This is a genomic window from Stutzerimonas stutzeri (assembly GCF_018138085.1).
Taxonomy (GTDB): Bacteria; Pseudomonadota; Gammaproteobacteria; order Pseudomonadales; family Pseudomonadaceae; genus Stutzerimonas; species Stutzerimonas stutzeri_AI.
Genome location: NZ_CP073105.1, coordinates 3,584,664 through 3,640,789 on the forward strand (window position 1 = coordinate 3,584,664; position 56,126 = coordinate 3,640,789).

Annotated in this window: 60 protein-coding genes (2 of these 60 cut by a window edge); 24 read left to right on the top strand and 36 right to left on the bottom strand. The window is 61.7% G+C overall.

Annotation, left to right across the window (positions count from 1 at the left end; genetic code table 11):
• Positions 1–342, bottom strand: the 5' end (the start) of a protein-coding gene (gene putA / locus KCX70_RS16480) for a bifunctional proline dehydrogenase/L-glutamate gamma-semialdehyde dehydrogenase PutA (RefSeq protein ID WP_212618178.1). The gene continues 2,820 nt to the left of window position 1, outside the view; only the first 342 of its 3,162 coding nucleotides appear in the window; its start codon is at positions 340–342; the stop codon falls past the left edge of the window.
• 253 nt (positions 343–595) lie between these two features.
• Positions 596–1,351, bottom strand: coding sequence for an AraC family transcriptional regulator (locus KCX70_RS16485; RefSeq protein ID WP_212618179.1), 756 nt, complete (start codon positions 1,349–1,351; stop codon positions 596–598).
• 139 nt (positions 1,352–1,490) lie between these two features.
• Here KCX70_RS16485 and lon point away from each other — a divergent pair, with 139 nt between their 5' ends.
• The 4 genes from lon (at position 1,491) to cmoB (ending at position 6,208) form a co-directional block, all read left to right on the top strand.
• Complete coding sequence (gene lon, locus KCX70_RS16490; protein WP_212618180.1) at positions 1,491–3,872, top strand: endopeptidase La; 2,382 nt, start codon at positions 1,491–1,493, stop codon at positions 3,870–3,872.
• A gap of 139 nt (positions 3,873–4,011) precedes the next feature.
• Positions 4,012–4,407 (top strand): protease inhibitor I42 family protein, encoded by a 396-nt coding sequence (locus KCX70_RS16495; RefSeq protein ID WP_212618181.1) that lies wholly within the window; start codon positions 4,012–4,014, stop codon positions 4,405–4,407.
• 98 nt (positions 4,408–4,505) lie between these two features.
• Positions 4,506–5,249, top strand: coding sequence for a carboxy-S-adenosyl-L-methionine synthase CmoA (gene cmoA / locus KCX70_RS16500; RefSeq protein WP_256437907.1), 744 nt, complete (start codon positions 4,506–4,508; stop codon positions 5,247–5,249).
• Positions 5,246–6,208, top strand: a complete 963-nt coding sequence (gene cmoB / locus KCX70_RS16505) for a tRNA 5-methoxyuridine(34)/uridine 5-oxyacetic acid(34) synthase CmoB (RefSeq protein WP_212618183.1) — start codon at positions 5,246–5,248, stop codon at positions 6,206–6,208. The genes cmoA and cmoB overlap by 4 nt, the downstream gene beginning before the upstream one ends.
• Here the strand turns inward: cmoB and KCX70_RS16510 are convergent.
• Positions 6,205–6,480 (bottom strand): hypothetical protein, encoded by a 276-nt coding sequence (locus KCX70_RS16510; RefSeq protein WP_212618184.1) that lies wholly within the window; start codon positions 6,478–6,480, stop codon positions 6,205–6,207. The two genes, cmoB and KCX70_RS16510, sit on opposite strands and share 4 nt — an antisense overlap.
• Positions 6,481–6,638: 158 nt before the next feature.
• Here KCX70_RS16510 and KCX70_RS16515 point away from each other — a divergent pair, with 158 nt between their 5' ends.
• Both KCX70_RS16515 and KCX70_RS16520 read left to right on the top strand, forming a co-directional pair.
• A complete protein-coding gene (locus KCX70_RS16515; RefSeq protein WP_212620369.1) occupies positions 6,639–7,532 on the top strand; it encodes a LysR substrate-binding domain-containing protein in 894 nt (297 codons plus the stop codon).
• A gap of 22 nt (positions 7,533–7,554) precedes the next feature.
• Positions 7,555–7,761: a DUF2905 domain-containing protein gene (locus KCX70_RS16520; RefSeq protein WP_021208837.1), complete on the top strand. Its 207-nt coding sequence runs from the start codon at positions 7,555–7,557 to the stop codon at positions 7,759–7,761.
• A 45-nt stretch (positions 7,762–7,806) separates the two neighbouring features.
• Here the strand turns inward: KCX70_RS16520 and pdxJ are convergent, their stop codons facing one another.
• The 12 genes from pdxJ to rpoE form a co-directional block, all read right to left on the bottom strand.
• The gene (gene pdxJ, locus KCX70_RS16525; RefSeq protein WP_021208838.1) at positions 7,807–8,553 is read right to left on the bottom strand and encodes a pyridoxine 5'-phosphate synthase; all 747 of its coding nucleotides are present in this window, start codon (positions 8,551–8,553) and stop codon (positions 7,807–7,809) included.
• Positions 8,546–9,238, bottom strand: a complete 693-nt coding sequence (gene recO, locus KCX70_RS16530; RefSeq protein ID WP_212618185.1) for a DNA repair protein RecO — start codon at positions 9,236–9,238, stop codon at positions 8,546–8,548. Before recO ends, pdxJ begins: the two co-directional genes overlap by 8 nt.
• Before the next feature lie 186 nt (positions 9,239–9,424).
• Positions 9,425–10,333, bottom strand: coding sequence for a GTPase Era (gene era / locus KCX70_RS16535; protein WP_212618186.1), 909 nt, complete (start codon positions 10,331–10,333; stop codon positions 9,425–9,427).
• The gene (gene rnc, locus KCX70_RS16540) at positions 10,326–11,015 is read right to left on the bottom strand and encodes a ribonuclease III (protein ID WP_021208841.1); all 690 of its coding nucleotides are present in this window, start codon (positions 11,013–11,015) and stop codon (positions 10,326–10,328) included. The genes era and rnc overlap by 8 nt, the downstream gene beginning before the upstream one ends.
• Positions 11,012–11,389 carry a DUF4845 domain-containing protein gene (locus tag KCX70_RS16545; RefSeq protein WP_212618187.1) on the bottom strand — a complete coding sequence of 126 codons (378 nt, stop codon included), beginning with the start codon at positions 11,387–11,389 and terminating at the stop codon, positions 11,012–11,014. The genes rnc and KCX70_RS16545 overlap by 4 nt, the downstream gene beginning before the upstream one ends.
• A gap of 89 nt (positions 11,390–11,478) precedes the next feature.
• Positions 11,479–12,333 (bottom strand): signal peptidase I, encoded by an 855-nt coding sequence (lepB, locus tag KCX70_RS16550; protein WP_021208843.1) that lies wholly within the window; start codon positions 12,331–12,333, stop codon positions 11,479–11,481.
• Positions 12,333–14,132, bottom strand: a complete 1,800-nt coding sequence (lepA, locus tag KCX70_RS16555; RefSeq protein ID WP_102847502.1) for a translation elongation factor 4 — start codon at positions 14,130–14,132, stop codon at positions 12,333–12,335. Before lepA ends, lepB begins: the two co-directional genes overlap by 1 nt.
• A gap of 176 nt (positions 14,133–14,308) precedes the next feature.
• Complete coding sequence (locus KCX70_RS16560; RefSeq protein ID WP_212618188.1) at positions 14,309–15,715, bottom strand: DegQ family serine endoprotease; 1,407 nt, start codon at positions 15,713–15,715, stop codon at positions 14,309–14,311.
• On the bottom strand, positions 15,696–16,202 hold the full coding sequence (locus KCX70_RS16565) for a SoxR reducing system RseC family protein (protein ID WP_102853536.1): 507 nt from the start codon (positions 16,200–16,202) through the stop codon (positions 15,696–15,698). The genes KCX70_RS16560 and KCX70_RS16565 overlap by 20 nt, the downstream gene beginning before the upstream one ends.
• Positions 16,199–17,143, bottom strand: a complete 945-nt coding sequence (locus tag KCX70_RS16570) for a MucB/RseB C-terminal domain-containing protein (RefSeq protein WP_021206987.1) — start codon at positions 17,141–17,143, stop codon at positions 16,199–16,201. The genes KCX70_RS16565 and KCX70_RS16570 overlap by 4 nt, the downstream gene beginning before the upstream one ends.
• 8 nt (positions 17,144–17,151) lie before the next feature.
• Positions 17,152–17,751, bottom strand: a complete 600-nt coding sequence (locus KCX70_RS16575) for a sigma-E factor negative regulatory protein (protein WP_021206988.1) — start codon at positions 17,749–17,751, stop codon at positions 17,152–17,154.
• 31 nt (positions 17,752–17,782) lie between these two features.
• Positions 17,783–18,364 (bottom strand): RNA polymerase sigma factor RpoE, encoded by a 582-nt coding sequence (gene rpoE, locus KCX70_RS16580; protein WP_019342233.1) that lies wholly within the window; start codon positions 18,362–18,364, stop codon positions 17,783–17,785.
• Positions 18,365–18,716: 352 nt separating this feature from the next.
• On the opposite strand from rpoE, the gene nadB reads away from it, so the two are divergent.
• Positions 18,717–20,330 carry an L-aspartate oxidase gene (gene nadB / locus KCX70_RS16585; protein WP_212618189.1) on the top strand — a complete coding sequence of 538 codons (1,614 nt, stop codon included), beginning with the start codon at positions 18,717–18,719 and terminating at the stop codon, positions 20,328–20,330.
• On the opposite strand, the gene KCX70_RS23335 is transcribed toward nadB, so the two are convergent.
• Positions 20,299–20,754: a protein YgfX gene (locus KCX70_RS23335; RefSeq protein WP_249121655.1), complete on the bottom strand. Its 456-nt coding sequence runs from the start codon at positions 20,752–20,754 to the stop codon at positions 20,299–20,301. The genes nadB and KCX70_RS23335 overlap by 32 nt on opposite strands.
• On the bottom strand, positions 20,738–20,992 hold the full coding sequence (locus KCX70_RS16590; protein WP_212618190.1) for a succinate dehydrogenase assembly factor 2: 255 nt from the start codon (positions 20,990–20,992) through the stop codon (positions 20,738–20,740). Before KCX70_RS16590 ends, KCX70_RS23335 begins: the two co-directional genes overlap by 17 nt.
• Before the next feature lie 155 nt (positions 20,993–21,147).
• Here KCX70_RS16590 and KCX70_RS16595 point away from each other — a divergent pair, with 155 nt between their 5' ends.
• From KCX70_RS16595 to KCX70_RS16605, 3 genes are all read left to right on the top strand, one after another.
• Entirely contained in the window at positions 21,148–22,095 is a 948-nt protein-coding gene (locus KCX70_RS16595) for a YgfZ/GcvT domain-containing protein (protein WP_021206992.1), read from the top strand.
• 41 nt (positions 22,096–22,136) lie between these two features.
• The gene (locus KCX70_RS16600) at positions 22,137–22,973 is read left to right on the top strand and encodes an HDOD domain-containing protein (protein WP_021206993.1); all 837 of its coding nucleotides are present in this window, start codon (positions 22,137–22,139) and stop codon (positions 22,971–22,973) included.
• Positions 22,974–23,176: 203 nt separating this feature from the next.
• Entirely contained in the window at positions 23,177–23,689 is a 513-nt protein-coding gene (locus KCX70_RS16605; protein ID WP_102853544.1) for a DUF4142 domain-containing protein, read from the top strand.
• Between the two features lie 35 nt (positions 23,690–23,724).
• Here the strand turns inward: KCX70_RS16605 and ung are convergent, their stop codons facing one another.
• Positions 23,725–24,420, bottom strand: coding sequence for a uracil-DNA glycosylase (gene ung, locus KCX70_RS16610; RefSeq protein ID WP_212618191.1), 696 nt, complete (start codon positions 24,418–24,420; stop codon positions 23,725–23,727).
• Between the two features lie 221 nt (positions 24,421–24,641).
• Here ung and KCX70_RS16615 point away from each other — a divergent pair, with 221 nt between their 5' ends.
• Entirely contained in the window at positions 24,642–25,886 is a 1,245-nt protein-coding gene (locus KCX70_RS16615) for a substrate-binding protein (RefSeq protein WP_212618192.1), read from the top strand.
• Positions 25,887–26,109: 223 nt separating this feature from the next.
• Complete coding sequence (locus KCX70_RS16620; RefSeq protein ID WP_102847505.1) at positions 26,110–26,931, top strand: enoyl-CoA hydratase; 822 nt, start codon at positions 26,110–26,112, stop codon at positions 26,929–26,931.
• A 101-nt stretch (positions 26,932–27,032) separates the two neighbouring features.
• On the opposite strand, the gene KCX70_RS16625 is transcribed toward KCX70_RS16620, so the two are convergent.
• Entirely contained in the window at positions 27,033–27,470 is a 438-nt protein-coding gene (locus tag KCX70_RS16625; RefSeq protein WP_212618193.1) for a hypothetical protein, read from the bottom strand.
• A gap of 226 nt (positions 27,471–27,696) precedes the next feature.
• Between KCX70_RS16625 and rsxA the strand changes: the two genes are divergently transcribed.
• From rsxA to KCX70_RS16665, 8 genes are all read left to right on the top strand, one after another.
• On the top strand, positions 27,697–28,281 hold the full coding sequence (gene rsxA, locus KCX70_RS16630) for an electron transport complex subunit RsxA (RefSeq protein WP_021206999.1): 585 nt from the start codon (positions 27,697–27,699) through the stop codon (positions 28,279–28,281).
• A complete protein-coding gene (gene rsxB / locus KCX70_RS16635) occupies positions 28,278–28,853 on the top strand; it encodes an electron transport complex subunit RsxB (RefSeq protein ID WP_212618194.1) in 576 nt (191 codons plus the stop codon). Before rsxA ends, rsxB begins: the two co-directional genes overlap by 4 nt.
• Positions 28,850–31,363, top strand: a complete 2,514-nt coding sequence (rsxC, locus tag KCX70_RS16640) for an electron transport complex subunit RsxC (RefSeq protein ID WP_212618195.1) — start codon at positions 28,850–28,852, stop codon at positions 31,361–31,363. Before rsxB ends, rsxC begins: the two co-directional genes overlap by 4 nt.
• 49 nt (positions 31,364–31,412) lie before the next feature.
• The gene (locus KCX70_RS16645) at positions 31,413–32,441 is read left to right on the top strand and encodes an RnfABCDGE type electron transport complex subunit D (RefSeq protein ID WP_212618196.1); all 1,029 of its coding nucleotides are present in this window, start codon (positions 31,413–31,415) and stop codon (positions 32,439–32,441) included.
• Position 32,442: 1 nt separating this feature from the next.
• Positions 32,443–33,213: an electron transport complex subunit RsxG gene (gene rsxG, locus KCX70_RS16650; protein WP_212618197.1), complete on the top strand. Its 771-nt coding sequence runs from the start codon at positions 32,443–32,445 to the stop codon at positions 33,211–33,213.
• Positions 33,210–33,923, top strand: coding sequence for an electron transport complex subunit E (locus KCX70_RS16655; protein ID WP_021207004.1), 714 nt, complete (start codon positions 33,210–33,212; stop codon positions 33,921–33,923). The genes rsxG and KCX70_RS16655 overlap by 4 nt, the downstream gene beginning before the upstream one ends.
• Before the next feature lie 19 nt (positions 33,924–33,942).
• Complete coding sequence (nth, locus tag KCX70_RS16660) at positions 33,943–34,581, top strand: endonuclease III (protein ID WP_102853552.1); 639 nt, start codon at positions 33,943–33,945, stop codon at positions 34,579–34,581.
• A gap of 109 nt (positions 34,582–34,690) precedes the next feature.
• A complete protein-coding gene (locus KCX70_RS16665) occupies positions 34,691–34,870 on the top strand; it encodes a PA3496 family putative envelope integrity protein (RefSeq protein WP_021207006.1) in 180 nt (59 codons plus the stop codon).
• A 44-nt stretch (positions 34,871–34,914) separates the two neighbouring features.
• On the opposite strand, the gene gloA is transcribed toward KCX70_RS16665, so the two are convergent.
• From gloA to KCX70_RS16700, 7 genes are all read right to left on the bottom strand, one after another.
• A complete protein-coding gene (gene gloA, locus KCX70_RS16670) occupies positions 34,915–35,307 on the bottom strand; it encodes a lactoylglutathione lyase (protein ID WP_021207007.1) in 393 nt (130 codons plus the stop codon).
• A 94-nt stretch (positions 35,308–35,401) separates the two neighbouring features.
• Entirely contained in the window at positions 35,402–36,619 is a 1,218-nt protein-coding gene (locus KCX70_RS16675) for an argininosuccinate synthase (RefSeq protein ID WP_102853553.1), read from the bottom strand.
• A gap of 86 nt (positions 36,620–36,705) precedes the next feature.
• Positions 36,706–37,605: a flagellar protein MotY gene (locus tag KCX70_RS16680; protein WP_249121656.1), complete on the bottom strand. Its 900-nt coding sequence runs from the start codon at positions 37,603–37,605 to the stop codon at positions 36,706–36,708.
• Between the two features lie 156 nt (positions 37,606–37,761).
• Positions 37,762–38,772, bottom strand: coding sequence for a fimbrial protein (locus KCX70_RS16685; protein WP_212618199.1), 1,011 nt, complete (start codon positions 38,770–38,772; stop codon positions 37,762–37,764).
• Complete coding sequence (locus KCX70_RS16690) at positions 38,772–41,282, bottom strand: fimbria/pilus outer membrane usher protein (protein WP_212618200.1); 2,511 nt, start codon at positions 41,280–41,282, stop codon at positions 38,772–38,774. The genes KCX70_RS16685 and KCX70_RS16690 overlap by 1 nt, the downstream gene beginning before the upstream one ends.
• Positions 41,283–41,299: 17 nt before the next feature.
• A complete protein-coding gene (locus KCX70_RS16695; RefSeq protein WP_212618201.1) occupies positions 41,300–41,989 on the bottom strand; it encodes a fimbrial biogenesis chaperone in 690 nt (229 codons plus the stop codon).
• Between the two features lie 61 nt (positions 41,990–42,050).
• Positions 42,051–42,626: a fimbrial protein gene (locus tag KCX70_RS16700; protein ID WP_249121657.1), complete on the bottom strand. Its 576-nt coding sequence runs from the start codon at positions 42,624–42,626 to the stop codon at positions 42,051–42,053.
• A 578-nt stretch (positions 42,627–43,204) separates the two neighbouring features.
• Between KCX70_RS16700 and pyrC the strand changes: the two genes are divergently transcribed.
• Positions 43,205–44,248, top strand: a complete 1,044-nt coding sequence (gene pyrC / locus KCX70_RS16705) for a dihydroorotase (protein ID WP_212618202.1) — start codon at positions 43,205–43,207, stop codon at positions 44,246–44,248.
• The gene (gene rnt, locus KCX70_RS16710; RefSeq protein WP_212618203.1) at positions 44,245–44,919 is read left to right on the top strand and encodes a ribonuclease T; all 675 of its coding nucleotides are present in this window, start codon (positions 44,245–44,247) and stop codon (positions 44,917–44,919) included. Before pyrC ends, rnt begins: the two co-directional genes overlap by 4 nt.
• Positions 44,920–45,114: 195 nt before the next feature.
• On the opposite strand, the gene thrC is transcribed toward rnt, so the two are convergent.
• The 10 genes from thrC to ffh form a co-directional block, all read right to left on the bottom strand.
• The gene (gene thrC, locus KCX70_RS16715) at positions 45,115–46,524 is read right to left on the bottom strand and encodes a threonine synthase (RefSeq protein ID WP_212618204.1); all 1,410 of its coding nucleotides are present in this window, start codon (positions 46,522–46,524) and stop codon (positions 45,115–45,117) included.
• A gap of 92 nt (positions 46,525–46,616) precedes the next feature.
• Entirely contained in the window at positions 46,617–47,921 is a 1,305-nt protein-coding gene (locus KCX70_RS16720) for a homoserine dehydrogenase (protein WP_212618205.1), read from the bottom strand.
• Between the two features lie 108 nt (positions 47,922–48,029).
• Entirely contained in the window at positions 48,030–48,527 is a 498-nt protein-coding gene (locus KCX70_RS16725) for a GFA family protein (RefSeq protein ID WP_212618206.1), read from the bottom strand.
• Between the two features lie 108 nt (positions 48,528–48,635).
• Positions 48,636–49,364, bottom strand: coding sequence for a DsbC family protein (locus KCX70_RS16730; RefSeq protein ID WP_212618207.1), 729 nt, complete (start codon positions 49,362–49,364; stop codon positions 48,636–48,638).
• A 120-nt stretch (positions 49,365–49,484) separates the two neighbouring features.
• Entirely contained in the window at positions 49,485–50,381 is an 897-nt protein-coding gene (gene xerD / locus KCX70_RS16735; protein WP_212618208.1) for a site-specific tyrosine recombinase XerD, read from the bottom strand.
• A gap of 206 nt (positions 50,382–50,587) precedes the next feature.
• Entirely contained in the window at positions 50,588–50,938 is a 351-nt protein-coding gene (gene rplS / locus KCX70_RS16740) for a 50S ribosomal protein L19 (RefSeq protein WP_021208319.1), read from the bottom strand.
• A gap of 43 nt (positions 50,939–50,981) precedes the next feature.
• Positions 50,982–51,734: a tRNA (guanosine(37)-N1)-methyltransferase TrmD gene (gene trmD / locus KCX70_RS16745; protein ID WP_102853561.1), complete on the bottom strand. Its 753-nt coding sequence runs from the start codon at positions 51,732–51,734 to the stop codon at positions 50,982–50,984.
• Between the two features lie 5 nt (positions 51,735–51,739).
• On the bottom strand, positions 51,740–52,276 hold the full coding sequence (gene rimM / locus KCX70_RS16750; RefSeq protein ID WP_212618209.1) for a ribosome maturation factor RimM: 537 nt from the start codon (positions 52,274–52,276) through the stop codon (positions 51,740–51,742).
• A 4-nt stretch (positions 52,277–52,280) separates the two neighbouring features.
• Entirely contained in the window at positions 52,281–52,532 is a 252-nt protein-coding gene (gene rpsP, locus KCX70_RS16755; RefSeq protein WP_102853563.1) for a 30S ribosomal protein S16, read from the bottom strand.
• 165 nt (positions 52,533–52,697) lie between these two features.
• Positions 52,698–54,074 carry a signal recognition particle protein gene (gene ffh, locus KCX70_RS16760; protein WP_021208323.1) on the bottom strand — a complete coding sequence of 459 codons (1,377 nt, stop codon included), beginning with the start codon at positions 54,072–54,074 and terminating at the stop codon, positions 52,698–52,700.
• A 229-nt stretch (positions 54,075–54,303) separates the two neighbouring features.
• On the opposite strand from ffh, the gene KCX70_RS16765 reads away from it, so the two are divergent.
• Positions 54,304–55,104 (top strand): cytochrome C assembly family protein, encoded by an 801-nt coding sequence (locus KCX70_RS16765; RefSeq protein WP_021208324.1) that lies wholly within the window; start codon positions 54,304–54,306, stop codon positions 55,102–55,104.
• 40 nt (positions 55,105–55,144) lie between these two features.
• On the top strand, positions 55,145–56,126 hold the 5' portion of the coding sequence (locus KCX70_RS16770; RefSeq protein WP_212618210.1) for an HlyC/CorC family transporter. The gene runs 305 nt beyond the window's last position; the window shows 982 of its 1,287 coding nt (coding positions 1–982); the start codon lies at positions 55,145–55,147; its stop codon lies beyond the right edge, outside the window.

Sequence of the window (56,126 nt, forward strand, 5' to 3'; positions counted from 1 at the left end):
CTTGTCGCGAATCAGTGCGTCGGCGGTGGCCGAGTCCGGCACGCGCAGCAGCGCCTCGGCCAGGCACATCAGCATCAGGCCCTCGTGAGTATCGAGGCTGTACTGGCGCAGCAGCGCATCGAGGGTATCGACGGCATTGTCACGGCCGCGCACCGCTTCGATCAGATTACGGGCTTCGCGACGAATGGCTTCAATACCCGCTTCGCCGGGATCGGCCAGCTGCAAGAGCTCGTTCAGGTAGGCCGCCTCGTCAACGCTGTAATTCGCGCTGATGGCGGGGAAAAATTCGGCGGCTTTCAGGTTGGCGAAATCGCCCTGCAAGACTTGACCGGCTTTGAACATCGCGCCGCTCCTCTCGTGGAGTGTTGTTGTACTGGCACGGCGTGCTTGCGCTCGAAAGACGCAGCAGCTGCCGAACGGGTAGGCGAATCTAAGGCGGGGGCGTTTCGCGTTGTTGCAGGAAGCTACGGAACTTTTACGAAAAACTACGGCGTTTGCGGGTCGTCAAAAGGCTGTCACGCAAATTCGCTAAAGGGGTGCAGAAATACTGGCGTTTTGTCAGCAACGCACCCCAATGGTGCACTTTTCGCCATTCTCACTCGTCGTGCTTGCGCAGGCGCTTGGGCGTCAGCCCCAGGTAGCGGCGAGTGGCCGTGGTCAATGCACTCTGGCTGGAAAAACCACACTCCTCGGCGATACGCACCAACGGCAACGGACTTTCCCGAAGCAAGCGGGTGGCACGGTCCAGGCGGCTCTTGAGCAGGTATTGATGCGGGGTCAGGCCGACGCTGTCCTTGAACTGCGCGTGAAAATGGCTGGGGCTCAGGCAGGCGACCTGGGCGAGCTCGGCGACGGTGATCCGTCGCGCCAGATTGCTTTCGATATGGGCATCGAGTCGAGCGATGTCCAACGAGCCATTTGGCTGCCGCTTCGCCTCGCCGAATACCCGCAAGTGCAGCGCCCTGAGAAGAACGCCACCCAACGCCCGCGCCAGCAGCGGATCGCTGCCATAGCGCGCCAGCTCGGCACCGGCGTAGTTGAGCAGGTTGTGGAAATCGGCATCCAGCGCCGGGTAGCGCGGCGTCTCGAACAGTTGCGCCAGCAGGCGCGGATCGTCGTCGCTGACGTCCTGATCATCCAGATCGATGATCAGCATGCGATTGTCGCCCTTGCCGGCAAATTCGTGCTCGGCATGCCCGGGCACCAGGCAGGCGCGCATGCGGCAAACCTCGCCACCTGAACCATCCACCTCGAACTCGGCACTACCCGACAGCGACAGGACCAACTGATGGTAGTCGTGCGCGTGTTCGTGGGCCTTGTCATCGAGGCGAAGCAGACGTGCGTTGAGCATGGCGGGGTACCTGAAGTGTCCGGGCACTCTACCGAAGGCCGGTGTTTTTTTACAGCGATCGGCCATCCGTTGCGGTGATCGGATTGAAATCATTTGGCGGATACCCATCTAAAGAGCACGTACTCGCAACAGGTGCCGCATGAACGACGACATCCATCAGGAATTCGAACAGGACCCCTCCTCCACGGGTCTGGTGCTGCCGGATCAGAACCTGCCCGACAAGCTGTACATCATTCCCGTGCACAACCGGCCTTTCTTCCCGGCCCAGGTACTGCCGATCATCGTCAATGAAGATCCGTGGTCCGAGACGCTGGAGCTGGTCGCCAAGACGCCGCACCAGCGCCTGGCTCTGTTCTACATGGATGCGCCGGCAGCGGACGCCACCACCTTCGATCCCGACAGCCTGCCCGAGCACGGCACCATGGTCCGTGTGCACCACGCCTCCAAGGAAGGCGGCAAGCTGCAGTTCGTGGCCCAGGGCATGACCCGGGTGCGCATTCGCGGCTGGCTGCGGCGCAAGCCTCCCTACCTGGTGGAAGTGGAATACCCGCAGAGCGACGAAGACCCGCGCGACGAGGTCAAGGCGTACGGCATGGCGCTGATCAACGCGATCAAGGAACTGCTGCCGCTCAACCCGCTGTACAGCGAGGAGCTGAAGAATTACCTCAATCGCTTCAGCCCGAACGCACCCTCGCCGCTGACCGATTTCGCCGCCGCGCTGACCACCGCACCCGGGGCGGAGCTGCAGGAAGTGCTCGACACCGTGCCGGTGCTCAAGCGGATGGAAAAGGTCCTGCCGTTGCTGCGCAAGGAAGTCGAGGTCGCCAAGCTGCAGAAAGAGCTGACCGGAGAGGTGAACCGCAAGATCGGCGAACGCCAGCGCGAGTTCTTCCTAAAGGAACAGCTGAAGATCATCCAGCAGGAGCTGGGCATCACCAAGGACGACCGCAGCGCCGATGCCGACGAATTCCGCTCGCGCCTGGAAGGCAAGGTGGTGCCGCCCGCCGCGCAAAGACGCATCGACGACGAGCTGCAAAAGTTGTCGGTGCTGGAAACCGGATCGCCCGAATACGCGGTAACGCGCAACTACCTGGACTGGGCCACCTCCATGCCCTGGGGCCTGTACAGCGAGGACAAGCTTGACCTGGAACACGCGCGCAAGGTGCTCAACGCGCACCACGCCGGGCTCGACGACATCAAGGATCGCATCATCGAGTTCCTCGCCGTCGGGGCCTTCCGTGGCGAGATCGCCGGTTCCATCGTGCTGCTGGTGGGCCCGCCGGGAGTGGGCAAGACCAGCATCGGCAAGTCCATCGCCGAATCCCTGGGCCGCCGGTTCTACCGGTTCAGTGTCGGCGGCATGCGCGACGAGGCGGAAATCAAGGGGCACCGGCGCACCTACATCGGCGCCCTGCCCGGCAAGCTGGTGCAGGCGCTGAAAGAAGTCGAGGTGATGAACCCGGTGATCATGCTCGACGAGGTCGACAAGCTCGGCAGCAGCCATCAGGGCGATCCGGCCTCGGCGCTACTGGAAACCCTCGATCCGGAGCAGAACGTCGGCTTTCTCGATCACTATCTCGACCTGCGCCTGGACCTGTCCAAGGTGCTGTTCGTCTGCACCGCCAATAGCCTCTATTCGATCCCCGGCCCGCTGCTCGATCGCATGGAGATCATCCGGCTGTCCGGCTATATCACCGAAGAGAAGCTGGCCATCGCCAAGCGCCACCTCTGGCCGCGTCAGCTGCAGCGCGCCGGGGTGCCGAAGAATCGCCTGACGATCAGCGACAGTGCCTTGCGCAGCCTGATCGAAGGCTATGCCCGGGAAGCCGGGGTGCGGCAGCTGGACAAGCAACTCGGCAAGGTGGTGCGCAAGGCCGTGGTCAAGCTGCTGGACGAGCCCGAAAGCAAGATCAAGATCGGCCCGAAGGACGTCGAGAGCTACCTGGGCATGCCGTTCTGGCATCCCGAGCAGTTGCTCACCGGGGTCGGCGTGGTCACTGGCCTTGCCTGGAACAGCATGGGCGGCGCCACGCTACCGATCGAGGCGACGCGCATCCACACGCTTAACCGTGGCTTCAAACTCACCGGCAAGCTCGGCGATGTCATGAAGGAGTCGGCCGAAATCGCCTTCAGCTACGTCAACTCGCACCTGAAGGAATTCAAGGGCGACCCGAGCTTCTTCGACCAGGCCTTCGTCCACATGCATGTGCCGGAAGGCGCCACGCCCAAGGACGGCCCCAGCGCCGGCATCAGCATGGCCAGCGCGTTGCTGTCGCTGGCCCGTAACCAGGCACCGAAGAAAGGCGTGGCCATGACCGGCGAGCTGACCCTCACCGGGCTGGTGCTGCCCATTGGCGGCCTGCGTGAAAAAGTCATCGCCGCGCGCCGTTTGAAGCTCTACGAGCTGATCATCCCTGAACTGAACCGGGGCGACTTCGAAGAGTTGCCGGACTATCTGAAAGAAGGCCTGACGATGCATTTCGCCAAGCGTTTCAGCGACGTGGTCAAGGTATTGTTCTGAGATTGCGCCGACAGCCTCCGAGATCACGGAGCGCTGTCGGCGGCCGTATTGCCGCATCCCGATCGGGCACGCTTTACGATGGGCGCCTGGCGCCTTATGGTTCGATTCAGACCCATCCCGACCAGAGCCGCCCACGCCGATGCCTACCGCCCTGCCCCGCCTACTGTCCTTCGTACCGCTATTGCTGCTTGCTGGCTGCGCCAGTGCGCCGTCCGGCACCGTCGCGCTGAGCGACGAAGCCGAGTGTCCGGTAACCCTGCGGCCGGGGCAGAAACTGATCGTCAGCCTACCCAGCAACCCGACCACGGGCTACCGCTGGCATGCCCGGGAAATTTCGGGTGAACAGCTGAAAAGCCTCGGCCCGGAAGTGTTCAGTTCGCCGAAGAACGACCTCGTCGGCGGCGAGGGCATCTCGACCTGGCGCTTTCAGGCGGATCAGCCGGGCAGCGGACGGCTCTACCTCACCTATGAGCGCCCCTGGGAAACCGAAGGCGAGCCAGCCGGGCTGTTCGACTGCCGCATTGAGGTGCAATAGCCTCAGCGGGCACAACCCCGGCTGTCCTTCGGCGACGGCGTTCGAGTCGGCTTTCCGCTACAATGCCGCCCCTGTTTTCAGCCTGCCCAGACGTTACCGTGAGCCACGAACCCGACCGCCTGTTCGCCCAGCCCCTTGCCCAACCCCAGGACTTCGTTTTCAACGAAGACGTTGTGCGGGTGTTCCCCGACATGATCAAACGCTCGGTCCCGGGCTACCCCACCATCGTCGAGAACATCGGCGTGCTGGCTGCGCAGTTCGCCCAGCCGAACACCTGCCTGTACGACCTCGGCTGCTCGCTGGGCGCGGTGACCCAGGCGCTGCGTCGGCACGTCAAGGCCGACAACTGCCAGGTCATTGCCGTGGACAATTCCACGGCCATGGTCGAGCGCTGCCGTGAATACCTGCATGGGCAGGACTCGATGTTTCAGGAACTACTTCCGGTCCAAGTGATCGAGGCCGATGTACTCGCACTCGAATTTCAACCCGCCTCGCTGGTCGCGCTGAATTTCACCTTGCAGTTCATCCCGCCGAAACAGCGGCCCGCGCTATTGGGTGCCATCCGCCAGGCGCTGGTGCCAGGCGGCGCGCTGATCCTCTCGGAAAAGCTGCGTTTCGAGGACGAGGAGGAGCAGCAATTGCTCACCGATCTGCACATCGCCTTCAAGCGCGCCAATGGCTACAGCGAGCTGGAAATCGCACAGAAGCGCAGTGCCATCGAGAACGTGATGAAGCCCGACAGCCTGGAAACCCACCGTCAGCGCTTGCTGGACGCTGGTTTCTCCAAAGTGGTGCCCTGGTTCCAGTGCCTGAATTTCGCCTCGCTGATCGCCCTGCCATGAATCTCGACCTGACTCCCCTCGCCTGGCGCCTGGCCGGCACCCCGCTGGCCGCCTGGGCCAACGGCCTGCAGCAGCAACTGGACGCCAAGCTCGCCGTCGGGCATGGCGATCTGCCGCGCTGGCGGCGGGCAGTCGATGCGCTGCCGAACATTCAGCCCGAGGCGGTCGAGCTGCGCGATGCCTTTCGGCTGGATGCCGATTGCGACGAGGCGACACGCGCCACCACCCGTGACGCACTGTTCGGCCTGTCGCCCTGGCGCAAAGGGCCCTTCGATGTGTTCGGTGTGCACGTCGACACCGAATGGCGCTCGGACTGGAAGTGGGAACGCGTATCGCCGCACCTGAACCTGACCGGCAAGCGCATCCTCGATGTTGGCTGTGGCAATGGCTATTACATGTGGCGCATGCTCGGCGCCGGCGCCGACTCGGTCGTCGGTATCGATCCGAACTGGCTGTTCTTCTGCCAGTTCCACGCGATGAAACGCTACCTTGCCGAGCACCCCGTCTGGCACCTGCCGATGGCCCTGGAAGAACTGCCGGCGAAGCTCGAAGGCTTCGATACGGTGTTCTCCATGGGCGTGCTCTATCACCGCCGCTCGCCCATCGATCATCTGCTGGAACTCAAGGACTGTCTGCTCAAGGGCGGCGAGCTGGTACTGGAAACCCTGGTGATCGAAGGCAACGAGCACACCGCATTGGTCCCCGAGGATCGTTACGCGCAGATGCGCAACGTCTGGTTCCTGCCCTCGGTGGCCGCGCTGGAATGCTGGTTGCGTCGGGCGGGGTTCATTGATGTGCGCTGCGTCGATATCAGCGTCACCAGCGTCGAGGAACAGCGCAGTACCGACTGGATGCGCTATCAGTCGCTACCTGACTTCCTCGACCCTGATGACCACAGCAAGACCATCGAAGGGTTGCCAGCGCCGATGCGCGCCGTCCTGGTCGCGCGCAAACCCTAGCGCTGGCAACGCTGCTCCTCGATCAATTGCCGCAGCGGCATCTGCAGCTTCTCCAGAAGTCGCGGCCGGCTCAGGTCACGCATCCGCAGTTGCCTGTCACTGAGCCTGAGCAGGCGCTTGTACAGGCGCCGCTTGCGCCAGGCGACGAACCGGTCGATCACCACCTGCTGAAGTTCGAATGGCCACATCGCTGGCATGTAGAAGTCCGGCATCGCCGGGCGGGGACGGTCGTCGACCTTATCGCACTGTTGCTGCCGTTCAGAATGACGCATCGCATCCTCCTGTCTTCGCGAGGGTGCTATGGGCGCACCCGATGCCCGCCGACCGACTCGTGGTCGGCAGAATCAGCTTGAGCGCCCTTGACGATTCAGACAAACGACTACAATGAAATCTACGATTCAACAAAATTGAAGGCGGCCCCATGCCAGGTATGCCCGAAGAACTTCCCCAGTCCGCCATGCCCCTGCTTGAAATCGATGTGCTGCGCACCTTCGTCTCTATCGCCGAAAGCGGAAGCTTCACGCGCGCGGCCGGGCAGGTCTTTCGCACCACCTCGGCCGTCAGCATGCAGATCAAACGGCTCGAGACCATGCTCGATTGCGCCCTGTTCGTCCGCGAGGCCCGGCGCATCACACTCACCGATGACGGCGAACGGCTGCTCGGTTACGCCCGGCGCCTGCTCAAGCTCAATGAAGAGACGGTCAGTGCGTTCATCTCGCCGCGGCTGAACGGGCGGGTTCGTTTCGGTACCCCCGCCGACATCGGCACGCACATCCTGCCTGGCCTGTTGTCGCTGTTCGCCCGTACCCACCCGGGGATCGAGGTGAATGTGTCGGTGGGCCGCAGTGTCGACATGATCCAGCGCATCGACGCCGGCGAGCTGGACGTCGCGCTCATCAGCGTCGGCAACCTCGGCCAGGACGACTCGCGCGGCGAAGTCATCCACAGCGAGCCGCTGGTCTGGGCCGGCCGAGCCGGTGGCGTCGCGGTCGAGCGCAACCCGTTGCCGCTGGCCCTGTCGAGCCCCGAATGCGCGTGGCGACGCCAGGCGATGGACGCACTGGACCGCGCCGGTCGCCCCTACCGCATTGCCTACTCCAGCGAGCAGTGCGCCGGGCAAGAAGCGGCGATGATCGCTGACCTGGCGGTGGCGCCGTATCCGTTGAGCCTGATCAGGCCTCCGCTCAAGCGCCTGGAGGAAGGCGATAGCCTGCCCAGCCTCGGCGAATACCAGATCAAGTTGCTTTGCGCCGCTGGCCGCAGCGAGGCGGTAGAGGTGCTGTCCCGGCACGTCATCGCGGCGTTCGCCGCTTATCACAAATGATCGATTCGGCAGCGTAGACAGCATGGCGAAATGGTTGATGGCGGCAGGCTTGCTCCTGCTGGTGCTCGGCGCGGTCCTGCATTATGCGCCTGGGCTGCTGAGCTGGTTCGGCAAGCTGCCGGGAGATATCCGCATCGAATCGGAACGCAGCCGGGTGTTCATTCCCGTCACCTCGATGATCATTCTCAGCGTGATCCTGACAGTGCTGATCAACATCTTCCGCCGCTAGCTGTTTGACGAGGCGAGCCGTAGGCAACCGGAACGCCTCGATCGATCAACCGCGCGCGGCAGCGCTGAGGATCAGGTGCTTCATTTCCTTCACGGCCTGCTTGAAGCCGACGAACAGCGCGTGCGCGACGATGGCGTGACCGATGTTCAGCTCATTGACGCCGCGGATCGCGGCGACGGCTTCGGCGTTGTGGTAATGCAGGCCATGGCCGGCATTGACGATCAGGCCGTGGCTCAGACCAGCCTCGACGCCGTCACGAATTCGCGCCAGCTCGCAGGCGCGTTCAGCGACGCCGTGCGCATCGGCATAGCGCCCGGTATGCAGCTCGATGGCCGGCGCACCGATGCGTGCCGCAGCTTCGATCTGCCGTGGATCGGCATCTATGAACAGCGAGACCTCGGCACCGCAGGCGGTCAGCCGGTCGACCGCTTCGCGAATGCGCGCTTCCTGCCCCGCCACATCCAGGCCGCCCTCGGTGGTGAGTTCCTGCCGCGTCTCCGGCACCAGACAAACATGCTCCGGACGTAGCCGTTCGGCGAATGCGAGCATCGCTTCGGTCACGCCCATTTCGAAGTTCATTCGCGTCTGCAGCGCGTCCTTCATCATCAGCACGTCACGCTCCTGGATGTGCCGACGATCTTCGCGAAGATGAACGGTGATGCCATCGGCGCCGGCCTCCTCCGCATCCAGCGCGGCCTTGACCGGGTCCGGATAGCGGGTGCCGCGCGCCTGGCGCAGGGTGGCAACGTGATCGACATTGACGCCGAGCAGGATTCGATTGGCTTCAGTCACGCGGGACCTCCTTGATGTTCATGAACAGTTCGCGGCTGACCAGTGGCCGGCCACCCAGATGTGGCGCCAGCGCCTGGCGCATCAGCCTTTTCGCTGCCGCCAGCGTGCCGGGTACTTCCCAGTCAGCCTCGGCCATGGCCAAGAGTTCCGCGCCGTTGAAAAGGCCGGGCTGGAACTGCCCCACGGCCTCGAGGCCTGCCTCGGGCAACAAACGATAAAGCCCGCCGCAGGCAATCGGTTGATCATCGATATCCTTGTCGAGGGCGAAGCCGTAACCCAGCTCGGTCAACAGTCGCCATTCGAAGGAGCGCAGGATCGGCTCCAGCGGGCGCTTGGCGGCCAGCGCGGGCAGGGTCGCGACGTAGTGTTCGAACAGGGCGGGATGGGCGTCTTCGGTCGGGAGCAGGCGAATCAGCAGCTCATTGAGATACATGCCGCTGAACAACGCATTGCCGTCGAGCCAGTACGCCAATCCCGCACCCTCGAGACGCGCTACGGACTTCAGCTCACTTCGACCACGAAACTCGACGTCGAGCGGCACGAAGGGACGGGCCAGCGTGCCGGACCGCCCCCGTGCGCCGCGAAGCACTGCACGCAGACGCCCTTCGGGCGTGAAGAAATCCACCAACGCGCTGCTTTCGCGGTAGGGTCGGCTATGCAGGACGAAGGCGGTCTGGATGGTCATGGGTTTGGGCTGGAGGCTGGAGGCTGGAGGCTGGATAAGCGTAGGGCGGGTGAAACCCGCCATCCGTAGGCCGCCCTCGATCAGGGCGAGTTCCCAGCACCTGGGTTCACGATGCGGCAGAGCCACGCGCTTTGAGCTCAGAGCCGCTTTTGCCGTCCGGTGTCCAGCGCTCCTGTAGTCCCTTGCCTACTGGTAGCCCAGCGAATGCAGCGCGCGCTCGTCATCGGACCAGCCGCTCTTCACCTTCACCCAGAGGTTGAGCATGACCTTGGAATCGAACAGCACTTCCATGTCCTTGCGCGCCTCCTGGCCGATACGCTTGATGCGCTCGCCCTTGTCGCCAATGATGATTTTTTTCTGCCCGTCTCGCTCGACCAGAATCAGCGCATGGATATGCAGGACGTGCCCCTGCTGCTTGAAATCCTCGATCTCGACCGTGATCTGGTAAGGCACTTCGGCGCCCAGCTGGCGCATGATTTTCTCGCGCACCAACTCAGCCGCCAGGAACCGGCTGCTGCGGTCGGTGATCTGGTCTTCAGGGAAAAAGTGCGCGCCCTCGGGCAGATGCGAGGCGACCAGCTTCTCGAACACGTCCAGATTCTGTCCGTGCTGGGCGGAAATCGGCACGATCTCGGCTTTCGGAAGCTGCTGTGCCAGCCATTCGAAATGGGGCAGCAGCTCACCCTTATCCTCGACGCGATCGGTCTTGTTGACGGCGACGATCACCGGCCCTTCGACGTATTGAACGCGTTCCAGAACCAGTTGATCTTCATCGGTCCAGCGTGTGCGATCGACCACAAAGACAACCACGTCAACGTCCTTCAGAGCCGACGACGCGGTGCGGTTCATGTAGCGGTTAAGCGCGGTTTCGCCATTCTTGTGCAGGCCGGGGGTATCTACATAAACCGCCTGGACCGCACCTTCGGTCTTGATACCGAGCATATTGTGGCGGGTGGTCTGTGGCTTGCGCGAAGTGATTGCAAGTTTCTGCCCAAGCACATGATTGAGCAGCGTTGACTTGCCGACGTTGGGGCGGCCGACAATAGCCACGTAGCCGCAGCGGCTCACTTCGTCCTGCAGATGTTCATCAGTCATGACCGTTCTCCACGCCCAGCGCTATGAGTGCCGAGGCAGCGGCAACCTGTTCGGCGATGCGCCGGCTGGCGCCCTGCCCTTGCGTCTTCTCGTTGAGCAGTGACACCTGACATTCGACAAAGAAGGTCCGGCAATGCGGCTCTCCCTGGATCGCCACGACTTCGTACTTCGGCAATTCACAGGCACGCGACTGCAGAAATTCCTGCAAGCGCGTTTTTGGATCCTTGTTGGTGTCGACCAGAGTCAACCCTTCCAGTTCGTTGGCGAGCCAGGCGAGCACGCGATCGCGCGCGATCTCCATGCCCCCGTCCAGATAGATTGCGCCAATCAGTGCTTCAAGCGTGTCGGCCAGAATGGACTCGCGGCGGAAACCGCCGCTTTTCAGCTCCCCCGAACCTAGGCGCAGATATTCCCCGAGCTCGAAGCCTCTGGCGAGTACCGCCAGGGTTTCCCCCTTGACCAGGCGCGCGCGCAAGCGCGACAGCTGCCCTTCCTTGGCCTGGGGGAAATGACTGAACAGCGCCTCACCGGCGATGAAATTGAGAATGGCATCGCCGAGAAACTCCAGACGCTCATTGTTACGTCCGGCATAGCTACGATGCGTCAAGGCCAGCAGCATGAGCTCCTGATCCTTGAATTGATACCCGAGCCTACGCTCGAGACGGGCTAACGAAGTGCTCACGGCATCCTTAGGCGATATTCTTTGTCGAAGTTCGCCACCAGATCGAGGTTACGGATCAGGGGCTCGCGTTTTTCGTAATCCAGGTGGACTTTGAACTCGTTGTTCTCGATGACGACCTTCAGTGCCTTCTCAAGATCGAGATCGCGAATGCCGTTCACGTCCATCCCTTTGCGGACATGGCTATAGAAATCCCGCACGGTGCGGATTTCCAGCGCCGGTTCACTTTCCACCCCTGAGATGATCTTGTCCATGGACATATAGTCGAAGTAGTGCGGCAGCATCTTGAATGCGGTGCTGGCAAAAAACGCGACCAGCGCGAGCACCATGATCCAGCTCAGCATGGACAGCCCTTTTTGCGAACGAGCGAAACTCATGTCGACCTCTATGTCGTACGACACCCACGGATCGGGGCAACTCAAATATAGCGAGCCGGACCGGAGGAACCGGGCCCTGATTCACAGACTCAGTGAATCAGCCCGACTCGGGAAAAATTCGGCAGGTTGCTGAACTTGGGATCCGGCCAGCTCATCCATACGGCAAACGCCTTGCCGACGATGTTGCGATCAGGAACCATCCCGGCAAGCTCGGCCGGAATCGCCGGATCGTGCCAGTAGCGGCTGTCGTTGGAGTTATCGCGATTGTCGCCCATCATGAAGTAATGGCCGGCGGGCACGTGCCATTCACGATTGGGCTCGACCCGATAGCGTCCCATCTCCTTGCGGATCAGGTGCTCCACCTCGCCCAGCTTCTCGCGGTACAGCTTGGCACTGCCCAGGCTTCCCGGCTCTTCGCCGATCAGCATCTCGGCAACGGGGTTGCCGTTGATGCTCAGGTGCTTGTCGCTGCTGTAGCGAATCACGTCACCTGGCAGCCCGATGACGCGCTTGATGTAATTGATGTTCGGGTCGCTTGGATAGCGAAACACCATGACATCGCCACGCTGCGGATCGCTGACATCGATGACCTTGGTATCGACGACCGGCAAACGGATGCCGTAGGCAAACTTGTTCACCAGAATGAAGTCGCCGACTTCGAGCGTTGGAATCATCGATCCCGAAGGAATCTGAAAGGGCTCGATCAGAAACGACCGCAGGACCAGCACGATCGCCAATACTGGAAAGAACGATTTGCCGTACTCGATCAGCACCGGCTCCTTGTTCAAGGCATCGAGCGTCGATTGGTCCGGCTCGCCGGTCCGCCCTTCGTAATTCGCTATCGCAGCCCGACGACGCGGCGCGAAGAACACCAGGTCGAGCAGTGAAAGGAAGCCGCAGACCGCAACGGCAATCACCAGCAACAGCGGAAAATTGATCGACATCAGCTATCTACCTTCAGCACTGCGAGGAAAGCTTCCTGCGGTATCTCAACGTTACCGACCTGCTTCATCCGCTTCTTACCGGCCTTCTGCTTTTCCAGCAGCTTGCGCTTGCGGCTCACGTCACCGCCGTAGCACTTGGCCAGAACGTTCTTGCGCAACGCCTTGACAGTGCTTCGCGCAACGATCTGACCGCCCAGCGCGGCCTGGATCGCGACGTCGAACATCTGCCGAGGAATCAGCTCTTTCATCTTCTCGACCAGAATGCGGCCTTTATAGTGGGCGTTATCCCGGTGCACGATGAGCGCCAAGGCATCGACCTTGTCGCCGTTGATCAGGATGTCGAGACGAGTCAGGTTAGCCGACTGGAAACACTCGAAGCTGTAATCCAGCGAGGCATAGCCGCGACTGACCGACTTCAGGCGGTCGAAGAAATCCAGTACCACTTCGCTCATGGGCAGGTCATAGCGCACCTGAACCTGCGTGCCGAGGAATTGCAGATCCCGCTGAACGCCGCGCTTCTCGATACACAGGGTGATCACGCTGCCCAGATGCTCCTGCGGCACCAGAATATTGGCGCGCACGATGGGCTCGCGCATGTCCTCGATCGACGACAGGTCCGGCAGCTTGGACGGGCTGTCGACGTAAATGACCTCGCCGTTCTTCAGCGCCAGCTCGTAAACCACGGTCGGTGCGGTGGTGATCAGGTCCAGATCGTACTCACGCTCGAGTCGCTCCTGGATGATCTCCATGTGCAACATGCCGAGAAAGCCGATACGGAAACCAAAGCCCAGGGCATCGGAACTCTCGGGTTCGTACTGCAGCGCGGCGTCATTCAGCGTCAGCTTCTGCAAGGCCTCGCGGAAATCTTCGAAATCATCGGAGCTGACCGGAAACAGGCCCGCATAAACCTGCGGCTTGACGCGCTTGAAGCCGGGCAGCATCTCGACGTCGGGGGTGTTGGCGAGCGTCAGGGTGTCGCCCACAGGCGCACCGTGAATATCCTTGATCCCCGCGATGATGAAGCCGACTTCGCCGGCCTTCAGGTCTGCCGTGGTGGTGTGTTTAGGATTGAACACACCGACGCTATCGACCTGGTGCATCTTGCCAGTGGACTTGACCAGTACCTTGTCGCCCTTCTTGATCCGACCATGACGCACCCGTACCAGCGAGACGACCCCGAGGTAGTTGTCGAACCAGGAATCGATGATCAGCGCTTGCAACGGTGCGTCTATTTCACCGGTTGGCGGCGGAATGACCTGAACCAGGCGCTCGAGCACCTCGTCCACGCCCATGCCGCTCTTCGCACTGCAGGCAACGGCGTCGGTCGCATCGATACCGATGATATGTTCGATTTCGCCCTTGACCTTGTCGGGGTCGGCCTGGGGAAGGTCCATCTTGTTCAACACGGGCATCACTTCCAGCCCCTGCTCGATGGCCGTGTAGCAGTTGGCAACCGACTGCGCTTCGACGCCCTGCCCCGCATCGACCACCAGCAGCGCACCCTCACATGCCGCGAGCGAACGGCTCACTTCATAGGTGAAATCGACGTGGCCGGGCGTATCGATGAAGTTCAGCTGATAGGTTTTGCCGTCTCGCGCCTTGTAATACAGCGTGACGCTGTGCGCCTTGATGGTGATGCCTCGCTCGCGTTCGAGATCCATCGAATCGAGCACCTGGGCGTTCATCTCACGCTCGGTCAGGCCACCACACATCTGGATGAAGCGATCAGCCAGGGTCGACTTGCCATGATCGATATGCGCGATGATGGAAAAATTGCGGATATGACTCAGGTCGCTCACAACTAAAACACTCGAATACGCCGCGGGCCGATTGCCCGCCGAAAATAGCCGCAAAGTGTACCTGATAGGTCTAATCAGCGCCACGCCAGACCCCGCAACCGGTTTCCACCCCTCTGAAAATGATGATCAGGCAATAAAAAAGCGGCCCGCAGGCCGCTTTGAATTGCCGATTCCGCCTATTCGGCGAGCTTGAAGGTAATGAAACTCGCACGCCCCTGCCGCAATACCCGCATGGAGACCGACCGATTCTTGGGCAACTGCTCTGCGACGCGTGCAAACGTCGAAACCGAGTCAATTGCCTGGTTATTCAAGTGAGTGATGACGTCACCCGGGCGCAAGCCGATCATTGCCGCCGGCCCGCTCGATACTTCGGTAATCACCACCCCACCCGGCAGGTCGAGGCTGCGCTTCTGCTCGGCAGTCAGCTCCGATACCTTCACACCAAGCCTGTTGTTGCTCTTCTCGGCGTTGCGCTCGGCTGCCGCGGCCTCCTCGCCCTCGTCCGGCAGAGCCCCGATCTGAACGGTGAGCGTTTCACGCTCGCCATCTCGGACGATTTCCAGCTTGGCCTTGGTGTTCGGCTTGATGGCGCCAATCAGATGCGGCAGGTCAGCCGACATATCGATCGCATGGCCGTCGACGCTGAGAATGACATCACCGACTCGCAAACCGCCCTTGGCTGCCGGACCACCGTCCATCACTTGTGCCACCAGCGCACCAGCCGGGCGCTCGAGCCCGAACGACTCAGCCAGATCCCGATTCACCTCTTGGATAGCGACGCCCAGCCAACCTCGACTGACCTTACCCTCGGTGCGCAACTGATCGGCGACATCCATCGCGACGTCGATCGGGATGGCGAAGGAAAGCCCCATGAAACCACCCGACCGGGTGAATATCTGCGAGTTGATACCGATCACCTCGCCTTGGAGATTGAACAGCGGCCCACCGGAATTACCCGGATTGATCGCAACGTCGGTTTGGATGAAAGGGACATAGCTCTCGCTGGGTAAATTTCTGCCCGTGGCGCTGACGATGCCGGCCGTCACCGTGTGATCGAATCCAAACGGCGAGCCGATCGCGAGCACCCATTCACCGACTTTCAGCGCGCTGGAGTCGCCCAGGCGCACCGTTGGCAGGCCGGTCGCCTCGATCTTGAGCAGAGCCACATCGGTACGAGGATCAGCCCCGACAAGCGTTGCCTCCAGCTCGCTCCGATCGGGCAAGCGAACGATGATTTCATCTGCATCGGCGACCACGTGATTGTTGGTCAGCACATAACCGTCAGCGGCGATGATGAATCCAGAGCCCAGCGACTGCGCGTCAGGCTGCTGCCCTTCAGGCGGGGCCGGAAAGCTGTGTCCGAAGAACTCACGAAAGATGGGCGGCAAGCCCTCGAGATCAGGCATCTGCGCGGCCGCGCCACGGGCCTGCACGTGCTGCTTGGTGCTGATGTTGACTACCGCCGGCGAAGCGCTTTCCACCAGCGGGGTGAAGTCCGGCAGTTGCGCATTGGCCAGCGCAGCCTGCCCAAGACAAAACAATGCAACGAGAAAGGCGAAGCAGCTATTCCGTGAAACCCTCAAGATCACTCTCCCTTGTCAGAATCGTATTGGCCTGACCACGACCGGCCGCTCCCACCAGCACGGGTCGCAGCACGACCGGTTGCAGCGCCGGGTCGCACGCCGTTTGCTGACTACGCTTGCGTACCGCCAGCCATGACAGCACAAAGCCACTAATGCCGGCGAGCATGACGTACGGCTCGCTGGCGCCGAGCTCCGAGGCCAGGAGCGACGAGGCAAACAATGCAATCAGTGGGAAGAGATAAACAAGGAGGGCCCCACGCAGCAACACGCTTTCACGGATGCCTATGACGACCGAGTCGCCTACGCTCAGGTGGCAGTCGGATAGAGCCCGTATCAGTCCGCGCCGTTCACGGACACCGAGCCTGTCCATCAACCCCTGACCGCAGCCGTTTCTGGCCGAACAACCAGAGCAGGTGCTGCTGCGCCGAGTCTCGACCCAAACCGCACCAGCCTCTACGGCAACTACCCGCCCCGGTTCTTCGATCATCGCGAAGCCTGTTCAGCTCCAGCGCGCATGGACAATGCAATTCGCTCGGCGGTCCCTAACGGAATTTCACCCACCACGGTGACCATCACGTCGCCGCCCGCTGTGGAAATACGCTTGGATACCGCGACTGTCGGCCCCATTTGACTGCGCGCATCCTCGACGACCGCGCCATGCAGCGGCTCGAGAAACACCGAGAAGCGGGCAAGCCCATCGCCATAGGAAAGCCAGGTCACTTTTTCATCAGAAGCCGGGCTGGGACGAACGTTCGAGTCAAGCAGCTGGAACCCATCCGGCAGCCAGTCAGAACGCCACTTCGGAGGCGTCGAGGACTCTTCCGCAGCCAGAGAGACGGGCTTGCAGTCCGAGCCGGCACGGACATCGGCAGGCCCGATGGTGTCAGGCAAGAATTGCGTGAACTGAAAGCGCTCGAGTAACTGGCCGTTCTCGTCGAGCAAAAGTGATTTGAGCGGTAGCGCCGTCTCTCGGTCCAGATGCAGCTCGAAGCCGTAACGGTGCTGGTCTTTCGGCCTGATCGACAACGCTACGGTTGACCGCCCCGCAACGCGGGACTCGCCGATAACCTGGAAGTTGTACCACCTGGACAACGCCTCCGGCTCCAAGGGTTGCTGCCGCCATGGCTTGCCGTCGCGAACCTGCGACGCCATATCCTCGCTGGCGCACTGGACCTTGCCATCGACCAGCGAAACCTCGACAGCAGGACCGTCCAGCTGCAAGAGCCGCTCGTGCAGTTGGTCACCCTCTACGAGTTGCCAGACCGCATGACTGGAAAAGCTACCATTGCGTTCGTAGACGAATGTGCCCTGGTAACTCTGCTTCTTCTCGGCCGCCGCAAGTCGTTGCATCCAAGTATCGGCATCAGCAGCGAAGGCCGGCATAGATAGCCAGCCTCCGAGCACCACACACAGCGGTATTACACGCATGTTCTTCCTTAACGATCTTCCATGCTGGCAGCGCGCGCATAAGGCAACGCACCTTCAGAGCCGCTACCAAACGCGGCCTGTTGCGCATGCTGGCGAACATACGTCGGCAGCCGCTTTTCGTGCCAGCCTTCGGTAGAAGCCTGCGCACCTGTCGCTTGCGCGTCAGACGGGCCCGCGTCTTCGCTATAACCAGCCAGGACCGCTGGACCTTGATTGGCCTGCGGTACCGCGATACTGGGTTGCGCCGCTTGCTGCGCGATCTGCGGGCCAGCCACATCGCTTTGATTGTACAAGCGTACGCCGGCCAGCACAGCAACGGTGACCGATGCCGCAACGGCGAGCCGACCCAGGTTGCCCCAGGCAAACCGCTGCGGCTTGGCCATCGTAATGGCTGGCTCATCCGCCAGAGCCGCCGAGACCGCCGAAGCGATATCCAGGCGAGGCTCGATCAGCTCTTTGTGCATGGCGGCACGAGCGATCTGATAACGCGACCAGGTCGATCGCATGTCGGTGTCGCCGTCTGCGGCGAGTACTCGACGTAATTCCAACTCGTCCGCTTCGTTATCCATCACCGCGGACAGCGATTCATGCAGGGCTTCACGACTCATGGCGGTTCCTCTCTTGGCTGTCGCCGCTGTCTCAGGATTCATGCAACAGGGGTTGCAATGCTTTATCGATGGCTTCCCGCGCCCGGAATATCCGTGAGCGGACCGTACCCACCGGACACTGCATGACGTTTGCAATGTCTTCATAACTAAGACCATCAAATTCACGCAGTGTTAGAGCCGTGCGCAAATCTTCTGGAAGTTGTTGGATAGTTCTATGAACTGTGTCTTCAATTTCATCCCTGAGCAGCGCGCGCTCCGGCGACTCGATGTCCTTGAGGGCGTGATCCCCTTCGTAGAACTCGGCATCTTCAGAACTGACATCGCTGTCTGGTGGCCGTCTCCCTCTGGCCACCAAATGATTTTTCGCCGTATTGATGGCGATGCGGTACAGCCAGGTATAAAAGGCACTGTCTCCGCGAAAGTTAGCAAGCGCGCGGTAGGCTTTGATAAAGGCTTCCTGCGCAACGTCCTGAGCCTCGTGAGAATCATGTACGAAGCGCACGATCAACCCAAGAATCTTGTGCTGATATTTCAGAACTAACAGATCAAAAGCCCGCTTGTCTCCCCGCTGCACCCGCTCGACCAGTTGCTGGTCCTGCTCCTGGGTTAGCATAAACACTCCTCCATGACCTGGAAGGAATGCTGCGCTCGCCTGCGAGCTGACCTGCCAGAATAGACCCGGGCTTTACACAAAAGTTCTCCCCCTTCAAGCAAGCTTTCCTGCAACACACCTGACGGCATTAGCGAGCAACGCATCGAAACGGATCGTCTCGACGACGCACTCCTGGTATCTACAGCAAAATCCAGCCGCCCACCGATCGATGGCCAGCTGGCTGGCTTCCACAACTGTCTATAGAGACAGGCCTGCAAGAAAAGTTCCAAAGCAGCAACCACATAAACGCGGGCCGCTATTTTGCAGGTGGGCGCGCCTATATACTAGCGCCCGCCTCACTGTGAGATTCGAAATGAGCCGACATTATCAATACGACGTGCTAGTCATCGGCAGCGGTGCCGCCGGCTTGACGCTTGCTCTCAACCTACCGGCCACGCTTCGCGTGGCAGTGCTGAGCAAGGGCGACCTGGCCAACGGCTCGACGTATTGGGCCCAAGGCGGCGTGGCAGCGGTGCTGGATGATACGGACACGGTCGAGTCCCATGTCGCCGACACACTCGTCGCCGGCGGTGGGCTGTGCAGGGAGGACGCCGTTCGCTTCACCGTCGAGCGCAGCCGTGAGGCTATCCATTGGCTGATCGAACAAGGCGTACCTTTCACCCGCGACGATGCCGACCGCGAAGACGGCAGTTTCGAATACCACCTCACTCGCGAGGGCGGCCACAGCCACAGGCGCATCATTCATGCGGCCGATGCCACTGGCGCGGCTATTTTCAACACCCTGCTGGGACGCACTCAGGGCCGGGACAACATCGATCTGCTGCACCAGCGCGTCGCCGTCGACCTGATAACCGAACGCAAGCTGGGCCTGAACGGCAAGCGCTGCCTTGGCGCCTATGTGCTGGACCGGGAAACCGGCGAAGTAGACACTTTCCAGGCGAAATTCGTCGTATTGGCGACAGGCGGCGCGGCAAAGGTCTACCTGTACACCAGCAACCCGGACGGCGCATGCGGAGACGGCATTGCAATGGCCTGGCGTGCCGGATGCCGAGTCGGCAACCTAGAATTCAACCAGTTCCACCCCACCTGTCTTTACCATCCCAAGGCCAAGAGCTTCCTGATCACCGAAGCATTACGCGGTGAAGGCGCGGTGCTCAAGCTGCCCAGCGGCGAACGCTTCATGCCGCGCTTCGATCCCAGAGCCGAGCTGGCTCCGCGCGACATCGTGGCCCGAGCGATCGACCACGAAATGAAGCGACTGGGCGTGGACTGCGTGTATCTGGACATCAGTCACAAACCTGCCGATTTCATCAAGGCGCACTTTCCGACCGTCTATGAACGCTGCCTGGAATTCGGCATCGACATCACGCGCGAACCCATTCCCGTGGTGCCCGCAGCGCACTATACGTGCGGCGGCGTGGTGGTCGACCAGACCGGCAGGACCGACGTGCCCGGACTCTACGCGATCGGCGAAACCAGTTTTACCGGGCTGCACGGGGCCAACCGCATGGCCAGCAACTCACTGCTGGAGTGCTTCGTCTATGCGCAGTCCGCCGCCCAGGACATGCTGCGAGAACTGCCGTCCATCACGCCAACCGGTCAGCTGCCGATCTGGGATGCCAGCCAGGTCACCGATTCGGATGAAGACGTCATCATCGCCCACAACTGGGACGAGCTTCGGCGGTTCATGTGGGACTATGTCGGGATCGTCCGGACCAACAAGCGCCTGGTGCGCGCGCAGCACCGGGTACGCCTGTTGCTCGCGGAAATTGACGAGTTCTATAGCAATTACAGGGTCAGTCGCGACCTGATCGAGTTGCGCAACCTGGCGACCGTGGCGGATTTGATGATCCGCTCGGCGATGCAGCGCAAAGAAAGCCGGGGCCTGCATTTCACCCTGGATTACCCCGAGCAGCTGCCGCAAGCGACGGATACTATTCTGGTTCCGCCCACCTACGGCGGCTGAATTTCAGCCTGAGGCGAAGGCGCCGATGCTCATCAGGCGGCATTGCCCCACGTGGAATGCACAGGCCACGCACGAACCAGCCGCCTTGAACCCTGAAGCGCAGGATCACGAAGAGTGGCAGCGCCAGGCTGTCAGGCCGCAACTGGACGGGCTGCCAACCGGCACTACGACTCCAGAGCGCCCAGCCTTGCTGATCGTGGCGAAGGCCAAGCCAGGCGGTGTCGCGACTCAGCAGAATGCGCGACGGAATCACCCAGGCGGCGTGCAACAGGCACAACGACAAGCCAAGTACCTGCAGCCAAAACGGAACTGGCAGCATGAGAAGCGTGACGACGGGCAAAACCAATACCGCCAGATAAAGTGCCAGTAACAGGCCAGAGGCTTGCCAGCGGCACTCGAACAGCTGGCTACTTGGGCTGGACACGATCGAGGATCATGCGAACCATGTAACGCAGGTCGTCGTCCTCCGGCTCGGCGCGCTCCATGAACCAGCCGAACATGTCCTGATCCTCGCAGCTGAGCAATTTGCGGTAGCGACGCTGATCTTCTTCATCCAGCTGCGGGTAAACCTCCTTGACGAAAGGCACCAGCAGCACATCCAATTCGAGCATGCCACGACGGCTCTGCCAGAACAGGCGATTGAGTTCGGATTGTTCGACCATGCAAAGAGGCTCCTGAAATTAGGCCGGCATTATAACGACTGGCGCACCCGGCCGGCACATCCCTTGGCAGGCGTTGCGAAGTGTCTGCCGAGGCACGCTGCGTTTTGCCAACCTCCTGCTATGATGCGGTCCGGTTTACTTCACGGCGACCCGTCATGACTGACACTGCTTTTTTCTGCGTCCTGTCGCACGAAGGCATCCTGGCCGTACGCGGGCCGGACGCAAGCAAATTTCTGCAGGGCCAACTGACCTGCAACCTCAACTATCTCGACGCCCAACACTCGAGTCTCGGTGCACGCTGCACGCCCAAGGGGCGCATGCAGTCGAGCTTTCGCATCCTGCCGGAAGGTGACGGTTTCCTGCTGGCAATGGACCGCGAACTGGTACCGGCGCAGCTCACCGACCTGAGCAAATATGCTGCGTTCTCGAAATCCAAACTGCATGACGAAAGCGGCGATTGGGTTCGCTTCGGCCTCAGCGAGGGCGATGGCGCCCTGATCAGTCTCGGGCTGGACTTGCCGCAAGCCGCCAACCAGATAGTCAGCGCCCACTCGATGATCGCCGTGCGCCTGGCCGACGGCCGCGCCGAGCTCTGGACCCGGTCGTCCGATGCCGACACCGTGGGTCGACGGCTGGCAGCGCAGTTGCCTCAAGCGCCGCTCGATCGCTGGCTGCTGGCGCAGATCCGCGCCGGTATTGGCCAGGTGCTGGCAGGTACTCGTGAGATGTTCATCCCGCAAATGATCAATCTGCAGGCGCTGGACGGGGTCAGCTTCAAGAAGGGCTGCTACACCGGGCAGGAAATCGTTGCGCGCATGCAGTATCTGGGCAAATTGAAACGCCGCCTGTACCGACTCGCCGCCGAAAGTATCGACACCGAGGTGCCGGCACCCGGCCTCGAACTGTACTCGCCGGTCCACGGATCGAGCGTGGGCGAGGTGGTCCTGGCGGCCAGCGCAGAGGGAACGCTGGAACTGCTCGCGGTATTGCAGGAGGATGCGGCAGCCGATGGCCGTATTTCCCTGGGATCGCCAGACGGCTCGCCGCTCACGCTGCTTGACCTGCCTTACACGCTAGACGCGGACCGAGAAATCCAGCGCTAGTCCCTGCCTGCCACGCAACAGAATCATCAATAAGGAGCGACATGAGCACTCTTGCCGACAAGGTCCAGCGGGACTTGATGCAAGCGATCGAAAACGACGAGCTGGTCCTGCCGACGCTGCCGGAAGTGGCTCTACGGGTCCGTGAGGCCGCCGAAGACCCTGACGTGAGCATCCCGACGCTGGCGAAGGTGATCGGCAATGATGCAGCCTTGACGGCGCGCATCATCAAAGTGGTCAACAGCCCCCTGCTGCGTACCAACCGGGAGATCAACGACCTGCAGATGGCGATCAGCCGCTTGGGCATCAACTACACCTCCAACCTGGCAACCGGCCTGGCAATGGAACAGATGTTCCAGGCGACCACCGACGTCGTGGACCGCAAGATGCGCGAGGTCTGGAACAAGAGCACGGAGATCGCCGCGATCAGCCATGTGCTGTGCCGCAACTTCACCCGTCTGCCGGCCGACCAGGCGACGCTGGCGGGCCTGGTTCATCAGATCGGCGTGCTGCCCATCCTGACCTATGCCGAAGAACACAGCGCACTGCTCAGTGACTCCATAAGCCTGAACCACGTGATCGATCGCATTCATCCCGTCATCGGCGAAAAGATTTTGCACGCCTGGGAGTTTCCCGATTCGATCGCCGTGGTACCGGGCCAGCATCTGGATTTTTCCCGCGTATCGGACAAGGTGGATTATGTCGATATCGTCCAGGTCGCGACGCTGCAGAGCCATATCGGCACCTCCCACCCCTATACGCAGCTCGACTGGAACCGGATTCCGGCATTCGCCAAGCTGGGGCTCGATCCTGCCACGCTGCTCCAGGAAGACGAAGACCTGTCCGCAGCGATGGATGCGGCGATGAGCATGTTGCAGTAACTCTTCCCCCGCGCGGGTGCCTTCCGGCGCCCGCCTGTCTGCTTCAACCGATGCGACCGTTCTCCTACCGCTCGCCGGAGCGCAGGAACCCCTGCCAGCGGCCCCCAGTCACAAATATAGACGGCGCTCTTGCCGCATCTTGCTTGTGCCACTGGTCTTGCCTCGGCACCGCATCGACTTGTCAGTAGATGAAGGAGAACAACATGACGACCAAAGCTTTCCTATCAGGTACCGCAGCAGTGCTGTTCGGTGTAGCGGCGAACTTCGCGCTGGCCGCAGAGGGTGAAAACTTCGTCGACGAGGCCTCGGCCAAGGGCATGGCGGAAATAGAAACCGCCAAGCTGGCACTGGACAAGGGCACCGCCGAGGACGTCAAGACCTTCGCGCAAAAGATGATCGACGATCACACCAAGTCGAATCAGCAACTTGCCAAGCTTGCCGGCCAGAATGACGACCTTGAAATGTCAGACGAAGCGACGCTGATGGACAAGGCCAAGGCCATGATCCTCAAACTGCGTGATGGCGAAAACTTCGATCAGGCCTATGCCAACAATCAGGTAGTGGCCCACGAACAGACCATCGAGCTGTATCGCGAATACGCGAAGAACGGTGAAAACGCCGAGCTCAAGCAGTTCGCCGAATCCACGCTGAAAGAGCTGGAGCAGCACTTGCAACACGCAAAGGAACTGGCCTCCAAGCACGGTAGCAAGCAGTAAACACAATGCCTGGCGCTTCGGCCGCGGCGCCAGGCTCACACCACGGACGGTAGCGTCCAGTCGATCGGCGCCAATCCTTGCTGTTTGAGAAACTGGTTGGCCCGACTGAAATGCCCGTTGCCGATGAATCCGCGATGTGCCGACAGCGGCGAAGGATGAACCGACTTGAGCAACAGGTGTTTGGTCGGATCGATCAGCTTGGCTTTGCTCTGCGCATGAGCGCCCCAGAGCATGAACACGACGTTCGAGCGTCTTTCGCTGACCAGCTCGATGATCCTGTCGGTCAGCCGCTGCCAGCCCATCTTGGCGTGCGACCCGGCCATTCCTTGCTCGACCGTCAGTGACGTATTGAGCATCAGTACACCTTGATCCGCCCAATGCTGCAGGTAACCATGGCCCGGAATCTCCAGATTCAGGTCGCGCTTGAGTTCCTTGAATATGTTCTGCAACGACGGCGGCGGCGCCACTCCCGGTTGAACGGAGAAGCACAGGCCATGCGCCTGGCCGGGACCGTGATAAGGATCCTGCCCCAGGATCACGACCCGCACTTGCTCCAGTGGCGTCGAGTTCAGCGCGTTGAAAATCAACGGACCCGGCGGATAAATGACCTTTCCAGACGCTTTTTCACGGCGTAGAAAATCGCCGAGCTCCCGCATGTAGGGCTGTTCGAACTCGTCGCGCAAGGCGGTTTTCCAGCTGTCTTCGAGTTTGACGCGATCACCTTGATTCATGGAACTACCCTGGTTGCCGAGGCGCTGACCCTAAGGAAAGCTTCGCAACGAGTCAATGCGGGCCCCGGCGGCGTCCAGGCACCGGCAGACGATATGAAAATGTCGCCCACCGCACAGTTGCATGATCAAGCCCTGCTGTACGACCAATGAGCAGGTGACGGGCAGTAGGAGTGCGCGCTAAAAAAGCGTCTTGCCAACAACAATTACAACAAGGAATCGCCATGAAACGGAGCATCCTTCTGGCTTTGGGGCTGGGCTTCTGCCTGGCCGCCGAAGCGGCCGACCCAATCACCCTTGGGCTCAACTATCCGCGCACGGGCAGCTATAAGGAGGAAGGACTGTCACAGATGCGCGGCGCACTGCTGGCGATCGAAGAGATCAACGCCAAAGGTGGCGTGCTGGGCCGACCGCTGAAGCTATCGAGCCGCAATTCCGCCTCGCGACCCGACAAGGCCGTCGCCAACGTCGACAAGCTGGCCGACGAAGGGGTTGCCATGCTGTTCGGTGGCGCATCGAGCGCAGTCGCCATCGCCGCCGGCAAGCGAGCCAAGGAGCGTGGTCTCCTTTATTTCGGCACCCTCACCTACTCCAACGACACCACTGGCAAGGACGCCCATCGCTACATGTTCCGCGAGTGCAACAACGCCTGGATGAGTGCGCAGGTGCTGGGGCAATACCTGAACGAACACCTGCCCGACAAGCGCTATTTCTACATCACCTCCGATTACACCTGGGGGCACACCAGCGAGAGCTCGCTGCGCCAGGCAACCGGCACCCAGGACAATCGCCAGCATCCGGGCATCAAGACAGCATTCCCCGGCGCACGCCTATCCGATTACCGCGAAGCGCTGACCCAGGTTGCCAAGAGCGACACCGAGGTGCTGGTGCTGGTGCTCTTCGGCGAGGATCTGGTGCGAGCCATGCGGATCGTCGACGAGCTGGGCCTGAACAAGAAAATGCAAATCGCGGTACCGAACCTGACCCTGAGCATGGTTGAAACGGCAGGCCCCGACATCATGCGCGGCGTGCTGGGCACCGAGCCCTGGACCTGGCGCGTCCCCGATCTCGAAGGGTCGGCTGCAGGCCAGCAGTTCGTCGAGCATTACGACGAGCGCTATCAGACCCACCCTTCCAGCTCGGCCGCTTCGGCCTACAGCATCGTCTATCAATGGGCCGACGCGGCCACGCGTGCCCGCAGCCTCGACAGCGAGCGGATCATCGAGGCGCTGGAAGGCCATCGCTACAGCCTGCTCAAGGACGAACAGCAGTGGCGCACCTTCGATCACCAGAACCTGCAGACGGTCTACGCGGTAAGGGTCAAGCCGCGCGAAGACGTACTCAAGGATCGGTTCAAGCAGGACTACTTCGACATCGTTCACCGTCTGACCGGCGAGCAAGCGGCACCGTCGCTCGCCGAATGGCAGGCGGAACGACGCGCGGCGGGCCAACCGCTGACGCTTCAATGACCGATGGCGGACGGCACAGGGCATTCGCGCCACGCCCTGTGCCGTCCCGCTTCATGACCGATGGCTTTCGCCGCGAGGGCCGACTCGCGCGGCACTGGCGCCACGTCGCATCTCATCTGCAATCAGCGCACCCCTTCCCTGCCGCCGCCCGCTTGCAACGTACGAGCTATTTGCCTATCTGATACAGACCAATCGCAGTAATCCTGACGAGGATGATCACATCATGAGCAACACTGCCGTTGAACCCTACAAATCTGGCGTTTTCGATCTGACCCACAAGCTGACCGTGGAAAAACACGGCCACACCGCGCTGATAACCATCAATCATCCGCCGGCCAATACCTGGGATCGTGAGTCGCTGATCGGCCTCAAGCAGGTGGTCGAGCACCTAAACCATGACGACGAGGTTTATGCGCTGGTCATCAGCGGCCAGGGCGAGAAGTTCTTCAGCGCGGGAGCCGACCTCAAGCTCTTCGCCGACGGCGATCGAGCACGCGCACATGAGATGGCCAAGCGCTTCGGTGAAGCCTTCGAGGCGCTGCGCAACTTTCGCGGTGTGTCGATCGCCGCGATCAACGGCTTCGCCCTTGGTGGCGGCCTGGAGTGCGCACTGGCCTGCGACATCCGTATCGCCGAACAGCAGGCGCAGCTCGGCCTGCCGGAAGCTTCGGTCGGGTTACTGCCCTGCGCTGGAGGCACCCAGGCGCTGGCGTGGCTGGTCGGGGAAGGCTGGGCGAAACGGATGATTCTCTGTGGTGAGCGACTAAGTGCAGATACCGCGCTGCGTATCGGGCTGGTGGAGCAGATCGTGGAACCCGGCGAAGCCCGCGGACACGCCCTTTTGCTGGCTTCCCGAGTCGCGCGTCAGAGCCCGGTCGCGGTGCGCACCATCAAGCCGTTGATCGACTCCATGCACCGCCGCGGCCCAGCGCAACAGGCCTCGGCCGAGCGCGAGGCGTTCGTCGACCTGTTCGAGGCGCAGGACACGCTGGAAGGCGTCAATGCGTTCCTCGAAAAGCGCGACCCGCGCTGGAGGAACTGCTGAACCGGCCGGTCCAGAAGCCTGACGAACCTCAGATAGCGTCCCGGCGCGGCAGGCCGGGCGCAGTCTGACACCCCTCTACGCCAGGATTCAGCAGAGCACCTTTAACGGCGCGGCTGGCGACCGCCGAAATCGCGCGGGTACATTCGCAAATCGCTTCGGTCGCGGATCAGCGGTGACCGTCCGTACTGCTGGGGTCGATCGTGGTGCCAGCGCTGCGAACGATCGATGCCGGACCTGCCACGGTCATTCCAATGCCGACGATACTCACCATGACGCTGGTGTCTCCAGCTCTGCGGGTCGGCTTGGCGGTGTCGGTCGTAGTAGCGCGGAGGGAGCTGCCCCTGGTAGCGTGGCGGCAGGTTCTGTGGATATTGGCGGTATTGCGGATAAGGGCTGCGGGGGTCGTACTGGTAGGCGCGGCTTTCCACGCGATAGCTGCCGCCATCCGGCTGGTAAACCCACACACCACCTCGCGAATCCGCACACGCCTGCGTCACGAAGCCCATGAACAGCAGCATGATCGCCATCGGTATCTTCATCGAACACCTCCTGGCCGCTCTGCCTGACAGCTGCGGCCTTTGACATCTGACCACAACGAACGGCCGTCTGGCATTCATGCCGACCGCAGGTGCGTATCCATATGTGTCACCGAGCCGCAGCGCCCGCGGGGCCTGTGAATGGCTACGGCCTTGTATGGCTGCCGTGGGTTCCCGATAATAGCGGCCTTTTAGCCTCGGCTCGTGCAGAGCGCCACAGGAACCCGCGATGACCGAACTCGCCCTGATCATGGTTAGCGCCATCCTGGTCAACAACTTCGTGCTTGTGCAGTTTCTCGGTCTGTGCCCGTTCATGGGCGTTTCGAAGAAGATCGAAACCGCAATAGGCCTTTCGCTGGCCACTACCTTCGTGCTGACGCTAGCAGCCATGTGCAGCTATCTGGTGCAACAGTATGTGTTGAAACCGCTGGACCTGGAGTTTCTCCGCACCATCAGCTTCATTCTGGTGATTGCGGTGGTGGTTCAGTTCACGGAAATGGTGGTGAACAAGACCAGCCCCCTGCTCTATCGTGTCCTGGGCATCTTCCTGCCGCTGATCACCACGAACTGCATCGTACTGGGCGTCGCCCTGCTGAATGCCAACAAATCCGAATTCACCTTCATTACCGCCACGGCCAACGGTTTTGCCGCCGGCCTGGGCTTTTCCCTAGTGCTGGTGCTGTTCGCCGCCATGCGTGAGCGCATCGCCATCGCCGACGTTCCCAAATCGTTCCAGGGCGCAGCCATCGGGATGATCACGGCTGGCCTTATGTCACTCGCGTTCATGGGCTTCAGTGGGTTGATCAAGCTATGAGTCTGGTCGTAATCGCCGTGCTCGCGCTCCTTGCGCTGTGCCTGATATGCGGAGCGATCCTCGGATTCGCCGCGGTTCGCTTTCGTGTCGAGGGCGACCCGATCGCCGAGCAGATCAACGCGCTGCTGCCGCAGACCCAGTGCGGCCAATGCGGCTATCCAGGCTGCAAGCCCTACGCCGAGGCGATCGCTGGCGGCGACAAGATCAACAAATGTCCACCGGGTGGCGTGTCCACCATCCAGGCCCTGGCCGACCTGCTCGATGTCGAACCCGAGCCACTGGATGCCGTCGAGGGTGAAGTGCCACCACGCGTCGCCTATATCCGTGAGGCCGAGTGCATCGGCTGTACCAAGTGCATCCAGGCCTGCCCGGTAGACGCGATCGTCGGCGCCGCCAAGCAGATGCATACGGTCATCGTCTCCGAATGCACCGGATGCGACCTCTGCGTCGAGCCCTGCCCGGTGGACTGCATCGACATGATCGAACTCGGCAGCAACCTGCAGAGCTGGAAGTGGGAGCAGCCCTTGATGCCAGGCCAGCTGATCGCAACTGACCGGGAGCAGGCCGCATGACTTCGCTGAACATCTGGGACATCCACGGCGGCATCCATCCGCCGGAGCGCAAGGAGTTGTCCAACCGGACGCCCGTCCAGCGACCGCCCGTGCCGGCGAAACTGGTGGTGCCGCTCGCCCAGCATCTCGGCGCACCGGCCGAACCCTGTGTCACGCTTGGCGAACGCGTCCTCAAGGGACAAAAGATCGCCGAGGCCAGCGGTTTCGTCAGCGCACCGGTGCATGCACCCACCTCCGGCATCGTCAGCTACATCGGCCCGCAACCCTACCCGCATGTTTCCGGCATGCTGAGCGCCGCCATCGTCATCGACAGTGACGGCCAGGACGAATGGACCGAGCTGCGACCGCAGGCGGATTACCGGGCCATGCCGGCCGACCAGCTGCTGGAAACCATCCGTCAGGCCGGAATCAGCGGCCTCGGTGGTGCGGGCTTTCCGACGGCAGTCAAGCTCACCGCCCCGCCCAGCCAGAAGATCCGCACGCTGATCATCAACGGCACCGAGTGCGAACCCTACATCACCGCCGATGACCTGCTGATGCGCGAGAAGGCCACTGAGCTCGTCGCCGGCATCGAAATCCTGACCCACCTGATCCAAGCCGAGCAGGTGCTGATCGGCATCGAAGACAACAAGCCCGAAGCCATCGAAGCCGTACGCACCGCGGTCGGCAAGCGTGACTTTCAGATCAAGGTTTTCCCGACCAAGTACCCTTCCGGCGGCGAGAAGCAGCTGATCCAGATTCTTACCGGAGAAGAAGTACCCAGCGGTGGCCTGCCGGCCGACATCGGCATGCTCTGCCAGAACGTCGGTACCTGCGTGGCCATTCACGACGCCGTACTGCTGGGCAAGCCGCTGATCTCGCGAATCACCACCCTGACCGGCGAAGCGCTGGCACGCCCGATGAACGTCGAGGCGCTGATCGGCTCCCCGGTGAGCGAGCTGCTCGCGTTCGCAGGGCTCGACACTGGCAAGCTCAACCGCCTGATCATGGGCGGCCCGATGATGGGCTTCACCTTGCCATCAATGGACGTCCCCCTGGTCAAGACCACCAACTGCCTGCTGGCCACGACCCTGGCTGAGCTGCCACCGCCGCCTCCGGCGTTGCCGTGCATCCGCTGCGGCGAATGCGCGGAGGCCTGTCCGGCCAACCTGCTACCGCAGCAGTTGCACTTCTTCGCGCTAGGCCAGGAGCACGATCAGCTCAAGGCGTACAACCTGTTCGACTGCATCGAATGCGGCGCCTGCGCCTATGTCTGCCCCTCGAGCATTCCCCTGGTGCAGTACTACCGCGCCGCCAAGGGCGAAATTCGTGCGCTGGAACAGAAACAGCAGAAAGCCGAGCATTCCAAACAACGCTTCGAGCTGCGCCAGGAGCGCCTGCGACGCGCCGAGGAGCAGAAGGAAGCAGACCGCAAGGCGCGGGCCGAGCGCGCCGCACGCGCCAAGGCAGCCCAGACGGAAACCAGCGCGCCAGCCAACCTGGACGATCCACTCGCCCGCGTGCAGGCGAACAAGACGGGGCTGTCGGAGGAGCAGAAAAAACTCAAGATCGAAGCGAGCATGGCCCAGGTCGCCCTGAAGAAAGCAGAGAAGCAACTCGCCGCGCATGCGACAGCCGAACTCGAGGCCCAGGTCGCCGAGCTGCGCGAGGCGGCCGCGACAGCGCAAAAGGCCCTGGACGAGGCCATGGCGCTCGCGCCTCCGTCACCGGCAGCACCCGCCCCGGCAAACAGCGACGCGGCCAAGAAAGCCAAGATCGAAGCCGCCATGCTCCGCGCACAGCTGCGCAAGCTGGAGAAGCTGGAAAGCCCGGATGCCGAACAGCAGGCCGAGCTGACCCGCCTTCAAGCGCAACTCGCCGACGCCGAAAAGACATTGGCCGAGGCACAGGGCAGCGCAGCCACCACGGCGCCGGCCAAGCCCGCCAATGACGAGGCACTGAAGAAAGCCAAGATCGAAGCCGCCATGCTACGCGCGCAGTTGCGCAAGCTGGAGAAGCTGGAAAGCCCGGATGCCGAACAGCAGGCCGAGCTGACCCGCCTTCAAGCGCAACTCGCCGACGCCGAAAAGGCCCTGGCCGAAGCGCAGGGCAGCGCAGCCACCACGGCGCCGGCCAAGCCCGCCAATGACGAGGCACTGAAGAAAGCCAAGATTGAGCTCGCGATGAAGCGGGCCGAACTGAAGAAAGCCGAGAAGGCCGGCGCAGACGACGCCGAGCTGAGCCGGCTTCGTGATGGCCTGGCCAGTGCGGAGCAGGCATTGCATAAGGCTGAAGAGAACTGCGGCAAGCCCGCGCCGGTGCTCGTTCGGCATGACAAACGCCCGCTGGACGACCAGACCCGCGTGCTGAAAACCGATGCGGCCTACGCTCGCGCCGACTTGCGCAAGCTGGAACGCGATGCGGCCAGTGACGCCAGCGCGATCGAGGCCGCCCGGGCGCGACTGGACGAAGCCGAACGCAAATTGCAGGCACATACCGATTCGTTAGGGGCCGAAGCGCCGCCGGCGTGACCGTCCTGGGGCGGCGCCACTGCCCTACACTGCTTAAACCGGAGAGCCAATGGCCCTGCCCCGCATCACTTCACCGCATACCAAGGGAAACAACCGCACCCAGCGGGTCATGTTGCTGGTGTTGGCCGCAACATTGCCGGGAGTCGTCGCCCTGACCTGGCTATATGGTGCCGGCACCCTGATCAACCTGCTCTGGGCCAGCGTCGTGGCGCTTGCCGTCGAGGCGCTGATCCTCAAGATTCGGCAACGCCCGGTGGCATTCTTTCTACGCGACGGCAGCGCACTGGTCACCGCCGTGCTGCTGGCATTGGCGCTGCCGCCTTACTCGCCGTGGTGGCTCACGCTGATCGCCACCGGTAGCGCCATCGTGTTTGGCAAGCAGCTTTATGGCGGCCTGGGTCAGAACCCGTTCAACCCTGCGATGATCGGCTACGTGGTGGTACTGGTGTCCTTCCCGGTGGAGATGACCACCTGGCCCGTGCCGCACAGCGTCGGTGTTGGCGCCGGGTTGCAGCATATTCTCGGCATCGCCTCGCTGCCCGACGGTTGGGCACAAGCCACGGCACTCGATGTGCTGAAGGTCAACAAGAGCCTTACGGTCGACGAGCTCTGGGCCAACCCGGCGTTCGGTCACTTCGGCGGCATCGGCTCGGAGGTGGTGAACCTGGCGTTCCTGGCCGGAGGCCTGTTTCTGCTGCACAAGCGCCTTTTCAGCTGGCACGCGCCGGTCGGCATGCTCGCCGCGCTGGCGGTCATGAGCCTGCTGTTCTGGAACGGTTCCGGATCGGATAGCCACGGCTCGCCACTGTTCCATCTGCTCAGCGGCGCGACCATGCTTGGCGCCTTCTTCATCGTCACAGACCCGGTGAGCGGCGCCACCAGTAACCAGGGCCGGCTGATCTTCGGCGCCGGCGTCGGCGTGCTGGTTTATGTCATCCGCGCCTGGGGCGGTTATCCGGACGCCGTGGCGTTCGCCGTGTTGCTGATGAACTTGGCCGCTCCGACCATCGACTACTACACCCGCCCGCGCACCTACGGCCACCGCAAGGCCGAGCGCGGCTTCAAGCTGGGCGAATGACATGATCCTTCCTGAACTCAGCCGCTCGATGCTCAAGAACAGCCTGGTGCTGGGCCTGTTCGCCGTGGTCACGGTCGGCGCGGTAACCCTTCTGCAGCAGTTCACCGCCGAGCGCATCCAGGCATCCGAGCGTGCCGCACAGCTAAGCGCGTTGAACGAAATTCTGCCCCGCGGCAGTTATGACAACCAGCTGCTCGACAGCAGCATCGAAGTGCACGACCCGCTGCTCGGCACCCGCAAGCCGCTGGCGGCCTATATCGCCCGTAAGGATGGCAAGCCCAGCGCGGTGATCCTTCAGGCCATCGCGCCCGACGGCTACAGCGGCGCGATACGACTGCTCATCGGCGTACGAGCGGACGGTCGGATCGCCGGCGTTCGCGTGGTCGGCCACCGCGAGACGCCCGGCCTGGGTGACAAGATCGAACTGGCCAAAAGCCGGTGGATACGCAGCTTCGACGACCGTTCGCTGAGCGATCCGGGCGAGTCCGGCTGGGCCGTGAAGAAAGACCGAGGCGCATTCGACCAGTTCGCCGGTGCCACCATCACGCCGCGTGCGGTAGTCGGCGCGGTGCATCGAGCCCTGCAATACTTCGAGGCGCACAAGGCCGAGCTGCTCCATGCCGACGGCATCCCGGCGGCGCCTGGAGAGACGCTCGACGAGCATGTTGAGCCGGCGCCAGTGACCACGCACTCACGCGCGGGCGACGCAGCCGCCCGCGACGAGCTGCGAATCGATGAGCCGCAGCCCGCACAGAAAGGTCAGACACCATGAGCAATCCCAGCTACCGCGAACTGAGCGTCAACGGCCTGTGGAAGAACAACCCGGCGCTGGTCCAGCTATTGGGGCTCTGCCCGTTGCTCGGAGTGAGCAACTCCACCGTCAACGCGCTGGGACTCGGACTTGCCACCGCACTGGTACTGATCTGCTCGAACATCGCCGTGTCGCTGGTACGCAGCGTGGTCAATACCGCCGTGCGCCTGCCGGCCTTCGTGATGATCATTGCGGCGCTGACCACCTGCATCGAACTGCTGATGCAGGCCTACACCTACGAGCTCTACCAGATCCTCGGCATTTTCATTCCGCTGATCACCACCAACTGCGTGATCCTCGGCCGCGCCGATGGCTTCGCGGCCAAGCACAATCCGCTGATCGCCGCCTACGACGGCCTGCTCATGGGGCTGGGGTTCGCGTTGGTGCTGGTCGTCCTCGGCGGGCTACGCGAGCTGTTCGGTACAGGGGCCGTGTTCGCCAATATGCACCTGTTGTTCGGGCCGGCTGCCGCAGACTGGCAAATCACCCTGTTCAGCGACTACAAAGGCTTCCTGCTGGCGATCCTGCCGCCCGGCGCCTTCATCGTGCTCGGCCTGCTGATTGCGCTGAAGAACCGCATCGATCTACAACTGGCCGAGCGCGCCAAGGCCAGGCAGCCGGTCGAGCCGGTGCAAAGCCGTCGGGTACGCGTCACCGGGGTGATCGAATGATGCGAGGAGGACCCGCCCGATGAACGCCGCGAAACGTCGGGAGATCTTTCGCCGCTTTCACGAAGACAATCCTGAGCCCAAGACCGAACTGGCATACAGCACGCCCTTCGAGCTGCTGATCGCGGTGATTCTCTCAGCCCAGGCCACCGACGTCGGCGTAAACAAGGCCACGGCCAAGCTGTATCCGGTCGCCAATACCCCGGAAGCGATCTACGCGCTTGGCTACGACGGCCTGTGCAGCTACATCAAGACCATCGGCCTGTATCCGAGCAAGGCGAAGAACGTGCTGGAGACCTGCCGCATCCTGATCGAGAAACACGGCAGCCAGGTTCCCGACAGCCGCGAAGCCCTCGAAGCGCTGCCAGGGGTAGGACGCAAGACCGCCAACGTGGTACTGAACACGGCGTTTCGCCAGTTCACCATGGCCGTCGACACCCATATCTTTCGTGTCGCCAATCGCACGAACATCGCCCCAGGCAAAAATGTGCTGGAAGTCGAGCGCAAGCTGATCAAGTTCGTTCCGAAAGACTATCTGCTCGACGCCCACCATTGGCTGATCCTGCATGGGCGCTACGTCTGCAAGGCACGCAAGCCACAATGCGGCAGTTGCCGAATCGAGGATCTCTGCGAGTACAAGCACAAGACCTCGGACGATTGATCCGCCCCGGCAAAAAGCTGCCCGCTGATTGAAAAAATCTTTTTTACGGCCATGTTTTTTGTCGCTATAAGGAGCGCCAACAGCGCGCCTTAGCCGTGGAGTGAGACAAGTGTCCGAGAAAGAAGATATCCAGATTGAAGACGACTTCGTCGCAGACGACGAAGACGATACTGCAGAGGCCCCGGTCGAAGTGGCCAAGACCAACCTGACCAAGCGCCGGATTATCGACAATCTGCTCGAAGAACGCCGCCTGCAGAAGCAGCTCAACGAGTTCGACTTCGACCTCTGAAACGAAAAAGCCCCGAACGTCGGGGCTTTTTTATGCGCTGTCGATCAATCGCGGCGAGACGGTGAAAGCAGTTCCACCTTGTAGCCGTCTGGATCCTCGACGAAGGCGAGAATACTGGTGCCGTGCATCATCGGACCCGGCTCCCGGGTGATCTTGCCGCCGCGGCTGCGGATGTCCTCACACGCCTTGTAGACGTCCTCGACTTCCAGCGCGATGTGACCGTAGCCATTGCCCAGGTCGTATTTATCGACGCCCCAGTTGTGGGTCAGTTCCAGCACACTGTTGTGCGCCTCATCGCCATAGCCGACGAACGCCAGGGTGAACTTGCCGTCCGGGTAGTCCTTCCGGCGCAGCAGGGTCATGCCCAGCACTTCGGTATAGAAGGCGATGGATCGCTCCATATCGCCGACGCGCAGCATGGTATGCAGCAGTCTCATGGTGTTTTCTCCTCATCGACAAGGCATTTAGCGGTGCAGAAAACACAACCCCGGCTCGTGGCCGGGGTCATGGTCAGGCATCGGGCAGGCGACGTTAGAACTGCGTCCGACCCTTGTTCGCGGCGATGCGCATGCGCAGCGCGTTGAGCTTGATGAAGCCACCGGCGTCGGCTTGATCGTAAGCGCCGGCATCGTCCTCGAAGGTAGCGATGTTGGCATCGAACAGCGAATCGTCCGATTTGCGGCCCGTGACGATGACATTGCCTTTATAGAGTTTCAGACGCACCACACCGTTCACATTGATCTGCGAGGCGTCGATCATCTGCTGCAGCATGCTGCGTTCCGGGCTCCACCAGTAGCCGTTGTAGATCAGGCTGGCGTACTTGGGCATCAGCTCGTCTTTCAGGTGCGCCACTTCGCGGTCCAGGGTGATCGACTCGATGGCACGGTGGCCCTTGAGCATGATGGTGCCGCCGGGGGTTTCGTAGCAGCCGCGCGACTTCATGCCGACGTAGCGGTTCTCGACGATATCCAGACGACCGATGCCGTTCTCGCCGCCGACCTTGTTCAGGTAGGTCAGCACTTCGGCCGGGGTCATCTCTTTGCCATCGATGGCAACGATGTCGCCCTTGCGGTAGGTCAGCTCGATGTAGGTCGGCGAATCCGGCGCGGTTTCCGGGGACTTGGTCCAGCGCCACATGTCCTCTTCGTGCTCGGTCCAGGTGTCTTCCAGCACGCCGCCTTCATAGGAGATATGCAGCAGGTTGGCATCCATTGAGTACGGTGACTTCTTCTTGCCGTGACGCTCGATCGGGATTTCGTGCTTGGCCGCGTAGTCCATCAGCTTCTCGCGCGAGAGCAGGTCCCATTCGCGCCACGGAGCGATGACCTTTACGCCCGGCTTGAGCGCATAGGCGCCGAGCTCGAAACGAACCTGGTCGTTGCCCTTGCCGGTCGCGCCGTGGGAAATGGCATCGGCACCGGTCTCGTTGGCGATCTCGATCAGACGCTTGGCGATCAGCGGACGGGCAATGGAGGTACCGAGCAGGTACTCACCTTCGTAAACGGTATTGGCGCGGAACATCGGGAAGACGAAGTCGCGTACGAACTCTTCGCGCAGGTCGTCGATGTAGATTTCCTCGACGCCCATGGCCTTGGCCTTGGCACGCGCTGGCTCGACTTCCTCGCCCTGTCCGAGGTCGGCGGTGAAGGTCACCACTTCGCAGTTATAGGTGTCTTGCAGCCACTTGAGGATCACCGAGGTGTCCAGGCCACCGGAATACGCCAGGACTACCTTCTTTACGTCGGCCATTGCCATCCACTCCCGGGATTGTAAGGAAAGCGAGGATTCTACTGGTCGCGGCGGCGGTTTTACAGGGGCGCGAGCGCTGTCCGGGGTCAGGACGCCGGCGCGCTGCCCTCGGTAGCGGCCGTGGTGGTCGCGGGAGCGTGGTCCAGGCGCAGGGTGACCCGGCGATTCTTGGCCCGATTGGCTTCGCTGTTGTTGGGAGCCAGGGGATAGCGCTCGCCATGAAAGCGCACCGTGATCTGCTCCTTCGGCACGCCATTGGCGATCAGATACTCCTCGACCGCGAGTGCGCGGCGCCGGGACAGGTCACGGTTGGTGAGACGGTTTCCGCTGTTGTCGGAATGGCCGTCGAGTTCGATGCGATTGACGCTGGGATCGGCCTTGAGGAACTGCAGGATGATGTCGAGCTTGGCCTGGCCCAGCGCGTCGAGCGCTACGTCACCCGCCGGAAAGCCGATCTGGGAACGACGGATCTGGTCGAAATTCACCGGCAGCAGTTTCGCCGTGCAGGTGCGAAAATCCTCGTAGGCTTTGCTGAAGCGCGCCGGCAGCAGCCTGACCTCCAGAGCCTCACCGCCTTGCCGGGTGCGGTGACGCACCACCGGACTGCGTCCCTCGAGCAAACCGCTGAGCAACCGTCCGGCCTGCAACTGCGAACTGCTGAACGGGATGTCGCCCGCGCCGATAACCGAAACCACACCCAGGTTGATATCGCTGCGGTCCGGCTGCCAGGGCGCGGCCGCGGCCAGCAGGGTCGCCGATCCGTTGCCCAGCCAGCGATCCGGAGACTGCAAACGGAAGATCGGCTGTTCGCCCGCCCTGCGCACGAACTCGCCCACCCCGAATCCGGCCACCGGCTGGATCAGACGACATTCGAACTGATCGCCTTCGACCTGCCACTGCGCCCGCTCCAGACGAGTCTGGAAGGTAAGGGCGTCTACCGATGGGCAAGCCAGCAGACAGATAATCGCAAGGCAGCGCAGGCGCACGAGCGGCTCCATAAAATATAGGGTCTTTCAGGGTATCGGTGGTCTCGCGAAATTCTTGAGCCGCGCAGGCTGCGGTCAGGCGGGCTCCGGCGCCCATTTCTGCACAGCTAGCGGGTCGAGGTGACTCGTCCGGCGAGCCCGCAGGAAGCAACGGCTTCACTGATAGGACAGAACGAATTGCGCCGAGCCGTGGGCATTGCCGGGCGTCACGACAGATCGGGTCTGGATGTAGCGAGCGCCGAACGGCAGAGCGATGGAAGTGGTACCGGCGGAGCCATTCCACATCACCTTGGGCTGCAGTAAGACCATGGGCGATGAGGTTCGGGCATCGATCAATTGGATGCCCACCCCAGTTGCGGCAGGGCTCGGTGACCCGGCCGTGGAGAGAACCCCTGCGGCAGCTGCCGAGGGATAGTCGGCATCGGCCACGGCGTTGAACTGGATGGTCACCTGGCTTACGTTGCTGCAGGCACCGAGGCGTATGGAGAAAGGAACGGTCGGACCCACGCTGCCCACCCCGGTGAAGCTGGTTACCGGACGATTGCCGAGCGGTACGGTTATTTGCACCGAATCGGTCTGTACCGTACAGGTAGGCGCCACCACATCGAGGCACAAACCGCTGACCAGCACCACGTCGATCACGTCGAGGCTGCCGAAGCGCACCGAGCCCATGCGGGTTCCGGCAGCGATGCAGTAGCGACCGGCCTGCAGACCTCCCGTCTTCCAGAAGTCGACCCTCTGTTTACGCCCGGCATCGAAATAATACTGCCCAGCCGGGGCGTTCAACGAGCCATAGGGCCGGTAGTAATTGGGCGGGTCATAGGCCTGGGTGTTGCTCAGGCTGTAGCCCAGTCCAGGGATCTGGGCGAACTCATAGATGGGCCCCTGCTCCCCCGACAATACCGGCGTGGGCGAACCCAGCATGTTGTTGTACCCGGCTTGTTCGGTGCCGCTGCACGAGGTTTTCCATGAAGGCGCTCCATCCGCCCCGCCGACGTCCCATACGCGCTGCCCGACGGCCGCGTAGGTCACGTTCATCGTGTAGTTGGCGGGCGTCTGCACCTGATAGGTCGTTGGGCCAGACAGGCCGTCGCTCCAGTTGCATTCGGCCCAGGCGATCGATTGCAGCCCCCATCCCAGAAGCACGACAAGCAGGATCTTGTTCATCACCGGGACTCCTCCGTATCGGCTGCAGGGGAAGGTGCCCTGCCCTCACACACATGTCGCCCAGGCAAGTGGATCAGCCCCTCTTGCTCCGCCCCAAGACGGTAAGGAATGTGGCAACGGCTGTTAGCGTCGGCGCCCCAGCGTACCGACAACACGCCGTCAGGGCTGGAGACACGCGCGTAGAGCTGGCCCGCCTGACCGACGACTCCGACCCTGACGCCCTTTTCGTCGAACACGTCGGCGCCGAAGGGGGCCGCTTTGCCATCCCACCTGGCGTCCAGCAGGATCGAGTAGCCTTTAAGGGCAACGAAGAACGCCGATACCGCCGCGCCGGCATCGGGAACCAGCCACTGCGCGGTTTCCGTGAGCTCCACATCGTCATCCAACCCATTCGTATCCAGCCCCACCCGGTTTGCCTGGTAGGGTGTCAGATACGGAACGATGGCATAGCCGTCCTCGCTGACCTGCAACCCGCGCCACCCTGCCACCTTGGCTCCTGTCGCATTCGGTGCCTTGATGATGGCGAAAGTATCACCCAACGCGGGAACCCATTCCACGCCACCGGCGTGCGCGACCATGGCCCCCTTGGCGCCGAGGGTCATCTGCCGCTGATGCTGGTTGTCCTGGCTGAGGCCGACATCGTAATCGGCAACGGCCGCCCGATAGCCGAGATTGACCCCAAGGGCGCCGAGGCCATCGGCATCCGGCCGGTCCCGATGGCTGGCCATCACGCTGTAGATGTATTGCGAGTCATCGCCGGCGATTCCACTGAGCACGCTGTTGAGCTGCCTCTCGCCGCCCCTGCCTTGGCTCATCTGCATGGACAGGTGTCCAGCTCCCAGCGAAGCCTTCCGACCGAGAGGCATGTTCAAGGTCAGTCCGAGGACCGTGTCTTTGTTGGCTAGACCGCCATCCATACGCTGCACGGAAAGCTGGTAACCCACCGACTTCCAGCGGTCGCTGTAACCGAGTTGGTAAGTGGTCTGGCGGTCTTCTGCGTCCCAGAACCACTGGCGGCTCCCCAGCAGATACAGGCTGCCGTCATACAGCGGCAGGCTTAAACTCAGATCCGCCCGCTGGCGCAGACGCAAAGGGCCAGCCAGGTCCAGCGAGCCGTGCTCGAATGGCGATAGCGCCTCGCGAACGCCGTAGTAGTCCGGGCTGGAATGACGGGTCAGGGTGGCCGAGACGAACGTCTCGCCCACCCTTCGCGACCAACCTAGACGGTAGCGGTCACCCTCCGAACGCCCTTCAACTCCAGCGAAGCGGCTGCGGGTCCAGTCGAAGGAGATCGCCCCCTGCGGAGCATTCCAGGCCGAGCCGAGCAGAAGCGCCTGATAGTCCTCGCTCTGGAGCAGCCCGCCATATCCGGTCACCAGACTGCTCAAGCCGTGCTGCAAGGTAAGCAGCGTGAAACTCGGCGACTCACTGGCGAGTTCCTCATCCACCTTGCCGGCGGTGAGCGAATAGAACGTCTGGCCTTCGCGGATCAGCCCCGGTACCGATGAATAAGGAACCCTAAACGTCTGGGTGCTCCCGTCCGATTCATGGATGGTCACCTGCAGGTCCCCGGCATAGCCCGTCGAATAGAGATCGTCGATGAGAAAGTTGCCCGGCGCGACGTTCTCCTCGTATAGCAGCGTGCCGTTCTGTCGGATCTCCACCCTGGCATGGGTCCTGGCGACACCTCGAACCATGGGCGCGAATCCGCGCTGGCTCTCGGCCAGCATCCGCGGGTCGCTGCTCAGCGAACCGCCCACGTAACCGAAGGCATCGAAGAACTCACCCCCGGTCCAGCGTTGCCCCAGCGACAGCGAGGAATGCCACTGCGGCAGGGCACGATAGGCATAACTGGCGATGCTCTGCCATTGACGCTGCTGCGGGTTGCTCTGGAAATTGGCTTGGTGGCGCAGCCGCCAGGCGCCGACATTGGCACCCATCTGGGTACCCAGGTAATGGCTCCGATAGTCACCGCTGTCGCTCTCGTTCCAGTAGCTATTGGCGGCGTAGTCCACCCAGGCCACCGCCTCGCCTGCATCCCATCGCGACGGATCGATCCAGTCTCTGGGTCTGCTTATCTGCAGGCTCTGAGGAACGGTCAGGTACAGCGCCAGGTTCGACACGTCGTACTGCCATTGTAGTTGCGCGCTGATTTGCTCGATCCGGATGCAAGCGTCAGGATCGCCCAACTCGTGAGGCGGTAGGGCAACGTGCTCAGGGTCGATGCGGGCCAGTTCCAGCAATTCCCTGCTCATGCAAGGGGCGGCACTGCCGGGCCCGGTGACGTCCCGCATGCGCACCGTTTCCCGCTGCACGAGTGAATCGTTGACATAGATATCGCTGGGATAGTCACCGGCGAAGAGCGGGTTACCCGTTGCATAGCGCGTCAAATCGCGCGTCGCCAGCCCCGGCAGCAGCAAGGCCTGATTGAACTGGACCTCCTTGGCGACCGCCTGCGCACCGAAGAGCAGTAACGCCAGGCCAAGCCAGCAACGCGCTCCTGTTTGCATTGCGCACATCCAAGGCATCACTCGCTCAGGTCGGTCTTAAGCGCTTCGCGACCACCGTAATCGTTCAGGTGGCTGTATGAAATTTCGCCCTCGGCACCGGGAGGTATCGCCATACGCTCGCTGGCAAAAGGGGCCAACATCGTCACCGGCAACGCTTGCGTGCCAATCCGAGCCTCGATCAGCGTGATGTGGTAAGGGCTTGGGTTGCGCACGACGAGCCAGGCGCCATCGCGGCGCCAGACCAATTTCCCGGCGGCTTCCGACTGGCTGTCAGGCTGCAGCCCAGGCGGGCGATAGAACAGCTTGATGCGCGAACGCACTGCGAACTGCAGATAATTCTCGGCCGCCGACCCTGAATCCGGCCGTGGTGGTACTTCCAGCACGTTGAGCCAGAACAGGCTCTCCCGATCGTGCGGCAGGTCGGCCCCGGTGAACATGATTCGCAGCGCCTGGGTCCTTTGCGGTTCCATCCGAACCAAGGGCGGAATGATGACGAACGGGGCAGGCTGCAGTTGCGGGTCGGACTGGCCATCGCCTTCGTCGACCCAACTTTGGACCAGCACCGGAGAATCGCCTTTGTTGACCAGCTCGACGCTGACCTGGCGCTGGTCAGCGGGATAGATGACGCGCGTACCACCGATGATCACGCTCGCCTGCGCCGCGGATATCGCCCAGCACAACAACACGCAAAGGATAAACCGCGACATGACCTGGATTCTCCGGCGAACGCGATGACGTGTGGACATCCGAAGAATGCCCACTCGTTCGTCAGGGATAAACGACCGAGAAGAACGTACTGGTGTTCACGGTCCCAGGCCCGGCGGCTCCGGTCGCGTAATATTCGGCGAAATAACTCAAGCTGGCGCTGCCGCTGACGATCGAAACGGTCTGTGAGTTCTGCGCGGCAGCGCTGGGCTGATTGAGTCCGATCGGGACCATGGAGCTGTTCAACAGGCCGACCTGAACACCCGTAGCGGCACCGGTATTGTTGAGCCGGCCAGTCGCCATATCGGTATTGGCGCCGGGCTCGAAATAGAGGGCAACATCACCTGAATCGGGAGAGCAACTGGCCAACTCCACTGTGAATGGCGTGCGGCCGGCGGTTTTTCCGGCTTGATTCAAAGTATTGGCCATCACGGTGGGCAAGGTTACGGTGTGTAGGCCTGCGGTGCCGGAGGTAACTACGCAGGTATTCGCAGTAATCATGCCGGTTATTTGGACTTCCCCATCGGCCGCGTGCACGGCCGTCGGCAAGGTAAGCAAGGCACAAGCTGCAAAAACGGTAGGTAACGTCGTTATAGTTTTGAACATCTTTCTGGATCTCACTGCTTTTTTATTATTCATCCCACACGCTGCAGCTCTTGGGCATTCGCAGTCCCTGCATCTTCGATGACTGATCAGGGACGCACATCCTCCCTGCGGTGGCCAGGAAGGGCGTAGCGCCAGGGCGCAGAGAACGCAGAGGATGAAATTTCGCTTACAAAGGGCGTTATGCCTGCACTTGCTGGCAGTCGGATGTTGCGAAAGCAACAAAACGGACCGATACCCAGGCAGCATCGCCGGACGCCCGCTTGCTCTAAGCAGCGCATCTGCGTGTCAGTGCTAAATGAATATCGGCATGCCCGCGAGAACCTTCATCCAGACTGACAAGCGGTCGGCAAGCACCATGGAAACGGGGCGGCGATGATAGTGGCATATAGCCACACAACCAAGCATCTCCTCCTACCGCCCGTCGCCTATCAATCTGCCGTCCCGCCCGGAGCTTCGAGCGATGCTCTCTCATACGAGAAAGCGCGGACGAATGAAATAAGCGGGACGACGTCCCTGCGATGCCGGGGACCGAACAGCGATGCACCTGTGCGTGCCGCCATGGTGCTTTTCCGGTAGCATTCCCGCACGTTTTACCCGCCTGGAAACCCGCAATGTCCGACCGACTGACCCTACTGCGCCCCGACGACTGGCATATTCACCTGCGTGACGGCGCCGCATTGCCACACACCGTGGCGGACGCAGCGCGCCAGTTCGCCCGTGCGATCATCATGCCCAACCTGGTTCCGCCGGTACGCAACGCCGCGGAAGCGGACGCTTATCGTCAGCGTATTCTCGCTGCCCGGCCAGCCAGAAACGCGTTCGAACCGCTGATGGTGCTCTATCTCACCGACGGCACGCAGCCAGAGGACGTGCGCGCAGCCAAGGCCAGCGGCTATGTCTATGCGGCCAAGCTGTATCCCGCCGGTGCAACCACCAATTCCGCGTCTGGCGTGACCCGCATCGACAATATTTTCCCGGTGCTCGAAGCGATGGCCGAAGTCGGCCTGCCGCTGTTGGTGCACGGCGAGGTAACCCGTGCCGAAATCGACATCTTCGATCGCGAGAAGTATTTCATCGACGAACAGCTGAGCCGGGTAACCGAACGTTTTCCGACCCTGAAAGTGGTTTTCGAACACATCACCACTCGCGATGCGGTGCAGTTTGTCGAGGCGGCTGGCAGTAACGTGGGCGCAACGATCACGGCGCATCACCTGCTCTACAACCGCAACCACATGCTGGTCGGCGGTATTCGTCCGCACTTCTTCTGCCTGCCGATCCTCAAGCGCAACGTTCATCAGGAAGCATTGCTCGACGCTGCCACCAGCGGCAGCCCCAAGTTCTTCCTCGGCACCGACTCCGCGCCGCATGCGCAGCACGCCAAGGAGAACGCCTGCGGCTGTGCCGGCTGCTATACGGCCTTCGCCGCGATCGAGCTCTATGCCGAGGCCTTCGAGCAGCGCCAGGCTCTGGATAAGCTGGAGGCTTTCGCCAGCCACTTCGGCGCCGACTTCTATGGCCTGCCGCGCAACACCGAGCAGATCACATTGGTCAGGGAATCCTGGAGCGTGCCGACCCACTTGCCATTCGGCGAGCACAACGTGGTCCCCCTGCGCGCCGGCGAGACCCTGCAATGGCGGCTGGAGACACGCACATGAGTGACGAGCAATTCGACGACGAACTCGAAGGCAACCTCCCGGGCAAACCACGCTCGCCCATGGCAAGACGTTTCCGCGGTTTCCTGCCGGTGGTCGTGGACGTCGAGTGTGGCGGCTTCAATTGCGCGACCGATGCGCTGCTGGAAATCGCTGCCGTCACCATTGGAATGGACGAGCAGGGGCTGCTCTACCCGCAGGAAACGCTTTTTTTCCGGGTCGAGCCGTTCGCCGGTGCCAACATCGAAGCGGCGGCGCTGGAATTCACCGGCATCAAGCTGGATCACCCGCTGCGCATGGCCGTGCCCGAATCGCAGGCATTGAACGAAATCATCCGCAGCGTACGTAAGGCTGTGAAATCGGCAGGCTGCAAGCGCGCCATCCTGGTCGGGCACAACAGCAGCTTCGATCTGGGCTTCCTCAACGCCGCTATCGCGCGCTGCGATATCAAGCGTAACCCGTTCCACCCGTTCTCCAGCTTCGATACAGCGACCCTGGCCGGCCTCGCCTATGGCCAGACCGTCCTGGCCAAAGCCTGCCAGGCGGCAGGCATCGACTTCGACGGACGCGAAGCCCATTCGGCTCGTTACGACACCGAGAAAACCGCCGAGCTGTTCTGCGGCATCGTCAATCGCTGGAAAGAGATGGGCGGCTGGGAAGAGTTCGATGTGTAACAGATATAAACCCGACAACGGCGCTTGAGGCTGGAGGCCAGACGAAAGGCGATTCGGCGGATGCCATCAGCGCGTTGCGTAAAACGGGCAAAGCTTGAATTTTTTCTTACGCGAGCGCGAACCGAAGGAAACGAGGCCGGTCTGCCAGCTCTTCGTCTGGCCTCCAGCCTCAAGCGCTTTCTCTCGTCTCTAGCTTTACAGCGGCTTGCCGCGATTGCCATGGCCGCTGACGAAGGCCTGCATGGCCTTCAGATCGTTAGCCAGCACGGTGCAACGCTCAGGCCGCTGGAACAGATCGGCCAGATGCGCAGGGAGCTCCAGTGCCTTGCCAACGCCCGCCTTCTGTACTGCATCGGGGAATTTCACCGGATGCGCGGTGGCCAGCGTCACCATCGGCGTTGCCAGGCTACGACGGCACTCGCGCGCAGCATGGACACCGATCGCCGTGTGCGGGTCGAGCAATTCGCCGGTGGCGGCGAAGACCTCGGCGATGGTCTTGCAGGTCTGCTCGTCATCCACGGCTAGCGAGTCGAACAGCTTTCTCGCCTCGGTCCAGTGCTCCTCTTCCACCGACAGCTTGCCGCTGGCCTTGAAGGCGCTCATCAGATCGGCCACCGCGGCGCCGTTACGGCCGTGCAGGTCAAACAGCAGACGCTCGAAGTTGGACGACACCATGATGTCCATCGAGGGCGACAGCGACGGATGCAACGTATCCTTGTCATAGCGGTTGCCGCTCATGAAGCGGTGCAGGATGTCGTTGCGATTGGTCGCCACCACCAGCTGGCTGATCGGCAGCCCCATGTTGCGAGCCAGATAGCCTGCGAAGATATCGCCGAAGTTGCCGGTCGGCACCGAGAAAGCCACCGAGCGCGCCGGGCCGCCCAACTGCAGCGCCGCATGGAAGTAGTAGACGATCTGGGCCATGATCCGCGCCCAGTTGATAGAGTTCACCGCCACCAGACGGGTCCCCTTGAGGAAACACTGGTCGGCGAAGCTATCCTTGACCATCTCCTGGCAGTCGTCGAAGTTGCCTTCAATGGCGATGTTGTGAATGTTTTCGCCGAGGATGGTGGTCATCTGCCGGCGCTGCACCTCCGATACGCGGTTGTGCGGGTGCAGGATGAAGATGTCGACGTTCTCGCAGCGACGGCAGCCTTCGATCGCCGCCGAGCCGGTATCGCCAGAGGTCGCACCGATGATCACCACACGCTCGCCGCGCTTGGCCAGCACGTAGTCGAGCAGGCGGCCAAGCAGTTGCAGAGCGAAATCCTTGAACGCCAGGGTCGGGCCGTGGAACAACTCCAGCACCCACTCGTTGCCGTTCAGCTGGCGCAGCGGCGCCACAGCACTGTGCGCGAACACACCGTAGGTCTCTTCCAGAATCTGCTTGAAATCGGCATCTGGAATGCTGCCGGCAACGAAAGGTCGCATGACCTTGAACGCCAGCTCGTGATACGGCAAACCCGCCCAGGAGGCAATTTCCTCGACGGTGAAGCGGGGCAGGTTCTCCGGCACGTAGAGGCCGCCATCGCTGGCCAGGCCGGCGAGCAGCACGTCTTCGAAATTCAGGGTTGGCGCCTGGCCACGGGTGCTGATATAGCGCATGTTTCAAAACCTTCGGTTTTGGCTTCAGGCCTCAGGCTCCGAGGCTTCAGGCAACTTCGCCTGCGGCCTGCAGCCCGTAGCCTGCAGCCCGATTAATTGAGCTGTTCCACGCGGATCCGCACCACGCTACCCACGACGTCGGAGAGCGACTCCAGCGCGGCGATCGCATCGTCGATGCGTTGCTCGATCACCCTATGGGTGACGAGAATGACCGGCACCAGGCCATCCTGGACCTCCGCCTCCTTCTGCATGATCGACTCGATGTTGATACCACGCTCGGACAGGATGGTCGCGACCTGGGCCAACACGCCTGGATGATCCTTGGCCTGGATGCGCAGGTAGTACGCACTTTCACAGGCGCCGATCGGCAGGATCGGATGAGCAGAAAGCGAATCGGGCTGGAACGCCAGGTGGGGGACTCGGTTGTTCGGGTCGGTCGTCAGCGCGCGCGCCACGTCGACCAGATCCGCTACGACCGCCGAAGCCGTCGGCTCCATGCCGGCACCGGCGCCGTAATACAGGGTCGAACCGACCGCATCGCCGTTGACCATGACGGCATTCATCACACCGTTGACGTTGGCGATCAGGCGATCGGCCGGGATCAGCGTGGGATGGACGCGCAGTTCGATGCCGGCATCGGTGCTGCGTGCGACACCCAGGTGCTTGATGCGATAGCCCAACGCCTCGGCATAGTTGACGTCGGCGGTGGTCAGGCGGGAAATGCCTTCGGTGTAGGCCTTATCGAACTGCAGCGGTATGCCGAACGCGATGGACGCCAGAATGGTCAGCTTGTGCGCGGCGTCGATACCCTCGACGTCGAAGGTCGGATCGGCCTCGGCATAGCCGAGCGCCTGCGCCTCCTGGAGCACGTCCTCGAAAGTACGGCCCTTTTCGCGCATCTCGGTGAGGATGAAGTTGCCCGTACCGTTGATGATGCCGGCCAGCCAGTTGATCTGGTTGCCCGCCAAACCTTCACGGATCGCCTTGATAACCGGAATGCCACCAGCCACCGACGCTTCGAACGCGACGATGACGCCCTTTTCGCGGGCCTTGGCGAAGATCTCATTACCATGCACGGCGATCAGCGCCTTGTTGGCGGTGACCACGTGTTTGCCGTTTTCGATGGCGGTGAGGACCAGTTCACGGGCCAATGTGTAGCCACCGATCAACTCGACGACGATGTCGATCTCGGGATTGTTCGCGACCTCGAAAATATCGGCGGTAATCGGGGTGTTACCGGTGTTGCACCTTGGGTTTGCATGGCGAGCCGCAATCTGCGCGACTTCGATCCCACGCCCGGCGCGGCGGGCGATTTCCGCAGCGTTGCGCTCGAGCACATTGAAGGTACCGCTACCGACGGTTCCCAGCCCACAGATGCCCACTTTCACCGGTTTCAAGCTGCACTCCCCATTGCCAGCGAACGACCCTGCACAGCGGCCGAACAAAAGAGTCGCACATTACGAAGCGCGCAGGATTTAGTCAAATCGACCGCACGGGAAAGCGCGCTAGTCAGACTTCTCCTGCAACCCCAAGCGCTGATGCCATTGGGCGAGCGATTCGTCGGGATAGCCATCGAAGCAGCGGTCTTCCGGCTCCACCTGCGGTTGCACCCATGCGGCCTTCGACGCAAGCATGATGTGCACGGATTCGGGAGGGCTCGGCAGTTCGCTGTCGATAGCCGACGCGTGCGTATGGACCAGGTCTGGCCAGTTGGGATCCCACAACCAGAGGGCACTACCGCAAAGCTTGCAGAAATGCCGCTGGCCATCGCTGACACGGGTTTCGCCGGTTTGCGTATCGACCATCCTGGCCCGGTAGACAGTCAGGTATTCTCGCCCTTCGACGCGCAGCGTCCGATGATCGCCACCCAAGTTGATCGCATAGCCGCCGCCCCCAGCCGTCTTGCGGCAGATCGAGCAATAGCAGCGCATGAACGGGTATGGCTCGAGCGACTCGAGCGAAAAACGGACGGCCTTGCAGTGACAGGAACCTTCGAGCTTCATGTTCGCACCTCCTCGGTATGCCTTCAGGCTTTGAACACGAGCGAAGGAACAGTTCAGCGAGTGACACTCGCGGCGGCACCTCCATGAGCGAAGGCGCCGCGGTGCGGCTTACTTGCTGGCTTTCAGAGCAAGCTCGGCAAGCTGGGGTGCGGGCTGATAACCGGGAATGACCTGACCATCGGCCAGGATGATCGCTGGCGTACCCTGCACACCGATCTGCTGACCCATTGCATACTGGGCAGCAACCGGGTTATCGCATTGAACGACCGGCACTTCTTCGCGCGCCTTGGCCTTGTTCATCGCGGCCTGACGATCCTTTGAGCACCAGACACTGGCAAGCGTATTGGCACCGTGGCTGCCCATGCCCTGACGGGGGAACGCCATGTAGCGAACCTCGATGCCCAAGCGATTCAGCTCAGGCACTTCGCTGTGCAGTTTCTGGCAGTAGCCGCAATCGGTATCGGTGAAAACCGTAATGTGGGTCTTGGGCTTCTCTGGCGCGAAGACCACCATGTCGCTGGTCGGCACGGCATCGATCAGCTTGGCGACCGAACGACTCTGCGCCTGCTCCGTCAGGTTAACGGCCTGGCCGTCCTTGAACTGGAACATATATCCCTGGATCACGAACTGCCCGTCGGCGCTTGCGTAGAGCTGGCGCCCGCCCTTGAGCTGAACTTGATAGACGCCATCCATGGGGCTTTCCGCGATTGCCTCGATAGGCATATCGGGCTGGATGGACTGCAGCGAATCACGAATGGCCTTGTCGGCGTCTGCAGCCAGAGCAACGGTGCTGACGACGCCAAGGGTCGCGGCAGCAAATAAACGAATCACGCGCATGGAGTCTCCGGGCGACTTCGATCGGGAAGGCGCAGATTACCATAGCCGCCATGGTGCGGCGCCTGGCGACGAGATTCGCTCGTCGACTTTGTGGGCTGCCGCGCAACCCGCAACGCTCGATCATCCGCGAGGGTGATGCTCGGCATGCAGCGCCTGCAACCGCGCGCGGGCGATATGGGTGTAGATCTGTGTGGTCGAGAGGTCGCTGTGCCCCAGCAGCATTTGCACGGTGCGAAGGTCCGCACCGTGGTTGAGCAAGTGTGTGGCGAAGGCATGGCGCAGCGTATGCGGCGATATCGGGGCGCTTATCCCGGCCTGCCTGGCATGCAGCTTGATTCGGTGCCAGAAGGTCTGACGCGTCATCAAGTCGCCACGGCGACTGGGAAACACCACATCGCTGGCCTTGCCCGCGAGCAACGCATCTCGCCCGTCGCGCAGATAGCGCTTCAACCAATGCATGGCCTCCTCGCCCAGCGGCACCAGTCGCTCCTTGTTGCCCTTGCCGAAGGTACGCAGCACGGCCTGCCGCGGATTGATCTGCTCGAGGGTCAGGCTGACCAATTCGGTTACCCGAAGCCCGCAGGCATATAGCACTTCCAGCATGGCACGATCGCGAAGTCCGAGCGGGTCGCCAACGTCGGGGGCGGCCAGCAGCGCCTCCACGTCTGCCTCGGACAAGGCTTTGGGCAACGGCCGCCCGAGCAGTGGCAGGTCGACCCGCAATGTCGGATCGACCGAAATCCCCCCCTCACGCAGCAGGAAACGATAGAAGCCGCGCAAGCCAGACAGCAGCCGAGCCGTGGACCGTGCCTTGTAGCCGCTCTGCAGCCGCCAGGCGAGATGATCGAGGATTAACTCACGCCCCGCGTCGGCCAGCCGTGCGCCGCGCTCGTCCAGCCAACCATTGAACAGCGCAAGGTCACTGCGGTACGCCTCGCGAGTGTTGTCCGAAAGGCCCTTTTCAAGCCAGAGGGCATCGAGAAAGCGATCGATAACTGGATCATCAAGTGCTGGCATGGCGATTCATCGCAACAACAAACGCGCAAGTGTTCCACAGGCGGCAGCTGCTGATCCAGCGCCTGCCGCATGACATCGCGACGGGCATCCTCTGCCATCCGCTGCACCTCCAGATAAGCCGGACGAAGCCGTAGACCTTCAGGACGGAACAATATCCAAAAAAAAAGCCCCGCACGAGGCGGGGCTTTTTCTGCAAGGATCGCTTCTCAGGAAAGCTTTTCCTTGATGCGGGCTGCCTTGCCGGACAGCGCGCGGAGGTAGTACAGCTTGGCTTTGCGGACGTCACCACGACGCTTGACGCTGAGGCTGTCGACCATCGGGCTGTAGTACTGGAAAGTACGCTCGACACCAACACCGTTGGAAATCTTGCGAACGGTGAAGGCGCTGTTCAGGCCGCGGTTGCGCTTGCCGATCACGACACCTTCGAAGGCCTGAAGACGCTCACGCTCGCCTTCCTTCACCTTCACCTGGACAACTACGGTGTCACCAGGGGCGAACGGAGGCAGTTCTTTGGTCATCTGCTCGGCTTCGAGCGCCTGGATAATCTTGTTGGTCATGCTGTGCTCCTAAGGCAGGCCGTCATGGCGTGCCATCGATACGTTAACTATCGTCCCGCTGACGGATGTATTCCTTCAGCAGCTTTTGTTCTTCTCCAGATAGCGAGCGGCTATCCAGAAGATCAGCGCGGCGCTCCCAGGTCCTTCCGAGGGACTGCTGCAAGCGCCAGCGCCGGATGTGTTCATGATTGCCACTAAGCAGCACCTCAGGAACACGCTTATCCGCATACACCTCCGGTCGCGTGTAGTGCGGACAGTCGAGCAGGCCGTCGGTAAACGAGTCCTCCTCGGCGGAATCAGCATGACCCAGCGCTCCGGGGAGCAAGCGGGTCACCGCATCGATCAGCACCATGGCCGGCAGCTCACCGCCGGACAGCACGTAGTCGCCGATCGACCATTCCTCGTCGACATACGCTTCGATGAAGCGCTCGTCGATACCTTCATAGCGGCCGGCAATGAGGATTAGCCCCTCTTCCTGCGCCATACCACGGACATCGGCCTGTTTCAGCTGACGCCCCTGGGGCGACAGGTAAATCACCTTCGCCTTGTCACCCGCGGCCTGCCTGGCGTCGGCCAAGGCAAGCTCGAGCGGCTTGATCTTCATCACCATACCGGGACCACCGCCGAAGGGCCGGTCGTCCACCGTCTGGTGTCGATCATCCGTGTAGCTGCGAGGATTCCAGCATCGCAGCTGGAGCAGCCCCTGCTTCACAGCGCGACTGGTGATCCCGTAGTTACTGATGGCAGCGAACATGTCCGGGAACAGACTGATGACCTCGACACGAAAGCTCGACATGTCGCTCAGAAGTCCGCATCCCATTCGACGCGCATCTCGCCCGCATCCAGATCGACCTTCAACACACAGGGGTCGGTGTAAGGCAGCAAACGTTCACGATCGTCCAGACTGCCGTCAAACGGCTTCACCACAAGGACATCGTTGGCTCCGGTCTCAAGCAGGTGATCCACCCGCCCAAGCACCTGCCCGAGCTGATTGATGACCGTCAGGCCCTGAAGCTGGAACCAGTAATACTCTTCGCCGGTCAATGCAGGCAGTTCGCTACGCGGTATGCAGATCTCGAAGTCGGCATATGTACGCGCCACTTCACGATCTGTCAGCCCATTGAGCGTAGCCACCAGAATCTTGCCCTGGAGGCGCCCCTTGATCAGCTCGACCTGCTTGATCTCGTCGCCTCGCCTGAGCGTCCAGCGTCGATAATCCAGCAGATTTTCGATCGGGTCGGTAAAGGAATAGACCTTTACGTCGCCACGCACGCCATGCACCGAAACGATCTTGCCGATGACGATAAGGTCTTCGGCCGGAGCTGACGTCGCGTTCATATACTTAGGCAGCAGCCTTGGCAGCTTCCTTCAGCAGCTGAGCAACACGCTCAGACGGCTGTGCGCCCTGGCTCAGCCAGTAAGCAGCACGCTCCTGGTTTACAGAGAGCTTCACTTCCGCACCCGAGGCGACCGGATTGAAGAAGCCGATACGCTCAACGAAGCGACCATCGCGCGGGTTGCGGCTGTTGGTCACGGTCAGGTGGTAGAAAGGGCGCTTCTTGGAGCCGCCACGGGCGAGACGAATAGTTACCATGTGAACATCGTTCCTGTAGTCGGTACAGCAAATCTGAATGCAGGGCCCAAGGCCCGAAAGGCCGCATATTCTAAGGATTATCCGGACTTTTGCAAATGGCTTTTTCAAAAACAAAGGCAGGCCCCCGCGGGGCCCGATCGAAGGGCCTCGCCAAGGGCCCGAAAATCAGAACTTGGGCATCCCACCGCCGGGGAACATCCCGCCCATGCCGCGCATCATCTTGGCCATGCCGCCTTTGCCGCTGACCTTCTTCATCATCTTCTGCATCTGTTTATGCTGCTTGATCAGCCGGCCGATGTCCTGAACCTGGGTACCGGAGCCCATGGCAATACGCCGCTTACGAGAGCCGCTGATGATGTCAGGATTACGCCGCTCGACGGGCGTCATCGAGTTGATGATGGCCTCCATCTGCTTGAACTGCTTCTCGGCCGCGCCCTGCGCATTGCCCATTTGCGACAGATTCACGCCACCGATCGAAGGCAGCTTGTCCATCAGGCCGCCGAGCCCACCCATGTTCTTCATTTGCTGAAGCTGATCACGGAAATCCTCCAGATCAAAGCCCTTGCCTTTCTTCAGCTTCTTGGTGAGCTTCTCGGCCTTCTCCCGATCCATGGTCTGCTCGGCCTGCTCGATCAGGCTGAGCACATCACCCATGCCGAGGATGCGCGAGGCGATTCGGTCGGGATGAAACGGCTCGAGTGCGTCGCTCTTCTCGCCCATGCCGAGGAATTTGATCGGCTTGCCGGTGATGTGACGGACCGACAGCGCGGCCCCGCCACGCGCATCGCCGTCGACCTTGGTCAGCACTACACCGGTCAGCGGCAAGGCTTCACCGAAGGCCTTGGCCGTATTGGCCGCATCCTGACCGGTCATGGCGTCGACCACGAAGAGCGTCTCGGCCGGGTTGATCGCGGCATGCACGGCCTGGATCTCGGCCATCATCTCGGCGTCGATGGCCAGACGTCCGGCCGTGTCGACCAGCACCACGTCGATGTATTTGAGCTTGGCCTCGCGAATCGCCGCCTGAGCGATCTCGACCGGCTTCTGGCTGACGTCGGACGGGAAGAACGTCACCCCTACTTCGGCAGCCAGCGTTTCCAGCTGTTTGATCGCCGCCGGGCGGTAGACGTCCGCGGAGACCACCAGCACCGACTTTTTCTTGCGCTCCTTGAGGAAGCGGGCGAGCTTGCCGACGGTCGTGGTCTTGCCCGCGCCCTGCAGACCGGCCATCAGCACCACGGCAGGAGGCACCACACTGAGGGCAAGATCCTCGTTGGCCGCGCCCATCAGCTCTTCGAGCTCGGCGCGTACGATCTTCACGAATGCCTGCCCCGGCGTCAGGCTCTTGGACACCTCGGTGCCAACCGCCCTGTCCTTGACCCTGGCAACGAAGTCCTTGACCACGGGCAACGCAACGTCGGCCTCGAGTAGCGCCATCCGCACTTCGCGCAGGGTGTCCTTGATGTTGTCCTCGGTCAGCTTGGCCTTGCCGGTGACATGGCGAAGCGTCTGGGAAAGGCGATCGGTAAGGTTTTCAAACATGTGCCGTGTCCACGCTGGATGTGGTTAAGGGGCCGATTATAGAAGCTGCGACCCCTGCGCCGGTACCCCGCTGTCGAGGCTTTTCATCGCGACGCCCCGACCGGCCCGGAAGACAGACGCACAGGCGGCCCGCACGCCGAGCGCACCCAGCCGCCTGCGCCATTCACGCACTTTTGTGCGCCCAGGGTTTGTGCCACACTCAGCGCCTTTCGAGCCTGCTAACAGACCTATGCACCCTCTGCTACCGAGCCTAGCCGCCGCTTGCCTTTACGCAGGCGTCACCGGATACCAGGGCCTGCGCCTGGCGCAACGCACCGTGCCGGACAAACGCCTGCTTCTCGCGCTGGGCGCGCTGGCCCTACTGGCGCACGGGGTGAGCCTGTTCATTCAGCTGCTGTCGCCCAGCGGCCTGCATCTGGATTTCTTCACGGCCTCGAGCCTGATCGCCGCGGCCGTCATCCTGCTGATCCTGCTCGCCTTGTACCGCATGCCGGTTGAAAACCTTCTGCTGCTGCTCTTTCCGCTCGGCTGTCTGACGGTACTTTTCGCTCAGTTCGCGCCCTCCGGTACAGCACCGGCCATTGCCGAAGAACCGGGCATTCTGGCGCATATCCTGTTTTCCATACTGGCTTACGGGATGCTTACCATCGCCGTTTTCCAGTCGCTGCTGCTGCTGTTGCAGGACCATCATCTCAAGCACAAGCACCCCTCCGGCCTGATCAAGAACTTCCCGCCGCTGCAAACCATGGAAAGCCTGCTGTTCGGCTTTCTGCTTGCCGGCTGGCTGCTGCTGTCGGCTTCTCTGATCTCCGGCTGGCTGTTCCTGGAGAACCTGTTCGCTCAGCATCTCGTGCACAAGACGCTGCTCTCGGTGATCGCCTGGGTGGTCTTTGGTCTGCTGCTGTGGGGGCGACATCAGCTTGGCTGGCGCGGTTACAAGGCCATCCGCTGGACGCTGGCAGGCTTCTGTCTACTGATGTTGGCCTATTTCGGCAGCAAGCTTGTCCGCGAATTCATCCTGCACATCTAACTGCGCGCGACGAAACATCAACGGACCCTAGGAATACCAAGTGGAACATCTACACCCCGGCTTCCTGGTCGGCATGCTGGTTTTCCTGCTTTTGTGCTCGGCATTCTTTTCCAGCTCCGAAACCGGGATGCTCAGCCTGAACCGCTATCGCCTGCGTCACCGCGCCAAGGAAGGGCACCGGGGCGCAAAGCGAGCGAGTGCGTTGCTCGAGCGGCCGGACCGACTGCTGGGCACCATTCTGGTCGGCAACAACTTCGTCAACATCCTCGCCTCGTCGATCGCCACGGTTCTGGCAATCAAATTCTGGGGCGAAGCCGGCATCGCCGTCGCCACCATCGGCCTGACCATCATCCTGCTGATCTTTGGCGAGATAACCCCCAAGACGCTTGCCGCTTTACGCCCCGAAGCGATCGCCTACCCGGTCAGCCTTCCTCTGCTGTTGCTGCAGCGAGTGCTGTATCCGCTGGTGGCTCTGCTTAACTGGATCAGCAACGGCCTGCTCAAGCTGCTCGGCATCGACCTCTCCAATAAAGGCAACGACAGCCTTTCCACCGAAGAGCTGCGCAGCGTGGTACATGAGTCGGGCAGCGACATGCCAATGAATCGCCAAAGCATGCTGCTCGGCATCCTCGATCTTGAAAGAGTCACGGTCGATGACATCATGATTCCGCGCAACGAGGTTGCCGGCATCGATCTGGAAGACGACCTGGAGACCATCGTGACGCAGCTGCGCACGACGCCGCATACGCGCCTTCCAGTGTTTCGCAAGGACATCAATCAGATCGAAGGCATCGTGCACATGCGCCAGATCGCCCGCCTGCTCAGCCATGATCAGCTGACCCGGGACAGCTTGCTGGAAGCCTGCAACGAACCCTACTTCATCCCCGAAAACACGCCGCTTTCCACCCAGCTGGTGAACTTCCAGAAACAGAAACGCCGCATCGGTATCGTCGTCGACGAATATGGCGATGTTCTCGGAATCGTTACCCTGGAAGACATCCTCGAAGAGATCGTTGGTGAGT

Coding starts and splice junctions, on each gene's coding strand:
- KCX70_RS16485 (WP_212618179.1), bottom strand. CDS start 1,351: ATGCTCAACGCACGTCTGCTTCGCCTCGATGACAAGGCCCACGAACAC.
- lon (WP_212618180.1), top strand. CDS start 1,491: ATGAACGACGACATCCATCAGGAATTCGAACAGGACCCCTCCTCCACG.
- KCX70_RS16495 (WP_212618181.1), top strand. CDS start 4,012: ATGCCTACCGCCCTGCCCCGCCTACTGTCCTTCGTACCGCTATTGCTG.
- cmoB (WP_212618183.1), top strand. CDS start 5,246: ATGAATCTCGACCTGACTCCCCTCGCCTGGCGCCTGGCCGGCACCCCG.
- KCX70_RS16510 (WP_212618184.1), bottom strand. CDS start 6,480: ATGCGTCATTCTGAACGGCAGCAACAGTGCGATAAGGTCGACGACCGT.
- KCX70_RS16515 (WP_212620369.1), top strand. CDS start 6,639: ATGCCCGAAGAACTTCCCCAGTCCGCCATGCCCCTGCTTGAAATCGAT.
- KCX70_RS16520 (WP_021208837.1), top strand. CDS start 7,555: ATGGCGAAATGGTTGATGGCGGCAGGCTTGCTCCTGCTGGTGCTCGGC.
- recO (WP_212618185.1), bottom strand. CDS start 9,238: ATGACCATCCAGACCGCCTTCGTCCTGCATAGCCGACCCTACCGCGAA.
- era (WP_212618186.1), bottom strand. CDS start 10,333: ATGACTGATGAACATCTGCAGGACGAAGTGAGCCGCTGCGGCTACGTG.
- KCX70_RS16545 (WP_212618187.1), bottom strand. CDS start 11,389: ATGAGTTTCGCTCGTTCGCAAAAAGGGCTGTCCATGCTGAGCTGGATC.
- lepB (WP_021208843.1), bottom strand. CDS start 12,333: ATGTCGATCAATTTTCCGCTGTTGCTGGTGATTGCCGTTGCGGTCTGC.
- KCX70_RS16565 (WP_102853536.1), bottom strand. CDS start 16,202: ATGATCGAAGAACCGGGGCGGGTAGTTGCCGTAGAGGCTGGTGCGGTT.
- KCX70_RS16570 (WP_021206987.1), bottom strand. CDS start 17,143: ATGCGTGTAATACCGCTGTGTGTGGTGCTCGGAGGCTGGCTATCTATG.
- KCX70_RS16575 (WP_021206988.1), bottom strand. CDS start 17,751: ATGAGTCGTGAAGCCCTGCATGAATCGCTGTCCGCGGTGATGGATAAC.
- rpoE (WP_019342233.1), bottom strand. CDS start 18,364: ATGCTAACCCAGGAGCAGGACCAGCAACTGGTCGAGCGGGTGCAGCGG.
- nadB (WP_212618189.1), top strand. CDS start 18,717: ATGAGCCGACATTATCAATACGACGTGCTAGTCATCGGCAGCGGTGCC.
- KCX70_RS16590 (WP_212618190.1), bottom strand. CDS start 20,992: ATGGTCGAACAATCCGAACTCAATCGCCTGTTCTGGCAGAGCCGTCGT.
- KCX70_RS16595 (WP_021206992.1), top strand. CDS start 21,148: ATGACTGACACTGCTTTTTTCTGCGTCCTGTCGCACGAAGGCATCCTG.
- KCX70_RS16600 (WP_021206993.1), top strand. CDS start 22,137: ATGAGCACTCTTGCCGACAAGGTCCAGCGGGACTTGATGCAAGCGATC.
- KCX70_RS16605 (WP_102853544.1), top strand. CDS start 23,177: ATGACGACCAAAGCTTTCCTATCAGGTACCGCAGCAGTGCTGTTCGGT.
- ung (WP_212618191.1), bottom strand. CDS start 24,420: ATGAATCAAGGTGATCGCGTCAAACTCGAAGACAGCTGGAAAACCGCC.
- KCX70_RS16615 (WP_212618192.1), top strand. CDS start 24,642: ATGAAACGGAGCATCCTTCTGGCTTTGGGGCTGGGCTTCTGCCTGGCC.
- KCX70_RS16620 (WP_102847505.1), top strand. CDS start 26,110: ATGAGCAACACTGCCGTTGAACCCTACAAATCTGGCGTTTTCGATCTG.
- KCX70_RS16625 (WP_212618193.1), bottom strand. CDS start 27,470: ATGAAGATACCGATGGCGATCATGCTGCTGTTCATGGGCTTCGTGACG.
- rsxA (WP_021206999.1), top strand. CDS start 27,697: ATGACCGAACTCGCCCTGATCATGGTTAGCGCCATCCTGGTCAACAAC.
- rsxB (WP_212618194.1), top strand. CDS start 28,278: ATGAGTCTGGTCGTAATCGCCGTGCTCGCGCTCCTTGCGCTGTGCCTG.
- rsxC (WP_212618195.1), top strand. CDS start 28,850: ATGACTTCGCTGAACATCTGGGACATCCACGGCGGCATCCATCCGCCG.
- KCX70_RS16645 (WP_212618196.1), top strand. CDS start 31,413: ATGGCCCTGCCCCGCATCACTTCACCGCATACCAAGGGAAACAACCGC.
- rsxG (WP_212618197.1), top strand. CDS start 32,443: ATGATCCTTCCTGAACTCAGCCGCTCGATGCTCAAGAACAGCCTGGTG.
- KCX70_RS16655 (WP_021207004.1), top strand. CDS start 33,210: ATGAGCAATCCCAGCTACCGCGAACTGAGCGTCAACGGCCTGTGGAAG.
- nth (WP_102853552.1), top strand. CDS start 33,943: ATGAACGCCGCGAAACGTCGGGAGATCTTTCGCCGCTTTCACGAAGAC.
- gloA (WP_021207007.1), bottom strand. CDS start 35,307: ATGAGACTGCTGCATACCATGCTGCGCGTCGGCGATATGGAGCGATCC.
- KCX70_RS16675 (WP_102853553.1), bottom strand. CDS start 36,619: ATGGCCGACGTAAAGAAGGTAGTCCTGGCGTATTCCGGTGGCCTGGAC.
- KCX70_RS16685 (WP_212618199.1), bottom strand. CDS start 38,772: ATGAACAAGATCCTGCTTGTCGTGCTTCTGGGATGGGGGCTGCAATCG.
- KCX70_RS16690 (WP_212618200.1), bottom strand. CDS start 41,282: ATGCAAACAGGAGCGCGTTGCTGGCTTGGCCTGGCGTTACTGCTCTTC.
- KCX70_RS16695 (WP_212618201.1), bottom strand. CDS start 41,989: ATGTCGCGGTTTATCCTTTGCGTGTTGTTGTGCTGGGCGATATCCGCG.
- KCX70_RS16700 (WP_249121657.1), bottom strand. CDS start 42,626: ATGAATAATAAAAAAGCAGTGAGATCCAGAAAGATGTTCAAAACTATA.
- pyrC (WP_212618202.1), top strand. CDS start 43,205: ATGTCCGACCGACTGACCCTACTGCGCCCCGACGACTGGCATATTCAC.
- rnt (WP_212618203.1), top strand. CDS start 44,245: ATGAGTGACGAGCAATTCGACGACGAACTCGAAGGCAACCTCCCGGGC.
- thrC (WP_212618204.1), bottom strand. CDS start 46,524: ATGCGCTATATCAGCACCCGTGGCCAGGCGCCAACCCTGAATTTCGAA.
- KCX70_RS16725 (WP_212618206.1), bottom strand. CDS start 48,527: ATGAAGCTCGAAGGTTCCTGTCACTGCAAGGCCGTCCGTTTTTCGCTC.
- KCX70_RS16730 (WP_212618207.1), bottom strand. CDS start 49,364: ATGCGCGTGATTCGTTTATTTGCTGCCGCGACCCTTGGCGTCGTCAGC.
- xerD (WP_212618208.1), bottom strand. CDS start 50,381: ATGCCAGCACTTGATGATCCAGTTATCGATCGCTTTCTCGATGCCCTC.
- rplS (WP_021208319.1), bottom strand. CDS start 50,938: ATGACCAACAAGATTATCCAGGCGCTCGAAGCCGAGCAGATGACCAAA.
- trmD (WP_102853561.1), bottom strand. CDS start 51,734: ATGTCGAGCTTTCGTGTCGAGGTCATCAGTCTGTTCCCGGACATGTTC.
- rimM (WP_212618209.1), bottom strand. CDS start 52,276: ATGAACGCGACGTCAGCTCCGGCCGAAGACCTTATCGTCATCGGCAAG.
- rpsP (WP_102853563.1), bottom strand. CDS start 52,532: ATGGTAACTATTCGTCTCGCCCGTGGCGGCTCCAAGAAGCGCCCTTTC.
- ffh (WP_021208323.1), bottom strand. CDS start 54,074: ATGTTTGAAAACCTTACCGATCGCCTTTCCCAGACGCTTCGCCATGTC.
- KCX70_RS16765 (WP_021208324.1), top strand. CDS start 54,304: ATGCACCCTCTGCTACCGAGCCTAGCCGCCGCTTGCCTTTACGCAGGC.